At 72.9% G+C, this 57,671-nt stretch carries 48 protein-coding genes (2 of these 48 running past the window's edge); 18 read left to right on the top strand and 30 right to left on the bottom strand.

What is annotated here, in order from left to right; genetic code table 11:
• Positions 1-338, bottom strand: partial view of a histidinol dehydrogenase gene (hisD, locus tag ACLJT4_RS03665; RefSeq protein ID WP_411120948.1) — the start only. 988 nt of this gene lie to the left of the window's left edge; only the first 338 of its 1,326 coding nucleotides appear in the window; it begins with the start codon at positions 336-338; its stop codon lies beyond the left edge, outside the window.
• Positions 339-734: 396 nt separating this feature from the next.
• Here hisD and ACLJT4_RS03660 point away from each other — a divergent pair, with 396 nt between their 5' ends.
• The 3 genes from ACLJT4_RS03660 (at position 735) to ybaK (ending at position 3,710) form a co-directional block, all read left to right on the top strand.
• Positions 735-2,336 (top strand): oxidoreductase, encoded by a 1,602-nt coding sequence (locus ACLJT4_RS03660; RefSeq protein WP_411120947.1) that lies wholly within the window; start codon positions 735-737, stop codon positions 2,334-2,336.
• A gap of 50 nt (positions 2,337-2,386) precedes the next feature.
• The gene (locus ACLJT4_RS03655) at positions 2,387-3,124 is read left to right on the top strand and encodes an LON peptidase substrate-binding domain-containing protein (RefSeq protein WP_411120946.1); all 738 of its coding nucleotides are present in this window, start codon (positions 2,387-2,389) and stop codon (positions 3,122-3,124) included.
• Between the two features lie 70 nt (positions 3,125-3,194).
• On the top strand, positions 3,195-3,710 hold the full coding sequence (gene ybaK, locus ACLJT4_RS03650; RefSeq protein ID WP_411120945.1) for a Cys-tRNA(Pro) deacylase: 516 nt from the start codon (positions 3,195-3,197) through the stop codon (positions 3,708-3,710).
• A 199-nt stretch (positions 3,711-3,909) separates the two neighbouring features.
• Here ybaK and ACLJT4_RS03645 read toward each other — a convergent pair whose 3' ends face one another.
• From ACLJT4_RS03645 to ACLJT4_RS03630, 4 genes are all read right to left on the bottom strand, one after another.
• On the bottom strand, positions 3,910-4,566 hold the full coding sequence (locus tag ACLJT4_RS03645) for a DUF2567 domain-containing protein (RefSeq protein WP_016578162.1): 657 nt from the start codon (positions 4,564-4,566) through the stop codon (positions 3,910-3,912).
• Positions 4,567-4,634: 68 nt separating this feature from the next.
• Entirely contained in the window at positions 4,635-5,468 is an 834-nt protein-coding gene (locus tag ACLJT4_RS03640) for an ABC transporter permease (RefSeq protein WP_411120944.1), read from the bottom strand.
• Between the two features lie 115 nt (positions 5,469-5,583).
• Complete coding sequence (locus ACLJT4_RS03635; RefSeq protein ID WP_233658342.1) at positions 5,584-6,573, bottom strand: ABC transporter ATP-binding protein; 990 nt, start codon at positions 6,571-6,573, stop codon at positions 5,584-5,586.
• Between the two features lie 116 nt (positions 6,574-6,689).
• Entirely contained in the window at positions 6,690-7,958 is a 1,269-nt protein-coding gene (locus tag ACLJT4_RS03630) for an NYN domain-containing protein (protein ID WP_411120943.1), read from the bottom strand.
• Positions 7,959-8,226: 268 nt separating this feature from the next.
• On the opposite strand from ACLJT4_RS03630, the gene ACLJT4_RS03625 reads away from it, so the two are divergent.
• Positions 8,227-8,391, top strand: a complete 165-nt coding sequence (locus ACLJT4_RS03625; RefSeq protein WP_016577074.1) for a hypothetical protein — start codon at positions 8,227-8,229, stop codon at positions 8,389-8,391.
• A gap of 137 nt (positions 8,392-8,528) precedes the next feature.
• Here ACLJT4_RS03625 and dnaE read toward each other — a convergent pair whose 3' ends face one another.
• Positions 8,529-12,086: a DNA polymerase III subunit alpha gene (gene dnaE / locus ACLJT4_RS03620; RefSeq protein WP_411120942.1), complete on the bottom strand. Its 3,558-nt coding sequence runs from the start codon at positions 12,084-12,086 to the stop codon at positions 8,529-8,531.
• Positions 12,087-12,406: 320 nt separating this feature from the next.
• On the opposite strand from dnaE, the gene ACLJT4_RS03615 reads away from it, so the two are divergent.
• The 5 genes from ACLJT4_RS03615 (at position 12,407) to ACLJT4_RS03595 (ending at position 17,209) form a co-directional block, all read left to right on the top strand.
• Complete coding sequence (locus ACLJT4_RS03615) at positions 12,407-13,726, top strand: DUF2252 family protein (protein ID WP_411120941.1); 1,320 nt, start codon at positions 12,407-12,409, stop codon at positions 13,724-13,726.
• 84 nt (positions 13,727-13,810) lie between these two features.
• Positions 13,811-14,467, top strand: a complete 657-nt coding sequence (locus tag ACLJT4_RS03610) for a hypothetical protein (RefSeq protein WP_411121073.1) — start codon at positions 13,811-13,813, stop codon at positions 14,465-14,467.
• Positions 14,468-14,573: 106 nt separating this feature from the next.
• Complete coding sequence (locus tag ACLJT4_RS03605; protein WP_411120940.1) at positions 14,574-15,419, top strand: thioredoxin domain-containing protein; 846 nt, start codon at positions 14,574-14,576, stop codon at positions 15,417-15,419.
• A 122-nt stretch (positions 15,420-15,541) separates the two neighbouring features.
• Positions 15,542-16,237 carry a hypothetical protein gene (locus tag ACLJT4_RS03600; protein WP_411120939.1) on the top strand — a complete coding sequence of 232 codons (696 nt, stop codon included), beginning with the start codon at positions 15,542-15,544 and terminating at the stop codon, positions 16,235-16,237.
• A gap of 51 nt (positions 16,238-16,288) precedes the next feature.
• Positions 16,289-17,209 (top strand): thioredoxin domain-containing protein, encoded by a 921-nt coding sequence (locus ACLJT4_RS03595; protein ID WP_411120938.1) that lies wholly within the window; start codon positions 16,289-16,291, stop codon positions 17,207-17,209.
• A 94-nt stretch (positions 17,210-17,303) separates the two neighbouring features.
• Here the strand turns inward: ACLJT4_RS03595 and ACLJT4_RS03590 are convergent, their stop codons facing one another.
• On the bottom strand, positions 17,304-17,927 hold the full coding sequence (locus tag ACLJT4_RS03590; RefSeq protein WP_174505021.1) for a dienelactone hydrolase family protein: 624 nt from the start codon (positions 17,925-17,927) through the stop codon (positions 17,304-17,306).
• Positions 17,928-18,023: 96 nt separating this feature from the next.
• On the opposite strand from ACLJT4_RS03590, the gene ACLJT4_RS03585 reads away from it, so the two are divergent.
• Positions 18,024-19,151 (top strand): mechanosensitive ion channel family protein, encoded by a 1,128-nt coding sequence (locus tag ACLJT4_RS03585; RefSeq protein WP_411121072.1) that lies wholly within the window; start codon positions 18,024-18,026, stop codon positions 19,149-19,151.
• Between the two features lie 33 nt (positions 19,152-19,184).
• Here ACLJT4_RS03585 and ACLJT4_RS03580 read toward each other — a convergent pair whose 3' ends face one another.
• From ACLJT4_RS03580 to ACLJT4_RS03565, 4 genes are all read right to left on the bottom strand, one after another.
• A complete protein-coding gene (locus ACLJT4_RS03580) occupies positions 19,185-20,777 on the bottom strand; it encodes a Na+/H+ antiporter (protein ID WP_411120937.1) in 1,593 nt (530 codons plus the stop codon).
• A 139-nt stretch (positions 20,778-20,916) separates the two neighbouring features.
• The gene (locus ACLJT4_RS03575) at positions 20,917-21,858 is read right to left on the bottom strand and encodes an RluA family pseudouridine synthase (protein ID WP_411120936.1); all 942 of its coding nucleotides are present in this window, start codon (positions 21,856-21,858) and stop codon (positions 20,917-20,919) included.
• 83 nt (positions 21,859-21,941) lie between these two features.
• Complete coding sequence (lspA, locus tag ACLJT4_RS03570; RefSeq protein ID WP_411120935.1) at positions 21,942-22,544, bottom strand: signal peptidase II; 603 nt, start codon at positions 22,542-22,544, stop codon at positions 21,942-21,944.
• A 134-nt stretch (positions 22,545-22,678) separates the two neighbouring features.
• Complete coding sequence (locus ACLJT4_RS03565; RefSeq protein ID WP_411120934.1) at positions 22,679-23,473, bottom strand: TraR/DksA family transcriptional regulator; 795 nt, start codon at positions 23,471-23,473, stop codon at positions 22,679-22,681.
• A gap of 577 nt (positions 23,474-24,050) precedes the next feature.
• Here ACLJT4_RS03565 and ileS point away from each other — a divergent pair.
• Entirely contained in the window at positions 24,051-27,194 is a 3,144-nt protein-coding gene (gene ileS / locus ACLJT4_RS03560; protein WP_411120933.1) for an isoleucine--tRNA ligase, read from the top strand.
• A 219-nt stretch (positions 27,195-27,413) separates the two neighbouring features.
• On the opposite strand, the gene ACLJT4_RS03555 is transcribed toward ileS, so the two are convergent.
• The 16 genes from ACLJT4_RS03555 to rsmH all read right to left on the bottom strand — a co-directional run bounded on the left by ACLJT4_RS03555 (position 27,414) and on the right by rsmH (position 45,594).
• The gene (locus ACLJT4_RS03555; RefSeq protein WP_411120932.1) at positions 27,414-28,529 is read right to left on the bottom strand and encodes a DivIVA domain-containing protein; all 1,116 of its coding nucleotides are present in this window, start codon (positions 28,527-28,529) and stop codon (positions 27,414-27,416) included.
• A 49-nt stretch (positions 28,530-28,578) separates the two neighbouring features.
• The gene (locus ACLJT4_RS03550) at positions 28,579-28,872 is read right to left on the bottom strand and encodes a YggT family protein (protein WP_016575128.1); all 294 of its coding nucleotides are present in this window, start codon (positions 28,870-28,872) and stop codon (positions 28,579-28,581) included.
• Positions 28,873-28,939: 67 nt separating this feature from the next.
• On the bottom strand, positions 28,940-29,560 hold the full coding sequence (locus ACLJT4_RS03545) for a cell division protein SepF (protein WP_016575127.1): 621 nt from the start codon (positions 29,558-29,560) through the stop codon (positions 28,940-28,942).
• A gap of 123 nt (positions 29,561-29,683) precedes the next feature.
• Positions 29,684-30,418, bottom strand: a complete 735-nt coding sequence (locus ACLJT4_RS03540; protein WP_411120931.1) for a YggS family pyridoxal phosphate-dependent enzyme — start codon at positions 30,416-30,418, stop codon at positions 29,684-29,686.
• Complete coding sequence (pgeF, locus tag ACLJT4_RS03535; RefSeq protein WP_411120930.1) at positions 30,415-31,167, bottom strand: peptidoglycan editing factor PgeF; 753 nt, start codon at positions 31,165-31,167, stop codon at positions 30,415-30,417. Before pgeF ends, ACLJT4_RS03540 begins: the two co-directional genes overlap by 4 nt.
• Before the next feature lie 14 nt (positions 31,168-31,181).
• Entirely contained in the window at positions 31,182-32,423 is a 1,242-nt protein-coding gene (gene ftsZ / locus ACLJT4_RS03530; protein ID WP_411120929.1) for a cell division protein FtsZ, read from the bottom strand.
• A 281-nt stretch (positions 32,424-32,704) separates the two neighbouring features.
• A complete protein-coding gene (locus ACLJT4_RS03525) occupies positions 32,705-33,520 on the bottom strand; it encodes a cell division protein FtsQ/DivIB (protein WP_411120928.1) in 816 nt (271 codons plus the stop codon).
• Between the two features lie 22 nt (positions 33,521-33,542).
• Positions 33,543-34,634 carry an undecaprenyldiphospho-muramoylpentapeptide beta-N-acetylglucosaminyltransferase gene (murG, locus tag ACLJT4_RS03520; protein ID WP_411120927.1) on the bottom strand — a complete coding sequence of 364 codons (1,092 nt, stop codon included), beginning with the start codon at positions 34,632-34,634 and terminating at the stop codon, positions 33,543-33,545.
• Between the two features lie 6 nt (positions 34,635-34,640).
• A complete protein-coding gene (gene ftsW, locus ACLJT4_RS03515; RefSeq protein WP_411120926.1) occupies positions 34,641-35,993 on the bottom strand; it encodes a putative lipid II flippase FtsW in 1,353 nt (450 codons plus the stop codon).
• A 59-nt stretch (positions 35,994-36,052) separates the two neighbouring features.
• Complete coding sequence (gene murD / locus ACLJT4_RS03510; protein WP_411120925.1) at positions 36,053-37,546, bottom strand: UDP-N-acetylmuramoyl-L-alanine--D-glutamate ligase; 1,494 nt, start codon at positions 37,544-37,546, stop codon at positions 36,053-36,055.
• Positions 37,543-38,607: a phospho-N-acetylmuramoyl-pentapeptide-transferase gene (mraY, locus tag ACLJT4_RS03505; protein WP_016574588.1), complete on the bottom strand. Its 1,065-nt coding sequence runs from the start codon at positions 38,605-38,607 to the stop codon at positions 37,543-37,545. Before mraY ends, murD begins: the two co-directional genes overlap by 4 nt.
• A 5-nt stretch (positions 38,608-38,612) precedes the next feature.
• Entirely contained in the window at positions 38,613-40,055 is a 1,443-nt protein-coding gene (locus tag ACLJT4_RS03500; protein WP_411120924.1) for a UDP-N-acetylmuramoyl-tripeptide--D-alanyl-D-alanine ligase, read from the bottom strand.
• Positions 40,056-40,117: 62 nt separating this feature from the next.
• Positions 40,118-41,884, bottom strand: coding sequence for a UDP-N-acetylmuramoyl-L-alanyl-D-glutamate--2,6-diaminopimelate ligase (locus ACLJT4_RS03495; RefSeq protein ID WP_411120923.1), 1,767 nt, complete (start codon positions 41,882-41,884; stop codon positions 40,118-40,120).
• Between the two features lie 18 nt (positions 41,885-41,902).
• A complete protein-coding gene (locus tag ACLJT4_RS03490) occupies positions 41,903-43,846 on the bottom strand; it encodes a peptidoglycan D,D-transpeptidase FtsI family protein (protein ID WP_411120922.1) in 1,944 nt (647 codons plus the stop codon).
• A 114-nt stretch (positions 43,847-43,960) separates the two neighbouring features.
• Positions 43,961-44,638 carry a septum formation initiator family protein gene (locus tag ACLJT4_RS03485; protein ID WP_411120921.1) on the bottom strand — a complete coding sequence of 226 codons (678 nt, stop codon included), beginning with the start codon at positions 44,636-44,638 and terminating at the stop codon, positions 43,961-43,963.
• Positions 44,635-45,594 (bottom strand): 16S rRNA (cytosine(1402)-N(4))-methyltransferase RsmH, encoded by a 960-nt coding sequence (gene rsmH, locus ACLJT4_RS03480; protein WP_016577305.1) that lies wholly within the window; start codon positions 45,592-45,594, stop codon positions 44,635-44,637. Before rsmH ends, ACLJT4_RS03485 begins: the two co-directional genes overlap by 4 nt.
• A 489-nt stretch (positions 45,595-46,083) precedes the next feature.
• Here rsmH and ACLJT4_RS03475 point away from each other — a divergent pair, with 489 nt between their 5' ends.
• The 4 genes from ACLJT4_RS03475 to ACLJT4_RS03460 all read left to right on the top strand — a co-directional run bounded on the left by ACLJT4_RS03475 (position 46,084) and on the right by ACLJT4_RS03460 (position 51,752).
• Positions 46,084-46,644 (top strand): beta-class carbonic anhydrase, encoded by a 561-nt coding sequence (locus tag ACLJT4_RS03475; RefSeq protein ID WP_020929493.1) that lies wholly within the window; start codon positions 46,084-46,086, stop codon positions 46,642-46,644.
• A 256-nt stretch (positions 46,645-46,900) separates the two neighbouring features.
• Complete coding sequence (locus ACLJT4_RS03470) at positions 46,901-47,926, top strand: AAA family ATPase (RefSeq protein WP_411120920.1); 1,026 nt, start codon at positions 46,901-46,903, stop codon at positions 47,924-47,926.
• The gene (locus tag ACLJT4_RS03465; RefSeq protein WP_411120919.1) at positions 47,926-49,332 is read left to right on the top strand and encodes a DUF58 domain-containing protein; all 1,407 of its coding nucleotides are present in this window, start codon (positions 47,926-47,928) and stop codon (positions 49,330-49,332) included. The genes ACLJT4_RS03470 and ACLJT4_RS03465 overlap by 1 nt, the downstream gene beginning before the upstream one ends.
• Positions 49,329-51,752 carry a transglutaminaseTgpA domain-containing protein gene (locus ACLJT4_RS03460; protein WP_411120918.1) on the top strand — a complete coding sequence of 808 codons (2,424 nt, stop codon included), beginning with the start codon at positions 49,329-49,331 and terminating at the stop codon, positions 51,750-51,752. The genes ACLJT4_RS03465 and ACLJT4_RS03460 overlap by 4 nt, the downstream gene beginning before the upstream one ends.
• A 434-nt stretch (positions 51,753-52,186) precedes the next feature.
• Here the strand turns inward: ACLJT4_RS03460 and ACLJT4_RS03455 are convergent, their stop codons facing one another.
• From ACLJT4_RS03455 to ACLJT4_RS03445, 3 genes are all read right to left on the bottom strand, one after another.
• A complete protein-coding gene (locus ACLJT4_RS03455; protein WP_016577010.1) occupies positions 52,187-52,588 on the bottom strand; it encodes a DUF3040 domain-containing protein in 402 nt (133 codons plus the stop codon).
• A gap of 346 nt (positions 52,589-52,934) precedes the next feature.
• A complete protein-coding gene (locus tag ACLJT4_RS03450; protein WP_351467393.1) occupies positions 52,935-53,690 on the bottom strand; it encodes a class I SAM-dependent methyltransferase in 756 nt (251 codons plus the stop codon).
• Positions 53,691-53,796: 106 nt separating this feature from the next.
• Positions 53,797-54,315: an SAV_6107 family HEPN domain-containing protein gene (locus tag ACLJT4_RS03445; RefSeq protein ID WP_411120917.1), complete on the bottom strand. Its 519-nt coding sequence runs from the start codon at positions 54,313-54,315 to the stop codon at positions 53,797-53,799.
• A gap of 233 nt (positions 54,316-54,548) precedes the next feature.
• Here ACLJT4_RS03445 and ACLJT4_RS03440 point away from each other — a divergent pair, with 233 nt between their 5' ends.
• The 3 genes in view from ACLJT4_RS03440 to ACLJT4_RS03430 are tightly spaced (at most 35 nt apart) and all read left to right on the top strand, a layout consistent with a single transcriptional unit that may run on beyond the window.
• Positions 54,549-55,343: an ATP-binding cassette domain-containing protein gene (locus ACLJT4_RS03440; RefSeq protein ID WP_411120916.1), complete on the top strand. Its 795-nt coding sequence runs from the start codon at positions 54,549-54,551 to the stop codon at positions 55,341-55,343.
• The gene (locus ACLJT4_RS03435; RefSeq protein WP_411120915.1) at positions 55,315-57,522 is read left to right on the top strand and encodes a YhgE/Pip family protein; all 2,208 of its coding nucleotides are present in this window, start codon (positions 55,315-55,317) and stop codon (positions 57,520-57,522) included. The genes ACLJT4_RS03440 and ACLJT4_RS03435 overlap by 29 nt, the downstream gene beginning before the upstream one ends.
• A 35-nt stretch (positions 57,523-57,557) precedes the next feature.
• Positions 57,558-57,671 carry the start of a TetR/AcrR family transcriptional regulator gene (locus ACLJT4_RS03430; protein ID WP_411120914.1) on the top strand. The gene runs 501 nt beyond the window's last position, so 114 of the gene's 615 nt are visible here — the first part of the coding sequence; the start codon lies at positions 57,558-57,560; its stop codon lies off the right edge, out of view.

The raw sequence follows: 57,671 nt of genomic DNA, 5'->3' as shown, positions 1-57,671 counted from the left end.
GGCACGACCTTGGTGGTGACGTCGGTGCGGCGCTGCTCGCGGTGGACGATCCGGGCGCGCCGGATGGACTCCTCCAGAGCCGCGCGGACCTTCGGGTCCAGCGCGTCGAGGGCCTCGGTGAGGGCCTCGGCCGGGACCCGGACCCGCTCTATCTCGACACCGTCGAACCGCCGCGCGTACTCGATCAGCGCCGCGGTGCCGCGATGGCGTACGTCCTCGCAGATGGGCCGCACCTTCTCCAGGGCGGCTTCCACGTCGAACTCGGCACGGGGCAGCAGGTCGCGGAGCGCGGCGCCCTCGGGGAGGGCGGCACCACGCAGATCGATTCGGGAGATCACTCCCCCAGTGTCTCAGACCGGTCGTCGGGCCCGAGCGGCCGTATCACTGGGTGATACGCAGTGACGCACGGGCCGGACGGCCGTCGGACCGGCCCGCGAAGTTGACCGGAGTTGGCCCTGACCACGCGTGTTCAACCGGTCACCGGGCGGGCAAGGGGTCGGTGCGGGCACACGGGGACGACCGCGGCGCGGGCGCAAGAGCGCCCGCCGGGATGCATCCGAACAGGTATCGCGACCGCATACCGGCCCGACCGCCGGGCGCAGCCCCGGACGGGCGGCCGCCGCACCACCGCGCCCACACGGCGACAGCCGGACGACGGAAGACGACCGAAGACCACCGAAGACCACCAGACAAGGCCTGCCGGCAGGCACCGCTGAGAGCAAGGGGGAGCCACAGTGACCGGAGCCAGGGACGGCGATGCACCCGCCGACCTGCGACTGACGTCCGCGGAATGGAGCATGTGGCAGGCGTTCCGCAACGGCAGCACCTGCAACCTGCACACCGGCGAGCCGTCCCGGGACGACCCGCACGGGCAGCACCTGTGGGGCCCGGAGCGCCGGATCCGGGCGCGGGTGGTGGCCCTGCTGCTGCTCGACGGGCCGCCGGCGCAGCCCGGCCGGGTGTCCGGGCTGCACCTGACCGGCGCGTACATCACGGACACTCTCGACCTTGCGGGCGGCACGATCAAGCCATTCGTGGAGCTGCGGGACTGCCGCTTCGAGGCCGAGGTGCTGCTGCCGGAGAGCCGGTTCACCACCCTGCGCATGGTGAACTGCGCGATACCCCGGCTGGAGGCGGCCCGGCTGCACACCGAGGGCGACCTGCACCTGCCGCGCTGCGTGGTGCACTCCGGTGTTCGCCTCACCGACGCGCACATCGGCACCGACCTGATGCTCAATCAGGTGGTGGTGCACAAGGACCGGCAGGGCCGGTCGATCATGGCGGACGGGCTCACCGTCGCCCAGGACCTCCAGGCCGAGATGCTGGAGTCCTACGGCGAGCTGTCGCTGCGCGGCGCCACCATCGGGGTGTCGCTGAGCCTGCGCGGCAGTCACCTGAGCAATCCGTTCGGCCGCCGGGCGCTGAACGCCCCCCAGCTGACCGTCGAGCGGACCCTCTACCTCACCGCCGCGGGCCTGGCCAACTCCCCGTTCTCCAGCGGCGCCACGCCCCCGTACGGCATCACCCACACCCCGGCCCGCGGCACCCGGATGCAGCGCTTCGAGTGCGAGGGTGGGGTGCGGCTGGACGACGGGCGGTTCGGGGACGCGGTGGACCTGGAGCACGCCCGGTTCATCATGGAGTCCGACCAGGAGCTGTCGCTGCGCCGGATCCAGACGCCGGAGCTGCGGTTCCTGGGCGAGCGCCCGCAGCGCGGCCGGGTGATCCTCTCCGGCGCCCGGGTCGTCAACCTCGTCGACAAGTCGGCGAGCTGGCCGGGCCTGGGCGGGCTGATGATGGCCGGCTTCTCCTACGAGACGCTGATCCCGCGCGGTCACTTCCCGCTGGCGTCGCGGCTGCAGTGGGTGGCCGCGGCGACCCCGGAGTACGCGCCCGAGCCGTACGAGATGCTGGCCGCCTCGCTGCGCGCCATGGGCGAGGACGCGGACGCCCGGGAGGTGCTGCTGGCCAAGCAGCGGCGCCGGCGCGAGACGCTGCCGCTGGCCGCGAAGGCGTGGGGCTTCCTTCAGGACTGGACGGTGGCCTACGGCTACCGCCCCGGTCGGGCCGCGGTGTGGATGGTGATCCTCTGGGCGATCGGCACGGCCTACTTCTCCTCGTACCCGCCGCCGCCCCTCAAGCACGACGAGTCGCCGATATGGAACCCGTACCTGTACTCCCTCGACCTGCTGCTGCCGGTGATAGACCTCTACCAGGGCAGCGCCTGGAAGCCGGCGGGCACCGCGCAGTGGGTGTCGGCCGTGATGATCATGACGGGTTGGGTGCTGGCGACGACGGTCGCGGCCGGCGCGTCCCGGCTGCTGCGACGGGCTTAGGGCCCGTCCGGTGGCGGCCGTCCCGGGTACAGGCTCTAGGCTTACCCACTGTGTCCTCCGTGCGTCTGCCGCTGTTCCCGCTCAACTCGGTGCTCTTCCCGGGCCTGGTGCTGCCGCTGAACGTCTTCGAGGCGCGCTACCGGGCGATGATGGGCGACCTGCTCGACCGCCCTGAGGACGACCGGCGGTTCGCGGTGGTCGCCATCCGGGACGGCCGGGAGGTCGCCCCCACCGCGCCGGGGCTGCCGGACGCCACCGCGCCGACCGCCACCGGCCCGGCCGCGGGCTTCGGCGACGATCCGCTCGTGGCCTTCCACACCGTCGGCTGCATCGCGGACGCGGCGACCATCCGCGAGAAGTCGGGCGGCGGCTACGAGGTCCTGGCCACCGGCACCACGCGCTTCCAACTGCTGTCGGTGGACGCCTCCGGGCCGTACCTGACCGCCGAGCTGGCCCCCCTGGAGGAGGAGCAGGGCGAGGGCGCCGGCGCGCTGGCCTCCGGCGTGGTGCGGGCCTTTCGCACCTACCAGAAGCGGCTGGCCTGGGCGAACGAGCGGACCCTCGCCAGCGACCAGGACCTGCCCGCCGACCCCTCGGTGCTGTCGTACCTGGTCGCGGCGGCGGCGGTGCTGGACGTGCCCGCCAAGCAGGAGCTGCTGGCGGCGCCGGACACCGCCGCCCGGCTGCACCAGGAGCTGGATCTGCTGCGCCGGGAGTCCGCGGTGATCGGTAAGCTCCCGTCGCTGCCGGCAGTGGAGCTGACCCGGCAGCCGACCAGCCCCAACTGACGCACCGGCACCCCGGGCGTCTCCGTTCCCGGGGCCGGGGGACTTTCGCGTTCGAACGAGGCGAGGCACGGTGGCGAAGAAGCCGAAGCAGGGGAAGAAGGGCGCGGCGCAGTCCGGCGGCACGCCCGCGACGGTCGCGCTGACCGCGGCCGGCGTCCCGTTCACGGTCCACGCGTACGAGCACGACCCGGCGGCCGCCTCCTACGGCGAGGAGGCTGCCGAGGCGCTCGGGGTCTCCCCCGACCAGGTGTTCAAGACGCTGCTGGCGGACGTGGACGGCGCGCTCACGGTCGCCGTGGTGCCGGTGTCCGGTTCGTTGGACCTCAAGGCGCTGGCCGCCGCGGTGGGCGGCAAGCGGGCCGCGATGGCCGATCCGGCGGCGGCCGAGCGCAGCACCGGTTACGTCGTCGGCGGGATCTCGCCGCTGGGGCAGCGCAAGCGGCTGCGGACGGTGGTGGACGCCTCGGCGCAGACCCGACCGACGGTCTGCGTCTCGGCGGGCCGGCGCGGCCTGGAGGTCGAGCTCGCCCCCGCCGACCTGGCCGCACTGACCGGCGCACGGTTCGCGCCGATCGCGCGGGGCTGACCCCGACCGGCGCCGCCACGCGCCCCCGGTTGCCCCCGCCCGCACCGCACCGCGGCTACCGCACGCACCTCCTGCCCGGTTACCTCCGGAGGGGAGGTGCGTCCATGTCGAAGAGGACCCGCAAGCGGAAGTGGCGCGTGCGCAAGGGCCGGGCCAACCACGGTCGCCGGCCGTCCTGAGCGGACGGCCGGCGCGGCGGTCAGCCGACCGGCGGCTGGTGGTGTCCGGACCAGTCCGGCACCACCGGCCCGTCCAGTTCCGGATCGCGCGGCCCGAACAGCCCGGTCAGCACGATCTGGGTGAGCATCGCGGCGATCGGCCAGGCGAGCAGGGCGCCCTTGGCCTGGAGCCGCAGCGGGCCGTCGAAGACGACCCCGGCACCGACCTGCTTGGCGTGCGCGACCACGTCCGGCGTGGGGCCCAGCCACATGCCCGTCACCCAGGCCAGCACGGCGCCCAGCAGCCCGCCCACGGCCAGCGAGACCACCAGCGGGATGCCGCCGCGCCGCCGGACGAGGAAGACCACCGCCGCGGTGACCACGCCGAAGCCGAACGCCAGGAGGGCGAAGGTGCCGTCGGCGCCGATCGCCTCCTCGCCCTCGGTGTTCTTCAGGTAGACGTTGTGGGTGTCCGCGATCAGCGGGACGCGCGGGGCCAGCCAGGCCCACAGCACGCCCAGCACCACCCCGCTCACGGCGACCGCCAGGGCGATCAGCACGCCTTCCCGCAGCTCGCGGGCGAACTCGGGGGCGCCGCCGGGTTCGGCGGTGGCGCCGGTTGCCTCGACGGGGGCGGCCTGCGGCTGGTGCGGCTCTTCGGGCGGTTGGTTCTCGGAGGGCGTCTGTGGTGCGGTCACCCCGTCATCGTGCCAGGCCGGCGCCGCGGTGCCGGCAGCAGGACGCCCGCGCGGGTCGGCGGCCCCGCTCACCGGACCGCCGCCCGGCGGTACGCCCAGGTCGCGACGGCCAGGGAGAGCACCCCGACGGCCGCGCAGATGCCCAGGTCGGCGGCGACCGCCAGCCAGTCGGGGTGCGGGGCGAAGGTCCGCGCCAACGCCTCCACCCCGTAGGTGGAGGGCAGCAGGTCGCGGGCCCAGGTGACCGGCGCGGGCATCCCCGCGGCCGGCAGCACGCCCAGCAGCAGCGCCGCGGACATGCCCAACTGGCCGCCGAGGGTGGCCAGTTCCTGGCGCGGGGCGAGCAGCCCGAGGGCCGCGCCGAGACCGGACAGCGCCGCTCCCGACAGCGGGACCACGGCCACCAACACCCACAGGTGGGCCATCGGCAGGTGGAAGAGCAGACAGCCGGTGACCGCGGTGACCACCGCGCCCGGCACCGTGAACGAGGCGTACGCGGCGGCCGCGCCGAGCACCACCGCGGCCGGCGGCACCGGCAGCGTCGCGTAGTGGTCGAGACCGCCGCCGGCCCGCAGCTGGCCGAAGTACTGCGCGAGCAGGTTCAGCGCGACGAAGGCGACGACCAGCACCGCGGAGCCGGAGACCACCGACCACGCCGGGGCGCCACCGCTGACCACCCCGCGCAGCAGGACCATGATCCCGACGGACTGGAAGGTGGCGACGAACAGCAGCGGTATCCGGGCCACCCGGGCCCGGGAGAGCTGGGCGCGGTAGACGGCGCCGAGCGCGGGCAGCAGTCGGGCCCGGGGCGCCAGCGGTGCGGCCCCGTCGCCGCCGTCCGCCGCGCCCTCCTCGGCGGGCGTTCCGGAACCGGTCGCCGCCCGCGCGGACACCACACTCACGCCGTCACCCAGCTTTCTTCGACAGGCCGTCGGTCCGTTGTACGGGCGAGCGGCCGCAGGCCCTCGCCGATGCCCCCGGCGGTTCCGGCCGGCGGCACCCGCACGCCGTGCCCGGTCACGCCTTCACCAGCCCCTCCGCGCGTCCGCCGAGGGAGACGTAGACGTCTTCCAGGCTCGGCGTGGCCAGCGTGAAGTCGTCCAGGGCCGCGAAGGCGGGGCCGGCGGTGACCGCCGTGACCGCCGAGCGGGCCCGGTCAGCGGGCAGGCGCAGGGTCCAGCGGCGGCCGGCGGTGCGGGCGTCGGCGGCGAGCGCGGCGACCTCGGGGACGTCGAGCGGCGGCCGGTCCCGCCAGACCAGTTCCAGCCGGACCTCCTCCCCCACCAGTTCCTTCAGTCGGCCGGGCGTGTCGCAGGCGATCACCCGTCCGCGGTCGATCACCGCGACCCGGTCGAGCACGCTCTCGGCCTCCAGGACGTTGTGGGTGACCAGGACGACGGTGGCGCCCCGCTCGGCGCGGCGGCGGTCCACGGCGGCCCACACGGCGCGCCGGGCGACCGGGTCCATGCCGGTGGTCGGCTCGTCCAGCACCAGCAGCGGGCGTTCGCCGATCAGCGCGGTGGCGAAGCAGGCCAGTCGTCGCTGACCGCCGGAGAGCTTCTTCAGCGCCCGCCCGGCGAGCGGGCCGAGGTCGAGTTCGTCGAGGACCGCGTCGCGCTCGGCGCGGGCGGACCGGGTGTCCAGGCCGCGCAGCCGGCCGGTGGTCTCCACGGCGAGGGAGACGGTCAGCTCGTCCAGCGCGGTCGACTCCTGGCCGAGGTAGGCCAGCAGCCGGGCGGCCCGCTCGGGGTGCCGCACCAGGTCGTGGCCGAGGACCTCGATGCGGCCGGAGTCCGGTCGCAGCAGTCCGGTCAGCTGGCGGACCAGGGTGGACTTGCCGGCGCCGTTGGGCCCGAGCAGCCCGAAGATCTCGCCGCGCCGGACGTCGAGGCTGATGCCGTCGCTGGCGCGTACCGCCGGCGCCCGGTCCGCTCCGCGCCGCCCGCGCAGCGCGGGATAGGTCTTGACCAGGTCCTGCACCACACACACCGGCGTGCCCTGCGCCACCTGTTTTGCGCCCGTCTTCACGAGCTACGAGGGTACGCGGCCCCGGGCGGCCGCCGGTCCCGGGGGCTGTGCGCGGCCGGGCGCGCACGGCCCGCGCGCAGCTGCCCGCACGCCGGTCAGTCCCCGGTCGGGGAGTGTTCGGCGGCGGTGCGCAGATCGACCTCGCGCCAGAAGCCGGCCCGGATGGCGTACCGGTCGTGCTCGTCGATCTGGTCGTCCTTGTGGGCGAGCAGCCCGAAACGGGCGGCGTAGCGGAGCAGTTCGCCGTCGATGCGGTGCGGGATGCGGGGGTACTCCGTCGAGAGCTGCTGGAGGTGGGTGGTGTCGGAGAGCCGCTCGGTCCAGCGGCGGGCGAAGACCTGGCCGACCTCGAAGGGGTCGCCGCTGACCGCGGTGATGTCCTCCTCGCGGTCGGCCCAGCGCTGTTCGGCGCTGGTCAGCTGAGCGAGGGTGGGCAGCGAGGCGGTCTCGGCGGGCTCGCCGAGCGGGCCGCCGCGCTCGATCCAGCCCTTGTCGGAGGACCAGCGCAGGGTGGCGGCGGGCTGGCTGCCGTTGACGGCGGGGCTCTGGGTGACCTGTGGGCGGCCGAGGCCGGCGAGGTCCTTGGGGGTGGGGACGCCGCGGGCGGCGGCGGAGCCGGGTTCGCCGGGCGGTTCGTCGCGTTCACCGGTGGGGGCCGGGCGGTCGGCGCCGTTGGTGCCGGGGCGGCCGTCGGTGTCCGGTCCGGCGCCGGCCGCGGCGGCCGCGGCGGCGACCGCGGTCTCCGGGAGCGGGGCGGAGAGGATCGCGGCGATCTCCGGGCGGGGGGCCGGCGGCGGGGCGCACGGGCCGCCGAGTTCCTTGGCGCGGACCGCGCCGGTGATCCAGGCGCGGTCCAGCACCCGCCGCTCGTCGGCCTCGGCGACCAGGTCCTCGGACTGGTTGTAGTCGCCGTCGGCGGCCTGCACGGCCCACAGGTGGACGGCGACGCCGTGCTCCTTGGCGGACATCAGGCCGGGCAGCAGGTCGCCGTCGCCGGTGACCAGCACGATGTCGGAGCAGGCGCGGTTGCGGGCGAGTTCGGTGAGTTCGGCGTGCATGGCGGCGTCCACGCCCTTCTGCGCCCACCGGCCGTCGCTGCGGGTCAGGGCGCCCAGCCGGACGGTGACCCGGGGCATGACCCGCAGTCGGCGGTGCTCGGGCTGCGGGACGCGGTCGGGCGCGCCGTCGAACCAGTAGATGCGCAACAGCGGTCGTTCGGTGTCGGCCTCGGCGCGCTGGCGCAGCCCTTGGATGAGGGCGGCGTGGTCGACGGTGATCCGGGAACGGGCGGGTTCTCCGGCGAGCAGGCTCGCGGCGGCACCGAGCAGATACCCGGCGTCCACCAGGACGACGCAGCGGTCCACGTTCCACCCTCTTCCCTGAGGTGCTGAAGTCCGGTCGCCCCCCGGCTCGGCCCGTGGCACGAGTGCTCTTCGGCTTCCTTCGAGTCTGCCCGACCGAACGGGGGTTATCTGCACGAACTCGATCTTCGGCGTGGCGGATGCGGTTTCGGGCGGCCACACGGCGCGTAACTGGCGTTATCACCTACGGTAATTGCCCGAAATGCAGCGATGTGCCCGGCGTGTAAGGCTGATGTCGGCCGAGCCGAAGACCCCCTCAGGAGGCACGATCATGGCCAAGAACAAGAAGGACCGAAAGCAGCCCAAGGCCAGCGAGTCCGAGCGCGGCCAGCAGCAGTCCGAGAAGGCGACCCTCGACGCGATCTCCCACTCGCAGGCCCCGGGCAGCCCGGCGGACGTCGCGCGCAAGCACCAGCGCCGCTTCGGCCACAACTGACGTCCCGGCGGGGCCACCCGACGGCGCCCCCCAATTGACGTGCGCCACCGATGACTTGAGGGGCGCGCCCGCATCGTGCGGGCGCGCCCCTCGTGGCATGACGGGCCGGGGCGGACGCCGCCGCCCCGGTCGGTGGCTCAGCCGGCCAGGCAGGACGGGCCGAGCAGCACCTTCAGATCGCCGAACAACGACGGGTCGGCGGTGACCCGGTGGCGGTCCAGGCGCAGCACCGTGGTCTTGCGCACGCCCTGGAGCCGGATGCGGACCTCGGTCGAGCCGCGGTGGCTGCTGAGCACCTCGCCGAGCTTCTCGACCATCGGCGGGGTGACCTTGAGGGCCGGGATGGTGATCGTCACCGGGGCGTTGGCGCCCGCCTCCGAGAGGTCGGGGACCATCATCTCCATGGCGACCAGCCGCGGCACGTCCTCGCGCTTGTCGAGCCGACCCTTGACGAACACCACGGCGTCCTCGACGAGTTGGGTGGACACCAACTGGTAGGTCGCCGGGAAGAACATGCAGTCGATGGAGCCCGCGAGGTCCTCGACGGTCGCGATCGCCCAGGCGTTGCCCTGCTTGGTCATCTTGCGCTGGAGGCCGGAGATGATGCCGCCGATGGTGACGATCGAGCCGTCCGCGTAGTCGCCGCCGGTCAGCTGGGCGATGGCGGCGTCCGCCTTGTCGCTCAGCACGTGCTCCAGCCCGAAGAGCGGGTGGTCGGAGACGTAGAGGCCGAGCATCTCGCGCTCCTGGGCGAGCAGATAGGTCTTGTCCCACTCGTCCTCGGAGAACACCACGTCCAGCCCGAAGCCGGGACCGTCGGCAGCGCCGTCGGCGGAGTCGCCCATCCCGCCGAAGAGGTCGAACTGGCCCTCGGCCTCCTTGCGCTTGACCTGCACGACGTTGTCGATCATCGGCTCGTAGTGCGCGGTCAGGCCCTTGCGGGTGTGCCCCATCTCGTCGAAGGCGCCCGCCTTGATCAGCGATTCGGTGGTCCGCTTGTTGCAGACCACCGCGTCGACCTTGTCGAGGTAGTCGGGGAACGAGGAGTACTTCCCCTTGGCCTTGCGGCAGCGGATGATCGAGTCGACGACGTTCTGGCCGACGTTCCGGACGGCGGTGAGGCCGAAGAGGATGACGTCGTCGCCCTGGGCGGCGAAGTTCGCCTCGGACTCGTTGACGTTCGGCGGGAGCACCTTGATGCCCATCCGTCGGCACTCGTTCAGATAGACCGCGGACTTGTCCTTGTCGTCGCGCACGGACGTCAGCAGCGCGGACATGTACTCGGCCGGGTAGTTGGCCTTGAGGTACGCGGTCCAGTAGGTGACCAGGCCGTACGCGGAGGAGTGCGCCTTGTTGAAGGCGTAGCCGGCGAACGGGACCAGGACGTCCCACAGCGCCTGGATGGCCTCGTCGGAGTAGTCGTTCTTCTTGGCGCCGGCCTGGAAGATCGTGAAGTTCTTGGCCAGTTCCTCGGGCTTCTTCTTGCCCATCACGCGGCGCAGGATGTCGGCCTCGCCGAGCGAGTAGCCGGCGATGATCTGGGCGGCCTTCTGCACCTGCTCCTGGTAGACGATCAGGCCGTAGGTCAGACCCAGGGTCTCCTTGAGCGGCTCCTCCAGCTCCGGGTGGATCGGGGTGATCTCCTGGCGGCCGTTCTTGCGCTCGGCGTAGTTGATGTGCGAGTTCATGCCCATCGGGCCCGGCCGGTACAGGGCCGAGACGGCGGAAATGTCCTCGAAGTTGTCGGGCTGCATCTGGCGCAGCAGCGAACGCATCGGGCCGCCGTCGAACTGGAAGACGCCCAGGGTGTCACCGCGGCAGAGGAGTTCGAAGGTCTTGGGGTCGTCGAGCGGGACGGAGAGCAGCTCCAGGTCGATGCCCTTGTTGGCCTTCACCATCTTGAGGGCGTCGTCCATGATGGTGAGGTTGCGCAGGCCCAGGAAGTCCATCTTCAACAGGCCGAGCGACTCGCACTGCGGGTAGTCCCACTGCGTGATGGTGACGCCGTCGGTGTGCCGCACCCAGACCGGGGCGTGGTCGATGATGGGCTCGCTGGACATGATCACGCCGGCCGCGTGCACGCCCATCTGCCGGACCAGGCCCTCGACGCCCTTGGCGGTGTCGATGACCTTCTTGACGTCCGGCTCGTTCTCGTACATCCCCCGGATCTCGCCGGCTTCGTTGTAGCGCGGGTGCGTGGGGTTGGTGATGCCGTCGAGGTCGATGCCCTTGCCGAGGACGTCGGCGGGCATCGCCTTGGTGAGGCGGTCGCCCATGGCGTACGGGTAGCCGAGGACCCGGGCGGAGTCCTTGATGGCGTTCTTGGCCTTGATCTTGCCGTAGGTGCCGATCATGGCGACCTTGTCGGCGCCGTACTTCTCGGTGACGTACCTGATCACTTCGACGCGCCTGCGCTCGTCGAAGTCGATGTCGACGTCGGGCATGGAGACGCGCTCGGGGTTGAGGAACCGCTCGAAGATCAGGCCGTGCTCGATCGGGTCGAGGTCGGTGATGCCCATGGCGTAGGCGACGATCGAACCGGCCGCGGAGCCACGGCCGGGGCCGACCGCGATGCCGTTGTTCTTCGCCCACATGATGAAGTCGGCGACCACGAGGAAGTAGCCCGGGAACCCCATCTGGAGGATGACGTCCATCTCGTACTCGGCCTGCTTCTGGCGGTCCTCGGGGACGCCGCCCGGGTACCGGCGCTCCATGCCGCGCCGGACCTCGTTCTGGAACCAGGTGACCTCGGTGTAGCCGTCCGGGATGTCGAACTTCGGCATCAGGTCGCGCTTCTCGAACATGCCGGTGGTGTCGACCTGTTCGGCGACCAGGAGGGTGTTGCGGCAGCCCTCCTGCCAGGCGTCCGAGGAGTCGATGGCGTACATCTCGTCGGTGGACTTGAGGTAGTAGCCGGTGCCGTCGAACTTGAAGCGGTCGGGGTCGGAGAGGTTCTTGCCGGTCTGGATGCACAGCAGTGCGTCGTGCGCGGTCGCCTCGTGCGCGTAGGTGTAGTGCGAGTCGTTGGTGACCAGCGGGGGGATGCCGAGCTTCTTGCCGATCTCCAGCAGGCCGTCGCGGACCCGGCGCTCGATCTCGATGCCGTGGTCCATCAGCTCCAGGAAGTACCGGTCCCGGCCGAAGATGTCCTGGTACTCGGAGGCCGCCTTCAGCGCCTCGTCGAACTGGCCCAGGCGCAGCCGGGTCTGGAGCTCGCCCGAGGGGCAGCCGGTGGACGCGATCAGCCCCTCCGACCACTGGGAGAGGGTCTCCTTGTCCATCCGCGGCCACTTCTGCAGCCAGCCCTCCTTGTACGCGTCCGAGGAGAGCCGGAAGAGGTTGTGCAGACCGGTCCTGTCGGCCGCCCAGATCGTCTTGTGGGTGTAACCACCCGAGCCGGAGACGTCGTCGCGCTTCTGGTGCGGCTGACCCCACTGGATCTTGCGCTTGTTGCGCCGCGACTCCGGTGCGACGTACGCCTCGATGCCGATGATCGGCGTGACCCCGGCCTTCTGCGCGGAGTGGAAGAAGTCGTAGGCGCCGTGGAGGTTGCCGTGGTCGGACATGGCGATGTGCGTCATCCCCATCTCCTTGCACGCCTTGAACATGTCGGACAGCCGCGCGGCTCCGTCCAGCAGCGAGTACTGGGTGTGGACGTGCAGGTGCGTGAAGGGGGGCCTGGACGAGGGGGCCACGGCGCTGAACCTCCGGTAGCGGCAGTTGTCAGGACTGATCGGGCGGGCCCGTCGGGACGGGCGGGAAGTGCCGGTCGGGACGGACGGGAGGTGCCCGTCGGAACGGGCGGGAGATGCCTGTCGGAACGGGCGGGAACGGTCGGGAGGGATGGGTGGGGACGGTGTCGAAGTCTACGTCCCAGGACCGACAGCCGCGGTCCCGTCGGGGGTGCCCGCTCCCGAGGCGGAGGGTGCGGCGATCGGGCACTCACGGGCCGTCCCGCCCGTTGTCCGGCTGATCTCCGAAAACCGCTTTCCCGGCCCCCAGGAGGCAGCCAGCGATGCCGATCCCCCATGCCCCCGCGCGCGACGCCGCGCGGCCCGGCCAGGACCCCGCGCGGCGCGACGAGCAGATCCTCGCCGCCCTCGACAGCGCGTCCGGGCCGGCCCTGCGCCGGATGGCCGCCTGCCCCGCCGCGTTCTTCCGGGGCGCCGCGGGGCTGTTCCACCACGACCTGGCGGCGGCCGGCGCGGGCGCGCCCGGCGCACCGTACCTGGACGAGCGGACCGGCCGGATCTGGATCCACGGCGACCTGCACGCCGGCAGCTTCGGCACGTACCTGGACGCCACCGGCCGGCTGGTGTTCGGCGTCACCGGTTCCGGTGAGGCGTACGTCGGCCCGTTCACGTGGGACCTGCTGCGGTGCGCGACCTCGGTGGCGCTGCTCGGCCGCGCCCGGGGGCTGGGCGACGCCGGGATCACCGAGTTGGTGCGGTCCTTCGCCGGTGCCTACCGGGAGCACGTGCGCGCCTTGGCCGCCGGCGCGGACGCGGTGCCGCCGGCCACCCTGGACACCGCCGACGGCCCGTTGCTCGCCGCGCTGCGGACGGCCCGCGCCCGGACCCGGGCCGGGCTGCTGGCGCCGCTGACCGAGCTGTGCGCCGGCGAGCGGCGGTTCACCGTCGGCAGCGACACCGTCGAGCTGGACGCCGCGGCCCGCTACACGGTCCTGGCGGCGTTCGACGGCTATCTGGAGACGCTGGCGGAGACCGGTCCGAGCCGCCCCGAGGCGTACCGGGTCAAGGACGTGGTGGGCCGGCGCGGCCCCGGCCCGGCCGACGCGATCGCGTACGACCTGCTGCTGGAGGGCGCCAGCGACGTCCTGGAGAGCGACGTGGTGCTCACCGTGCGGCCGGTGCCGCCCCCGGCCCTCGCCCGGCACCGGCCGGTCCCGGAGGTCGCCGCGCACGTGCGGCACGAGGGGCACCGGGCGGTGCTGGCCCGGCGCGCCCTCCAGGCGCACGCCGATCCCTGGCTCGGCTGGACCGCGCTGGCCGACACCGGCCTCCTGGTCGGCGAGGAGTCGCCGTACGCGGTCGGGCTGGACTGGTCGGCGCTGGACGACCCGGCGGAGTTCGCCGCCGCGGTCGCCGGGCTGGGCCGGGTGACCGCCGCGGCGCACGCCGCCGGGGACGGCAAGGAGCGGCACCCGCTGGTGCCGTTCCGCCCCGAGCGGGCCGTCGACGCGGCGATCGCCGCCGACGAGGACGGCTTCGGCCCACTGCTCGCGGACGCCGCGCACGCCGCCGCGTCCCGCGCCCGCGCGGACCACCGGATCTTCGTGGAGCTCCTGAGGGAGGACCGGTTCCCGGGCCGGTAGTGCGGGTCCCGGGCCCCTTCTCCCCCGTACCCCGCGCTGCCCCTTAGTGCCGCTTTAGCGCGTCCCGTGGCACACTCGCTGGCGATGGACATCTCGGCGGCACACCTGCGGGCACTACGCGCAGCGCTCTTCGCGGCGCTGTGCGTGACGCTGTCCTCGGCGTCCCACGTGCTGCTCTCCCGCATGCCGCTGCCGCCGGTCACCGTCGTGGCGACCGGCGCCGCGGTGTTCGTGCTCGCCTACGCGCTGGCCGGCCGCGAGCGCGGCTACTGGCGGATCGCCGGCCTGCTGCTCCCCCTGGAGCTCGCCGCCGACGCGGTCTTCAGCCTCGGCCAGCACACCTGTTACGGCCCGGACGGGGCACTGGCCGCGCCCGTGCACTCACTGGGCACGATGCTGCTCTGCGGCGGCGGCCCGGTCGGCGGCCCGCTGGCCGAGCTGGTCCGCGAGGACGGCGCCCCGGCCTCCGTCTGGCTGCTGCTGCTCGCCGCGCACCTCGGGGTCGGTCTGCTGGCCGCCGGCTGGCTGCGCCGCGGCGAGGCCGCGGTGGTGCGGCTGCTGGGCGCGGTGGCCGGCTTCGCGTTCCGTCCGTTGCTGATCGCGGCGGCGGTCCTGGGCCGCGCCGCCGCACCGCGCCGCCCGGTGCCCACCCCCGTGCGGACCGGGCCGCCCGCCCGCTCCGCCCCCCTGCTCGTGCACTCCGTGGTGCGCCGCGGTCCGCCGTGCGCGCTCGCCGCCTGACGGCCCCTTCGGCCCGGCGGCCGGCGTACGCCCGTTCTCGCGGGTACGCCGCTTCACGGCACGCACCCCGTCCCACGGACCACGAAACCCACGGAGCAGAACAGTCATGAGCAACCGCAACAGCCAGGCCAACAAGCAGGCAGCCCGCGAGCGGCTGCGCGCCGAGCGCGAGCGGCAGGCCAAGAAGGAGCGCACCCGCCGGCAGTTGATCGTCGCCGGCTCGGTGGTCGCGGTGCTGGCGGTGGCCGGTGGCATCGGCCTGGCGGTCGCCAACTCCGGCGACGGCGGCAGCGGCGGCTCGGGCGCCGACGTCTGGGCCAAGGCCGCCAAGGCGAAGCCGGTTCCGCCCGCCAACACCAGCGGCCCCAACGGCACCACCGTCGTCGTCGGCAAGTCCGACGCCAAGAACTCCCTCGAACTCTTCGAGGACCCCCGCTGCCCCGGCTGCGCCGCCTTCGAGCAGAACGCCGGCGCGACGGTGGAGAAGGACATCAGCGACGGCACGTACAAGGCGACCTACCACCTCGGCACGTTCCTGGACAACAACCTCCAGGGCACCGGTTCCAAGAACGCGCTGAGCGCCCTGGGCGCCGCGCTGAACGTCTCCCCGGACGCCTTCTTGAAGTACAAGTACGCGCTGTTCTCCAAGGAGTTCCACCCGGACGAGACCGGCCCGGACAAGTTCGCCGACGACAGCTACCTGATCAAGGTCGCCGACACCGTCCCGGCGCTCAAGGGCAACGCCGCCTTCCAGAAGGCGGTCAAGGACGGCACGTACAACGCCTGGGCGATGGCGATGTCCAAGGAGTTCGACTCGCACAAGGACGTCCACAGCACCCCGACCATCAAGCTGAACGGCAAGGTCCTGGGCACCCAGACCGCGCAGGGCCCGGTCGCGCCGTCCTCGGCCGCGGACTTCAGCGCCCAGGTGGAGAAGAACCTCAAGAAGTGACCCCAGGGTCCTGACGGCCGGGCCCGCCCCCGGCACCGGCGTCGGCCGGCGTGCTCCGCGCACGCCGGCCGATGCCAAATCTTGACCCGGATTCTGGTCGTGCCCATGGCAGACTCCCGGCCATGCAGGGGAGGGGAGTCCGCCCGGCGGCCCGGACCGGGGCCCCGCCCGGGGAGCGGTTGAGGGCGGTCCGGGCGGCACTGTTCACCGCACTGTGCGTCACCCTGTCCGCCGCCTCGCACGTCCTGCTCTCACACGCCCCGCTGCCGCCGGCGACGCTCGCCGCGGTCTGCGCCGCGGTCTTCACCGCGGCCTACGCGCACGCCGGCCGGGAGCGCGGCTACGGGCGGACCGCCGCCCTGCTGGTCCCCCTGGAGCTCGCCGCCGACACCGTCTTCACCACCGGGCAGCAGGCGTGCTACGGCCCGGCCGGCGGCCCGCTCGCCGGCCCGCTGCACACCGTCGGGGTGGACCTGCTGTGTCGGGGCGGCGCCGGCCCGGCGGCACCCACCGCCCTCCCGCACGGCCTGCCCGCGGTCCAGCCGGCCGCCGGCTGGCTGCTGCTCGCCGCGCACCTGACCGTCGGCCTGCTCGCGGCCGGCTGGCTGCACCGCGGGGAGGCGGCGCTCGGGGCCCTGCTGCGGGCGGCCGGGGCCGGTGCCGTCCGGCCGCTGCGGACCGCGGCCGCGGTGGTCCGCGCCGCCGTGGCGCCCCGCGCCCACCGCCCGCCGCCGCGCCCGCCGGCGCCGGCCCGCCCGCTCCCCTTCCTCGCGCACTGCGTACGCCGCCGCGGTCCCCCGTTCCCGACCGCCGTCTGACACCCGTTCCGCACGTCAACCAGCGCAGCACCGAAGGATCGGACACCCCCCATGAGCAACCGGAACACCCAGGAGAACAAGCAGGCCGCCCGCGAGCGGATCCGCGCCCAGCGGGACAAGGAGAAGAAGAGGGAGCGGCTGCGCCGGCAACTCGTCGTGGCGGCCTCGGTCGTCGGCGTCCTGGTGGTCGCCGGCGGCATCGGCTTCGCCGTGCTGAAGGCCAACGAGCCGACCGGCTGGGAGGCCGCCAAGGAGGCCAAGCTGGTCACCCCGGCGCACACCCAGGGCAAGAACGGCACCGAGATCCTGATCGGCGACAAGGGCGCCAAGGACACCCTGGAGGTCTTCGAGGACGTCCGCTGCCCGGCCTGCGCGGCCTTCGAGCAGAGCACCGGCGAGGAGCTGGCCAAGGACGTCCAGGACGGCCGCTTCAAGGTCCGCTTCACCCTGTACGCGTTCATCGACGACATGCAGGGCGGCGAGGGCTCCAAGAACGCCCTGAGCGCACTGGGCGCGGCGCTGAACGTCAGCCCCGAGGCGTTCTTGAAGTACAAGTCGGCGCTGTACTCGACGAAGTTCCACCCCGACGAGCGCGAGGACCTCTACGCCAAGGACGCGGAGTTGCTGAAGGTCGCCGCGGACGTGCCGGGGCTGAAGGGCAACAAGGCGTTCGAGAAGCAGGTCAAGGACGGCACGTACGACCGCTGGGCGATGGAGATGTCGGCGCTGTTCGGCCGCAAGGGCGTACGCGGCACCCCGACCTTCATGCACGGCGACAAGAAGCTGACGATGGCGGAGATCCCGCAGCAGCAGATGACGCAGGAGCAGTACAACGAGCTCGCGCGGGCCAACTTCCGCAAGATGATCGACAAGGAGTTCGGCCCGGCCAAGGGCAGGGACGCCGGCAAGGGCGACGGCAAGGGCGGCGAGGGCATCGCCAAGGGCGAGAAGGACCCGACCAAGGGGAACTGACCGCCGCCGCAACGCCGGTGACGGGGCCCGGGCGGGCGCTCCGGAGGTCTCGAACCCTCCGGAACCCGCCCGCCCGAGCCCACCCGGCCGCCGCTCAGCCCCGCTCGGGCAGGTCCGCCAGGAAGCCCAGCGCCACCTTCCAGGCGCGCTCGGCGGCCTCCGCGTCGTGGTCCGGCAGGTCGGGGTCGGTGAAGAGGTGGCCGGCGCCGGCGTAGCGGTACACCTCGACGTCGGCACCGGCCCGGCGCATCCGCAGGTACCAGGCGTTCAGCCAGTCGTGCGGCTCGAACGGGTCGGGGTCGGCCACGTGCAACTGCACCGGCAGGTCGTCGGCGCTGGCGCCGTCGGCGATGTCGGAGGTGCCGTGCATCAGCAGCAGCCCGCGCGCCTTCTCGTCGCCGAGGGCGAGGTTCTGCGCGACGGCACCGCCGAAGGAGTACCCGGCGTAGACCAGTCCGCGGTCGGAGTGCGGTGCGGCCGCCGCGACGGCGCGCCGGAGCAACTCCTCCTTGCCGATCTCGTCCTTGATCACGATGCCGTCGGCGACCGAGTCCGCGGTCCGCCCGCCGAACAGGTCCGGCACGATCACCTCGTGGCCGGCGGCCCGCAACCGGTCCGCGTCGGCGTGCACGGCGGGGCGCAGCCCGCACACCGAATGGAACAGCACGATGGTGGAGGAACCGCTGGTCGCGGGCTCGGCGGAGGCGGGCACAGACATCACTTCCCTGGGGTTGGATCGCTCTGCCCCCATCGTGCCAGCTACCGTCGTCGGGACTGGCAGGAGCACACCGCACCAAGGAGGAGTCACGTGTCCCTGGAGGCCGTGCTGCGCCCGATCGTCGTCATCGGCGGCTCGCTCGTGGTCACCCTCGTCGTGGTCTGGTTGATCGACCGGACCCTGCAACGGATCGACACCCGCCACCCGGAGACCCCCCTGTGGGGACTGCTGCGGCGCTGCCGGATACCGCTCCAACTGATGCTCGCCGCGGCCCTGTTGCTCGGGTCCTACCTCCAGACCGAGATCCCCGTCGTGGTGCACCACGCGGCGGGCATAGGCCAGGCCCTGACCCTGGTGCTGATAGCGGCCACCGCCTGGCTGCTGGTGCGGGCCGCGGCGGCGATCGTGGAGTCGTCGTACGCGCGCTACGCGGCCGGCGCCCGGGACGCGGCGCGGGTGCGCCGGGTGCGGACGCAGGTGACGCTGATCCAGCGGGTGGTCACGGCGGTGGTGATCGTGGTCGCGGCGGCCTCGATGCTGCTGACGTTCCCGCAGATGCGGGCGGTCGGCACGTCCGTCCTGGCGTCGGCCGGACTGCTGGGCATCGTCGCCGGCATCGCCGCCCAGTCCACCCTGGGCAACCTCTTCGCCGGGCTGCAGATCGCGTTCGGCGACATGGTGCGCATCGGCGACACCGTGGTCGTGGACGGCCAGTGGGGCACGGTCGAGGAGATCACGCTGACGTTCCTGAGCGTGCGGACCTGGGACGAGCGCCGGATCACGATGCCGGTGTCGTACTTCACCAGCAAGCCGTTCGAGAACTGGTCGCGCGGCGGCGCCCAGATGACCGGCGCGGTCTTCTTCCACCTGGACCACTCCGCGCCGGTGGAGAAGATGCGCCAGCACCTGCACGAACTGCTCCAGGAGTCCCCGGACTGGGACGGCCGGTCCTGGAGCCTGGTGGTCACCGACACCACCCCGTCCACCATCGTGGTGCGCGCGCTGGCCACCGCCCGGGACGCGGACGCCGTGTGGGCGGTGCGCTGCCAGGTGCGCGAGCGCATGATCGAGTGGTTGCGGACCGAGCACGCCTACGCGCTGCCGCGGATCGCCACCGCGGCGGCCCCGGTGCCCCACGAGACGCCGCGCGTGCCCCCGCCCGGCCCGGTGGACCCCACCGGCGGCACGGACCCCAGGGGCGGCACGGGCCCCGGGGAGCGCTGACCGGCCGCCGTCTCGTAGGCCCGTCCCCCGGGCCTACGGGGTGGCCCGCAGGCTCCGCACGTCCAGGTGGCGCAGCACCCGGTCGACGATCTCCGGATCGGCGCCCGGCTCGCTGCGCGCCGCCAGCACCTCGTGCCGGGCGGCCGAGAGCATCTCGTTCTGGATCCGCTGCACCTTCTTCAACCGGGAGATGCGCTGGTCGAACAGCTCACGCCGCTCGTCGTCGACGATGTCCGGCGCGATCCGGGCCCCGATGTCGTACGCCCGACGGGCCAGTTGGTCGGCGACCTCGTCGGCGACCTCCTCGACCTCCAGGACCTCCTTCAGCCGCCGCTTGGACGCCTTGATCACCCGGAGCGCCAGCTCGCGCTCCAGCGCGTCCGCGGCGTCGGTGTCGGCCCGCACCCGAAGCCTGCGCACCAGCCAGGGCAGCGTCAGCCCCTGGATGATCAGGGTGGCGAGCACCACCGCGAAGGCGATGAAGAGGATCTCGTCGCGGGCCGGGAAGGGCCCGCCGTCCACGCCGAAGGGGATGGCCAGCGCCAGCGCCACCGAGGCCACCCCGCGCATCCCCGACCACCACATGATGACGGTCTCGCGCCAGCTCATCGGGATGTCCTCGTCGATGTCCCGGCGCTTGTGCATCCGCTTGGCGAGCCAGGCGGCGGGCAGCAGCCACACCAGGCGCACCGCGACGACCACGGCGACCACCGCGGCGCCGGCGCCGAGCATCTCGGCCCAGCGGCCGGACGCGGCGCCGATGATGTTGTGCAGTTCCAGGCCGATCAGTCCGAACGCGACCCCGGTGACGAGGGTGTCGACCACCTCCCAGAAGGTGTAGCCGGCCAGCCGCCCCAGCACGTCGTCCGCGTCGACCGCGTACTCCGCGAGGAACAGCCCGCAGGTCAGCACCGCGAGCACGCCGGAGCCCTTGAACTCCTCTGCCAGCACGTAGGACACGAACGGCACCAGCAGCGTCAGGCCGATCTGCAACGTCGGGTCGCCCAACCGCCCCATCAACTGGTTCGCGACCCAGCCGAGCACCAGACCGACCGCTATGGCGACGACGGCGGAGAGCACGAGCGACCCCACCGCGCCGGGCACCGAGAAGCTGCCGCTGATCACCGCGGCCAGCGCGACGTGGTACAGCACGATCGCGGTGACGTCGTTGAAGAGCCCCTCGCCCTCCAGGATGGAGACCATGCGGCGGGGCAGGCCGAGCTTGCCGGCCACCGCGGTGGCCGCCACCGGGTCGGGCGGGGCGACCAGCGCGCCCAGCACCACCGCGGCGGCCACCGGCATCCCGGGCACCACCGCCTGCGCGACCGCCGCGACCGCCGCCGTGGTGGCGAACACCAGCAGCACGGCGAGCAGGAAGATCGGCCGGAGGTTGGCGGTGAACTGCCGCCAGGAGGTGCGCTGGACCGCCGCGTACAGCAGCGGTGGCAGCACGATCGGCAGGATGTACTCGGGCGGCACCTGGACGTTGGGCACGAACGGCAGCAACGCCAGCACCGCCCCGGCGAGCGTCATCAGCACGGGCGAGGGCAGGCCCAGCCGATCGCCGAGCGGAACCATCACCACCGCTCCGAGGAGCAGGACGAACAGCAGGGCCAACTGATCCACGGTGACTACGCTCCGGGACGGTCGATTTCGATCACTTTCCGCCCCAAGCCTGCCATGAAGTGATCAGATGCCCACTTTCGCGGAACGAGTTGTTCCGCGCTTGTTCGCCGACCGCCCCGAGCCGTTCGCCCCGACGACGTCAGTGGCTCTCTTCGCGAACGGTGTCCAGCGCGTGCTGGAGGTCCGCCGGATAGGCGCTCTCGAACTCGACCCAGCGCCCGTCCGAGGGGTGCTCGAAGCCCAGCCGGACCGCGTGCAGCCACTGCCGGGAGACGCCCAGCCGCTTGGCGAGCGTCGGATCCGCGCCGTAGGTCAGGTCGCCGACGCAGGGGTGCCGGTGCGCGGACATGTGCACCCGGATCTGGTGCGTGCGCCCCGTCTCCAGCTTGATGTCCAGCAGACTGGCCGCCCGGAACGCCTCGATCAGGTCGTAATGGGTGACCGACGCCTTGCCGTCGGCGGTGACCGCCCACTTGTAGTCGTGGTTCGGATGCCGCCCGATGGGGGCGTCGATGGTGCCGCTCATCGGGTCCGGGTGCCCCTGCACCAGCGCGTGGTACCGCTTGTCCGGCACCCGCTCCTTGAACTGGCGCTTCAGCGAGGTGTAGGCCCGCTCCGACTTGGCGACCACCATCAGCCCGGAGGTGCCGACGTCGAGGCGGTGCACGATGCCCTGCCGCTCGGCCGCCCCGGACGTGGAGATCCGGTAGCCGGCCGCGGCCAGGCCGCCGATGACCGTGGTGCCGGTCCAACCGGGGCTGGGGTGCGCGGCGACGCCCACGGGCTTGCCGATCACCACGACGTCCTCGTCGTCGTGCACGATCTCCATGCCCTCGACCGGCTCCGCGACGATCTCCACCGGCGCGGCGGCCGCCGGCATCTCGACCTCCAGCCAGGCACCCCCGTGCACCCGCTCGGACTTCATCACCTCGGAGCCGTCGACCCGGACCTTGCCGGCCGAGGCGAGCTCGGCCGCCTTCGTGCGGGAGAAGCCGAACATGCGGGCCAGCGCGGCGTCCACGCGCTCGCCCTCCAGGCCATCCGGTACGGGCAGGGTGCGGATCTCGGGAAGCGTGCTCACCCCACGAGTATGGCAGTCCCGCGGCACTGCCCCGCCCGGCGGAGGGCTCCGGCCCCGGGACCTACGGCCCCGGGGCCGGGACGTCAGTCCTTGTGGACCGTGCCGTCGGGGTCCAGACCCCGGAAGGACAGCAGCACGATCAGCACGCCGCCGCAGACGATCGCGGAGTCCGCGAGGTTGAAGACCGCGAAGTGCGCGGGGGCGATGAAGTCCACCACCGCGCCCCGGAAGACACCCGGCGAACGGAAGATCCGGTCGGTGAGGTTGCCGAACGCGCCGCCCAGCAGCAGCCCCAGCGCGATCGCCCACGGGAGGCTGTGGAGCTTGCGGGCGATCCGGGCGATCACCACGATCACCACCGCGGCGATCACGGTCAGCAGGACGGTCAGCGCCTCGCCGAACCCGAACGCGGCGCCGCGGTTGCGGATCACGCTGAACTGCAACAGCGTCCCGATCACCTCGACCGGCGCATGGTGCTCCAGCTTGGCGACCACCGCGAGCTTGCTGCCCAGATCGAGCAGGTAGACGACCGCGGCCACCAGCAACAGGGCGGTGATCCGCCGCTTGCCGCGCCCGGTGGGCCGCGCGCCCTCCGCCGTCCCTCCCCCTTCGGATCCCGCCGCGTGATCCGCCCCGGAACCCGGCTCGGATTCCGGCGTACCGGTGATGCGTTCCGCCTCTGCCACGTGTGCGTCCCTCAGCCCGTCGACTCATCCGCCGGGCCCCGGCCCGGCTGACCACGAGAGTACGGCACGTGCCCGCGGCGGCGGGCCGGACGGGTACCGCCCCGCAACGCGCCGCCGCGGCACCGGCGATCGGCTCAGCGCCGCTCCTGCTTCTGCTTGCACTCCACGCAGAGGGTCGCCCGCGGGAACGCCTGCATCCGCGCCTTGCCGATCGGCCGGCCGCAGTTCTCGCACAGGCCGTACGTACCGGCGTCCAGCCGGCCGAGGGCGCGCTCGGTCTGGTGCAGCATCTCCCGGGCGTTGGAGGCCAGCGCCAGCTCGTGCTCGCGGGTGATGTTCTTGGTCCCGGTGTCCGCCTCGTCGTCGCCCGCGCCGTCCCCCGAGTCCCGCATCAGACCGGCGATGGCGTCCTCGGCGGACACGATCTCGGCCCGCAGCCGGCCCACCTCCGCCATCAGGTCGGACCGCGCCTCGGCGACCTCCTCCGGCGTCCAGGGGTCCTCACCGGGACGCACCGCGAGCTCCTGGGGGGTCGTGGCCGGGCTGGCCGGCCGCACCGCGGAGCCCGCGCCGTGCGGGGCGGACGCGGCCGCCGTCTTCTTCGCCACCACCGTCTTGGCTCCCGTCTTCTCCGCTTCCGACGCGGCCGCCGCCCCGGCCGCCTTCGGGGCGGTCGCCTTCTTCGCCGCCTTCTTGGCGGCCGTCTTCTTCGGAGCCGCCTTCTTGGCCGCGTCCCCGGCGGCAGCCGCCTTCTTGGCCGGCACCTTCTTGGCCGGCGCCTTCCGCGCGGCCGCGTTCTTCGGCGCGGCCTTCTTCGGGGCCGCCGGGTGCCCGGCCGCCTCCTCGTGGGTGGACTGCTGCGCGACGTCCTCGTCAGCGGGCCCGGCGGACGTCGTGCCCTTCTCCGCGGCGGTCTTCTTCGCCACCATGGCCGCGACCCCTTCACATATGTGATCTTGTGCACGAATCGTGACGGGAACGATAAATCGCCGCGCGACGCGCGGCAACGGGACGCACCGCCCGGCCACCCCCGCCACCGGGACCGTACGTCCGGTCTGCCTCGGTTGTGCCCCGCCGCGGCCGCGGTAATCCGCCCGGAATGAGACGGTCTGCCGACTTTGCCATTCGGGTCACCCGCCGGCCGGACGGACGGTGCCGCGCCGCCCCGCCCGAGCGGCCCGATCCGGCAGCCCGTAAACCGGTCGGCCCCCGTCGGCACGGCCCTTTACACTGGGCGCAGCGAAAGGCATTGATGGGACGAGTAGCGTCGTACGCAGCCAGCAGCGACCCGGGGACGGTGCGAGCCCGGGGGCGTGCATGACGTGAAGATCACCCCGGAGCCGCCGGAAGAAAGCCCACGGATCGCCCCGGGGCCACTAGAACCGGCAGCGCGACCCCAATGAGGGGACGGTGCGCGAAGCGCCGTCAAGGAGGGTGGTACCGCGGGAGCCCGTGCTCTCGTCCCTCCGGTCGGAGAACGCACCCAGGTGTCCGCCGGAGGAACCGATGAGTCCCACACCCCAGTACCGCCCGGTACCAGCCCAGGTAGACCTGCCCGCCCTGGAGCACGCGGTGCTCGACTTCTGGCAGGAGCGGAAGGTCTTCGCCCGCACCCTCCAGCAGTCCGAGGGCCGCCCCGAGTGGGTCTTCTACGAGGGCCCCCCGACGGCCAACGGCATGCCCGGCGCCCACCACATCGAGGCCCGCGTCTTCAAGGACGTCTTCCCCCGGTTCCGCACGATGCAGGGCTACCACGTCGACCGCAAGGCCGGCTGGGACTGCCACGGCCTCCCGGTCGAGCTGGCCGTGGAGAAGGAGCTGGGCTTCAACGGCAAGAAGGACATCGAGGCGTACGGCATCGCCGAGTTCAACGCCAAGTGCCGCGAGTCGGTGACCCGGCACACCGACGCCTTCGGCGAGCTGACCACGCGGATGGGTTACTGGACGGACCTGGACGCCCCGTACCGCACCATGGACCCCGACTACATCGAGTCGGTGTGGTGGTCCCTGAAGGAGATCTTCTCCAAGGGCCTGCTGGTCCAGGACCACCGCGTCGCCCCCTGGTGCCCGCGCTGCGGCACCGGCCTGTCGGACCACGAGCTGGCGCAGGGCTACGAGACGGTCGTCGACCCCTCGGTCTTCGTCCGCCTCCCGCTGACCTCCGGCCCGCTGGCCGGCCGCGCCGCGCTGCTGATCTGGACGACCACCCCCTGGACCCTGGTCTCCAACACCGCCGTCGCCGCGCACCCCGACGTCACCTACGTCGTCGCCACCGACGGCACCGAGCAGCTGGTCGTCGCCGAGCCGCTGCTGGAGAAGGCGCTGGGCGAAGGCTGGACGGCCACCGGCGAGTCCTTCACCGGCCGCGAGATGGAGCGCTGGGCCTACGAGCGCCCCTTCCAGCTCGTCGACCTCGACGGCGCCAACTTCGTCGTCAACGCCGAGTACGTCACCACCGAGGACGGCACCGGCCTGGTCCACCAGGCCCCCGCGTTCGGTGAGGACGACCTGAGGACCTGCCGCGCGTACGGCCTCCCGGTGATCAACCCGGTCCGTCCGGACGGCACCTTCGAGGAGCAGCTGGCGCTCGTCGGCGGCCAGTTCTTCAAGAAGGCCGACGAGGCGCTGGTCGCCGACCTCGACGCCCGCGGCCTGCTCTTCCGCCACCTCGCCTACGAGCACAGCTACCCGCACTGCTGGCGCTGCCACACGGCGCTGCTCTACTACGCCCAGCCGTCCTGGTACATCCGCACCACCGCGGTCAAGGACGCCCTCCTGCGGGAGAACGAGAACACCAACTGGTTCCCGGAGTCGGTCAAGCACGGCCGGTTCGGCGACTGGCTGAACAACAACATCGACTGGGCGCTGTCCCGCAACCGCTACTGGGGCACCCCGCTGCCCATCTGGCGCTGCGAGGAGGGCCACCTCACCTGCGTCGGCTCGCTCACCGAGCTGTCCGAACTGACCGGCACCGACCAGTCCGGCCTGGACCCGCACCGCCCGTTCATCGACGCGGTCACCTTCGGCTGCACCCACGAGGGCTGCACGCTGACCGCGGTCCGCGTCCCGGAGGTCATCGACGCCTGGTACGACTCCGGCTCGATGCCGTTCGCACAGTGGGGCTACCCGTACCGCAACAAGGAGCTCTTCGAGAAGCGGTACCCGGCGCAGTTCATCTCCGAGGCCATCGACCAGACCCGCGGTTGGTTCTACACGCTGATGGCCGTCGGCACGCTCGTCTTCGACAAGTCCTCGTACGAGAACGTCGTCTGCCTGGGCCACATCCTCGCCGAGGACGGCCGGAAGATGTCCAAGCACCTGGGCAACACCCTCCAGCCGATCCCGCTGATGGACCGGCACGGCGCCGACGCGGTCCGCTGGTTCATGGCCGCCGGCGGCTCCCCCTGGTCGGCCCGCCGGGTCGGCCACGGCACCATCCAGGAAGTCGTCCGCAAGACACTGCTGACGTACTGGAACACCGTCGCCTTCCAGGCGCTCTACGCCCGCACCGCCCAGTGGGCGCCGTCCGCGGCCGACCCGGCCCCGGCGGAGCGCCCGCTGCTGGACCGTTGGCTGCTCGGCGAGCTCAACAGCCTGGTGGAGGGGGTGACCGACGCCCTGGAGGGCTTCGACACCCAGCGCGCCGGCAAGCTGCTCTCCGCCTTCGTCGACGACCTCTCCAACTGGTACGTGCGCCGCTCCCGCCGCCGCTTCTGGCAGGGCGACGCCGCCGCGCTGCGCACCCTCCACGACGTCATCGAGACCGTCACCCGGCTGATGGCCCCGCTCGTCCCGTTCATCACCGAACGGGTCTGGCAGGACCTGGTCGTTCCGGTCAGCCCGGACGCCCCGGACTCGGTGCACCTCACCACCTGGCCGGTCGCCGACCGCACGCTGATCGACCCGGCGCTCTCCGCGCAGATGCAGCTGGTGCGCCGCCTGGTCGAACTGGGCCGCGCCACCCGCGCCGAGTCCGGGGTGAAGACCCGCCAGCCGCTGTCCCGCGCGCTGGTCGGCGCGCACGGCTTCGCGGACCTCTCCGCCGACCTGCGCGACCAGATCGCCGAGGAGCTGAACGTCAGCTCGCTGGCCTCCCTCTCCGAGGTGGGCGGCTCCCTGGTGGACACCACCGCCAAGGCCAACTTCCGGGCCCTGGGCAAGCGGTTCGGCAAGGGCGTCCAGGCGGTCGCCAAGGCCGTCGCCACCGCGGACGCCGCCGCCCTCTCGCTCGCGCTGCGCGACGGCACGGCGAGCGTCGAGGTGGACGGCGAGACCGTCGCCCTCACCCCGGAGGAGGTCATCATCACCGAAACCCCGCGCGAGGGTTGGTCGGTGGCCTCCGACGCGGGCGCGACGGTCGCCCTGGACCTGGAGATCACCCCGGAGCTGCGCCGCGCCGGCCTGGCCCGCGACGCGATCCGGCTGATCCAGGAGGCCCGCAAGAACAGCGGCCTGGACGTCGCCGACCGGATCGCGCTGCGCTGGACGGCCGACGACGACGAGGTGCGGACGGCCCTGGCCGACCACACCGCCCTGATCTCCGACGAGGTGCTGGCCACCGACTTCGCCGCCGGCGAACCGGACGGGTCCTACGGCCCGGCCTTCACCGACGAGGCCCTGTCCCTGACCTTCCACCTCCGCAAGGCGTAACGGAGCACGGAAGCACGGCAAGCACGACCGGGCCGCACGGCCCGCCCGCAGGCCCCGGCGCACTCCGCGCCGGGGCCTGCACTCTTGTCCGCCCCCTCGCGCCACCGACCGCGCCCCCCACAAGGAGGAGGGCAGCAAAAGGGCCGGGCCCCGAGGGAACTCCCTCGGGGCCCGGCCCTGATTGCCGACTCTGTGCGCCGTACCGGCGTCAGCCGTGCGTCAGTTGTCGTCCTCGTCGATGAGGAAGCCGCGCATCGGCGACGGCGTCTGCTGCATCGGCGACGGGCCCTGCGGCCGCACCGGCGCCATCGGCTGGGTCATCGCCGGCGACATCTGCTGCTGGCCGCCGTAGGACGGACCGCCGCTGGACGGGCTGCTCATGGAGTGGTTGCCGCCCATCGACGGGCCGCCACCCATGGTGTGGTTGCCGCCCATGGTGCCCGCACCGGCCGACGCCATCGACGGCGACGGCGGCAGCGAGGCGGCAGCCGGGGTCCGCGGCGGGGCCAGCGAGTCGTCGGACTGGTTCTCCAGCTGACGCAGCTGGCTCTCCAGGTACGACTTCAGACGGGTGCGGTACTCGCGCTCGAAGCCCCGCAGGTCCTCGACCTTGCGCTCCAGCGTCGCGCGGGCCGACTCCAGCGAGCCCATCGCCACGCGGTGCTTCTCCTGCGCGTCCCGCTCCAGCGCGTCGGCCTTGGCGCGGGCGTCCCGCTCCAGGCCCTCGGCACGGCTGCGCGCCTCGCCGACGATCTTGTTGGCCTCGGAACGGGCCTCCGCGATCGCCTGGTCGGCGGTCTGCTGTGCCAGCGACAGCACGCGGGCCGCGCTGTCACCACCGGGGCCGCCCTGCTGCTGGGCCGGCTGCGGCAGTTGCTGTCCGGGACCACCGAGCGGACCGCCCATGGGGCCGCCCGGGCCCATCGGGCCGGGGCCGTGCGGGCCCTGCGGACCGTGGCCACCAGGACCGTGGCCACCGGGACCGGGGGGCAGCTGCGGTGCACCACCGGGCAGTTGGGGCGGGCCACCCATCCCCTGCTGCTGCGGCGGAACCGGCTGCGGACCGGATATGGCGGCGGGCACCGGAGCCCCCGGCCGCTGCTGCTGCTCCTGCTGCTGGTCGGGACCCTTGCGCAGACCCTGCTGCTGGTTCTGCGCGGCGGCACGAGTGGCGGCGGCCAGCTTGGCGCGCAGGTCCTCGTTCTCCCGGAGCAGGCGGGTCAGTTCGCCCTCGACCTCGTCGAGGAAGGCATCGACCTCGTCCTCGTCATAGCCTTCTCGGAGGCGGACGGTCGTGAACTGCTTGTTCCGCACGTCCTCGGGGGTCAACGGCATCTCTACTTCACCTCAACGTAGTCGTCGGCAATCGGCAAGACCGTATCGTTCACACCAACAACACCGTTCTCACGACGGTGATCAGGATGTAGACGATGATCATCAATACGAAGAAGGACAGGTCGAGCGCCACGCCCCCGAGACGCAGCGGCGGGATGACCCGCCGCAGAAGCTTGAGTGGCGGATCGGTGACAGTGTAGGTGGCCTCAAGAATCACCACCATCGCCTTGCCGGGTTGCCATGAACGGGCGAACTGGAACACGTAGTCCATCACCAGTCGGAAGATCAGGAGGATCAGGAAGCAATACAGCGCGATGTAGATCACCTGACCAGCGACACTCATCTCGCGCTTCCCTCTCCCCTTGGTTCTCCGTCAGACCTTACGGCCCTGGTGTGCCCGGTGTTGCGTCTCAGCTTTGGTTGAAGAACCCGCCCTCTGCGATACGGGCCTTGTCCTCCGCCGTGACATCGACGTTAGCAGGCGACAACAGGAACACCTTCTGCGTCACCCGCTCAATGCTGCCGTGCAGTCCGAAGACCAGACCGGCCGCAAAGTCGACAAGTCGCTTCGCGTCCGTGTCGTCCATCTCCGTGAGATTCATGATCACCGGAGTGCCCTCACGGAAGTGTTCCCCGATGGTACGGGCTTCGTTGTAGGTCCGGGGGTGAAGTGTGGTGATGCGGTAAGGCTCCCGCTCGGACACAACTTTGGGCATGATCACCGGTGCGTTCTTCTCCAGGTTCGGACGTTCGGGTGTGATGGATGCCACGGGGGCGATACGCGCGGGTCGTCCGCTTTCCGCGGCGAGCGGGGCGGGTTCACGCGGAGCGGGGGGCGTTACGGCGCGGACCGGTTCCTCCCGTTCCGGGCGTGTTTCGGGCTGCACTTGATGCTGCTGCCGCCGCCCGCGGTCGGGCTCCGGGTCAAGCTCGGGCTCGAACTCGTCGTCGGGGTCGAACCCCCGGCCGTCGTACCCATCGTCCTCCACGAGGCCGAGGTAGACCGCCATCTTGCGCATCGCGCCGGCCATTCTCTGCGTCCTCCGCTCTGTGGTGGATCGGCTCCGTCACCGGGGGCCTTGGATCCACTCGGCCTGCCCGCTTCCTGCGGGAATGACCATATTTTGTGCTGTGGTCCGACTTGCTTGGCGACGTTACCCGAGCCGTGGTCGGACTCCGAGTACCGCGGTACCGATGCGCACATGTGTCGCCCCGGCAGCCACCGCGTCCTCAAGGTCCGCACTCATCCCTGCCGACACCATGGTGGCAGCAGGATGGTTCGCGCGCAGGTCGGATGAGATTTCCATGAGCCGCTCGAAAGCGGCGCGTTGACGTCCCGCGTACGGCCCGGCCAGCGGCGCGACGGTCATCAGGCCGTCCAGCCGCAGCCCTTGGGAACCGGCGATCGCGTCGGCGAGTTCGGCGACGCCCTCCGGCGCCGCCCCGCCGCGGTCCCCGGTGGTCCGCCCCGTTTCGCCTGAGTCGGCGTCAAGCGCCACCTGGATCAGGCAACCCAGCTCGCGCCCGGAACGCACCGCCTCCTTGGACAGTGCGGTGGCGAGCCGCGGTCGGTCGATCGACTGCACGATCCCGGCATAACGGGCCACGGATCGCACCTTGTTGGTCTGCAATTGACCGACGAAGTGCCAAGTGAGCGACAAATCAGCACATTCGGCCGCCTTGGGCGCCGCCTCCTGGTCACGGTTCTCGGCGACCTGACGGACCCCCAGCTCCGCGAGCAGACGGACGTCGCTCGCGGGGTAGGTCTTGGTGACGACGATCAGCGTGACCTCGTCACGCGCCCGGCCGGCCTTGGCACAGGCCGTGGAGATACGATCCTCCACCCGCGCCAGGTTGTCGGCCAGTTGCGTTTTGCGAACGTCGCTCACGGCGCAGCCTCTCCGGGGACGTCCCCGAGCCAGACGTAGCTCGCGAGCCGCCCGGTCGTGCGGTCGCGACGGTACGAGAAGTGGTCCGCCGACTCACGGGTACAGAGGGGTGATTGCGTGCGCAACCGCACACCGGCCGCGGCGAGTTGGGCCCGAACCCCGGCGGTGACATCCACCGACGGGGTGCCCCAGGAGGTGGTCGCCCACGCCTCGGGCACCACCGCGGCGACGTCGGCGCGCATCGCCTCGGGCACCTCGTAGCAGCGCCCGCAGACCGCGGGACCGACGTGTGCGAGGATCCGGGACGGCTCCGCGCCCCGGGCGGTCATCGCCGCGACGACCGCCGGCACGACCCCGGCGACCAGGCCGGGGCGCCCGGCGTGCGCGGCTCCCGCGACCCCGGCGACCGGGTCGGCGAGCAGGACCGGGGTGCAGTCGGCGGTCAGTACGGCCAGCGCCAGTCCCCGACGGGTGGTCACCACCGCGTCCACGGACGGGACGTCGCCCTCCCCCCAGGGTCCGTCGACCACGGCCACGTCCCGGCCGTGGACCTGGTTCATCCAGACCACCGCGGCCGGGTCGAGGCCCAGTTCCCGGGCCGCCAGGTCGCGGTTGGTACGGACGGCCGCGGGGTCGTCGCCCACCGCGCCGCCCAGGTTGAGCTGCTCATACGGAGCGGCGCTCACCCCGCCCCACCTGTCGGTGAAGGCGAAGTGCGCGCCGCTCTCGTGGTGCTGTTGCCCTATCACGTCGGTGCTTTACATCACTTCAGGAAGTCGGGGACGTCCAGCTCCTCGGCCGCGGAGTCCGAGTACGGACGGGCCGGGGGAACCGAAGGACCGCCGGTCGGCGGGGCGGAGACCTCGCCCAGCGACGAGGAGTCGGACGACACCGAGGACTCGTCCCGGACCGGCGGGACGGCACCGAGGCCGCCGAACGCCGGCGCCGTGCGCGGCGGGTCGGCCGGGGGCACCGTCGGGCGGACCGGCGCCGGGGCGGGCTCCTCGCGCTTCGGGGCGGGCATGCCGGCCTGCTGCGCTTCCCGGCGGGCCGGCGGCTGACCGCCGTCGAACCCGGCGGCGATGACGGTGACCCGGACCTCGTCGCCCAGCGCGTCGTCGATGACCGCACCGAAGATGATGTTGGCCTCGGGGTGCGCGGCCTCGCTGACCAGCTGGGCGGCCTCGTTGATCTCGAAGAGGCCGAGGTCGGACCCGCCGGAGATGGAGAGCAGTACGCCGCGGGCACCGTCGATGGACGCCTCCAGCAGCGGCGAGGAGATCGCCATCTCCGCGGCGGCCACCGCACGGTCGTCGCCGCGCGCCGAGCCGATGCCCATGAGCGCGGAGCCGGCCTCCGACATCACGGACTTGACGTCGGCGAAGTCGAGGTTGATCAGGCCCGGGGTCGTGATGAGGTCGGTGATGCCCTGGACACCCGAGAGCAGCACCTGGTCCGCGGACTTGAACGCGTCCAGCACGCTCACCTGACGGTCCGAGATGGACAGCAGACGGTCGTTGGGGATCACGATGAGGGTGTCGACCTCTTCGCGAAGGCTCGCGATGCCGTCCTCGGCCTGGTTGGCGCGGCGGCGGCCCTCGAAGGTGAACGGCCGGGTGACCACACCGATCGTCAGGGCCCCCAGCGAGCGGGCGATGTTGGCGACGACCGGGGCACCACCGGTGCCGGTGCCGCCGCCCTCACCCGCGGTCACGAAGACCATGTCGGCCCCCTTGAGGACCTCCTCGATCTCCTCGCGGTGGTCCTCGGCCGCCTTGCGGCCCACGTCCGGGTTGGCGCCGGCGCCGAGTCCGCGCGTCATCTCGCGGCCGACGTCGAGCTTGACGTCGGCGTCGCTCATGAGCAACGCCTGCGCATCGGTGTTGATCGCGATGAACTCGACGCCCTTGAGCCCGACCTCGATCATCCGGTTGATGGCGTTCACGCCACCGCCGCCGATGCCGACGACCTTGATGACTGCGAGGTAGTTCTGCGGTGCTGCCACGTCGAAGGCCTCTCGCCTCGATTTACGTGTCGTCGCCGCACATTGCGTGTGGACGCCGACTGATGCCGAAGGGATGGTCCGCTCTGCCGACCCAAACCCTAACCCTGAAGTTTAGGGTTACTGTGCCTGTGTTCCTGGTCCCACGGTCCCTTTGGAACGAGACACTAAGTCGACAAGGCGCGCGCGTTCAACGAACACGCCGAACCTCCCGTTTTTCTTTTCACCCTATGTGATCACCCATAGTCGTAGCCATCCAGGGTGCTGGCCTGCGGCGCGGTACGTCAACTCCCGGACACCGCGGGCGCACTGGGGACCGAGATGTCGAAGTGGTGCGCGTCACGCGCGGCCTTCAACAGCCCGGCCAGCACCTTCGCCTTTTCCGCACCCTGTTCGCGGCTGCCCCACATCACCGTGCGACCACCTGCGAGTTCGAGGGTGATGGAGTCGTAGGAGCGGACCCGGAGGGTGCGGACGTCCTTGCGGACCGCGGCGGGGAGGTCCCCGGCGACGGTGACCGCGGCGCGCAGCAATCGACCGGTTCCGAAACGGTGCGAACTCGGGGAGTCGGAAACCGACAGGTTCAGAAGCGGAACACCCTTGGGCGCGCGGCTCACCGTGGCGAACCGGATACCTTCCGCGTCCACCTCTTCGAACTTCCCGTTCGTTTGCAGCAGCAGTTCCGGCGTCCTTTCGGTCACTTCCAGACCGAGGGTGTGCGGCCATGAACGGGTGACCTCAACACTCTTGAGGCGCGGGAGCCGGGCGAGCAGTCGGCGCCGCACCGCGTCGGTGTCCACCGAGGCGAGCGGCGCGTTGACGGGGGCGGCCGCGGCGGCGACCACCTCCGCCGGCGTGAGCACGTCGGTGCCGGTCGCCCGGACCCGCTCCAACCGGAGCCAGTCCGAGCCGTAGAGCGCCCAGGTGCCGAACCCTCCGAGCAGCGCCGCGAGCACCGCGATGATGATCACACCGCGGCGGCTCGGACGGCGCAGTCGAGGCGTCGGAAGCCGGAGGCGCAGGCCGCCGGAGGGCGGCGAAGAGCGCGGGCCGGCCGGTGACTTCTTCGCTCCGCGCCTGGCGGTGGTCGGTCCGGCCACGCTCTCCGCCTTCTCTCGTCCGCTACTTGCGGTGCTGCTCGATCGCGTCGTAGACCATGCCGACCAGCAACTCGTCGGCGTCCCGGCGGCCGAACTCCGAGGCCGAGCGGGACATCTCGTACAGCCGGTGCGGATCGCCGAGGACCGGGAGCACGTTGTTCTGCACCCAGTCCGGGGTCAGCTGGGCGTCGTCGACCAGCAGGCCACCGCCCGCGTTGACCAGCGGCTGGGCGTTGAGCCGCTGTTCGCCGTTGCCGATCGGCAGCGGGACGAAGGCGGCCGGCAGCCCGACGGCGGACAGCTCGGCGACGGTCATCGCGCCCGCGCGGCACAGCATCATGTCGGCCGCGGCGTACGCGAGATCCATCCGGTCCACGTACGGTACCGGGACGTAGGGGGGCATCCCCGGCATGTTGTCGACGTGCGGCAGTTCGTTCTTCGGTCCCACCGCGTGCAGCACCTGGATGCCGGAGCGCTGGAGCGCGGGCACGGCCGCCTGGACGACCTCGTTCAGGCGGCGGGCGCCCTGGGAGCCGCCGGACACCAACAGGGTCGGCAGGTTGGGGTCGAGGCCGAACGCGGCACGCGCCTCGGGCCGCATCGCGGCCCGGTCCAGGGTGGCGATGGAACGGCGCAGCGGAATACCCACGTAACGGGCGCCGCGCAGCTTGCTGTCCGGCGTGCTGACGGCGACGTACTTGGCGTACCGCGAGCCGATCTTGTTGGCCAGGCCGGGGCGGGCGTTGGCCTCGTGGACGACGATCGGCACCCCGAGCCGCTTGGCCGCCAGGTAGCCGGGCAGCGCCACGTAGCCACCGAAGCCGACGACGCAGTCCGCCTTGGTGCGCTCCAGGATCTGCTCGGCGGCCTTGATCGTGCCGCGCAGCCGCCCGGGGACGGTGATCAGTTCGGGGGTGGGCTTGCGGGGCAGCGGCACGGCCGGGATCAGGCCCAGCTCATAGCCGCGCTCGGGGACCAGTCGGGTCTCCAGGCCGCGCTCCGTGCCGAGTGCCGTGATCCCCACGGTCGGGTCCTGCCTCCGCAGGGCGTCCGCGAGGGCGAGCGCGGGCTCGATGTGGCCGGCGGTCCCCCCACCGGCGAGTACGACATGCACCGAAATTCACCGCTCTCCGGACGGCCGCCTCTTAACGCGCCGTCTCATCGTCTTCCATCTCACCCCAGCCGGTCTCCTTCCGGACACCGGCTTCCGCGCCGACCGGGCCGTCAACGCCGCCCGTGCGGCGGGCTCGTCACGCGCGAAGGCGATCAGCAGCCCGACGGCGAACATCGTCGGCAGCAGGGCGGAGCCCCCGTAGGAGAACAGCGGCAGCGGGACACCGGCGATCGGCAACAGACCGAGCACCGCACCGATGTTGATCACGGCCTGAGCCATGATCCAGGTGGTCACGCCTCCCGCTGCGTACCGTACGAAGGGGTCCTCCGTGCGTCCGGCCACGCGGATACCCGCATAGCCTAGAGCCGCGAAGAGGGCGAGCACCGACAGCGTCCCCGCCAGTCCCAGTTCCTCCCCGGTGATGGCGAAGATGAAGTCGGTGTGCGGTTCAGGGAGTTCTCCCCATTTTTCCATACTCGCCCCGAGCCCGGAACCGAAGAGTCCGCCCGAGGCCAGTGCGTAGATGCCGTGCACGGCCTGCCAGCACTGGTCGCCGGGGCCCGGATCGGTCGCGCCGAGGCAGGCGAGCCGGGACATCCGGTGGGCGCTGGTCTTGATCAGCAGTACGCCGAGCACCGTGGCCGAGCCCAGCACCGCCGCGAAGAGGCGGGTCGGGGCGCCGGCCAACCACAGGAGCCCGAAGAGGATCGCGGTGAGGATGATCGTGGTGCCCATGTCGCCGCCGAGCATGATCAGCCCGAGCAGGAGAAACGTCACCGGCGTCAGTGGAACCAACAGCTGCTTCCACTGCGTCAGCAGCTTCTTCTCCTCCTTGCGGGCGAGCAGGTCGGCGGCCCACAGGACGAGCGCGAGCTTGCCGAACTCGCTCGGTTGCACTTGGAAAGGGCCGCCCAGGCTGAGCCAGTTCTGGTTGCCGTTGACCGAGACCCCGATGCCCGGGATCTGCACCAGGCAGAGCAGGAACACCGAGCCGGCCAGCAGCGGGTACGCCAGCATCCGGTGCCGTCGCACGGGCATCCGGGAGGCGAGCAGCAGCAACCCGGCGCCGATGGCGGCCGCCAGGAGCTGCTTGCGGAAGAAGTACGACGGCGCCAGCCCGGACTGGAGGGCCTTGATCTGTGACGCCGAGTAGACCATCACCAGCCCCAGGACGATGACCAGCAGGGGGGCGCCGAGGATGAGGTAGTAGGCCGTCAACGGGCGGTCCCAGGCGCGCTTGGCCCGGGTGTAGAGCCCGCGCGGGCCGGCCGGGGGCCGGCCGGCCCGCAGCGGGCGCACCTTCGCGGGGGTCCGACGCACCGGGCTCGGCCGGGCCGGCTTCGCCGATCGGGCGGTCATCCTCGTCCCCTCCACGGGTGCGCTCGCCGCCGGCGACGACGGCAGCGGGGAGAACCGGGCTAGTGACCCGCGGCGGCCAGTTCGCCCACCGCGTCGGCGAACGCCTCGCCCCGCTTGTTGTAATTGACGAACATGTCCATCGAGGCGCAGGCCGGGGCCAACAGGACGGTGTCGCCGGCCTCGGCCAGCCGGGCCGCCTCCCGGACCGCCTCGGACATCGCCCCAGTGTCGGTCCGGTCGAGGTCGACGACCGGGACATCGGGGGCGTGTCGCCCGAGCGCTTCGCGGATCAGCGCCCGGTCGGCGCCGATCAGGACCACTGCGCGCAGCCGCCCGGCGGCGGTGCGCACCAGCTCGTCGAAGGTGGCGCCCTTCGCCAGCCCGCCGGCGACCCACACGATGTTCTCGTACGCCGCCAACGACGCCTCGGCGGCGTGGGTGTTGGTGGCCTTGGAGTCGTCGACGTAGGAGACCCCGGCGACGTCCGCGATGTGCTGGATGCGGTGCGGGTCCGGGTGGAAGGAGCGCAGTCCGTCGCGGACCGCGGCGGCCGGGACGCCGAAGGCGCGGGCCAGCGCCGCGGCGGCCAGCGCGTTGGCGACGTTGTGCGGGGCCGGCTTGCCGGAGGCAGGCGCGATGTCCGCGATCTCGGCCAGCTCCTGGGCCTGCTGCTGACGGTTCTCCACGAAGGCGCGGTCGACGAGGATGCCGTCGACAACGCCCACTTGGGAGGGGCCGGGGGTGCCGAGGGTGAAGCCGATCGCCCGGCAGCCCTCCTCGACGTCGGCGGCCCGGACCAGGTCCTCGGTCGCCGGGTCGGCGACGTTGTAGACGCAGGCGACGGTGTTGCCCTCGTAGATCCGCCCCTTGTCGGCGGCGTACGCCGTCATGGAGCCGTGCCAGTCGAGGTGGTCCGGGGCGAGGTTGAGGACGGCCGCGGAGTGCGCCCGCACCGACGGGGCCCAGTGCAGCTGGTAGCTGGAGAGCTCGACGGCCAGGACGTCGTAGGTCGTCCCCTCCGCCCGGCCCTCGCCGAGCACCACGTCGACCAGCGGAACGCCGATGTTGCCGACCGCGGCGGTGCGCAGACCGGCCGCGGCCAGGATCGAGGCCAGCATCCGGACGGTGGTGGTCTTGCCGTTGGTGCCGGTGACCGCCAGCCAGGGCGCCGCGTCGGGACCGCGCAGCCGCCAGGCGAGTTCGACGTCGCCCCAGACGGGGACGCCGGCCTCCGCGGCCGCCAGGAAGAGCGGGCTGGTGGGCTTCCACCCGGGGGAGGTCACGACCACGTCGGTGCCCTCGGGCAGGGTCTCCCCGTCGCCGAGCCGGACCGTGACGCCCCCCTCCCCGGAGGCGCTTCGCGCCGCTGCCCATTGTTCCAGTTCGGCCGCCTGGGCCCGCTCCCGTTCGCCGTCGCTGCCGTTGACGACGGTGACGCGGGCGCCGAGGCCGGCCAGGGCGCGGGCGGCGGGGACGCCGCTCACGCCGAGGCCGGCGACGGTGACGTGCCTGCCGGCGAAGTCCTGGGGGGCGCGCGGGTCGTACCCGGTCACTTCGCCGCCTGCCAACCGCCGTAGAAGATGCCCAGACCGACGATCACGCACATGCCCTGGATGATCCAGAAGCGGACCACCACAAGGACTTCGGACCACCCCTTTAGTTCGAAGTGGTGCTGTAGTGGCGCCATCCGGAAGACCCGCTTGCCGGTCATCCGGAACGAGCCGACCTGGATGACCACGGACATGGTGATCAGGACGAACAGACCGCCGAGGACGGCCAGCAGCAGCTCGGTGCGGGAGCAGATCGCGAGGCCGGCGAGGGCTCCGCCCAGCGCCAGCGAACCGGTGTCACCCATGAAGATCTTGGCGGGCGAGGTGTTCCACCACAGGAAGCCGAAGCAGGCGCCCATCAGGGCGGAGGCGACGACGGCCAGGTCGAGTGGATCGCGCACCTCGTAGCAGCCGGGTCCGGCGGTGATCTGGTTGGCGCAGGACTCCTGGTACTGCCAGATGCCGATGAAGGTGTACGCGCCGAAGACCATCACCGAGGCGCCGGTGGCCAGACCGTCGAGGCCGTCGGTGAGGTTCACGCCGTTGGACATCGCCAGGATCATGAACAGCGCCCAGATGACGAACAGCACCGGGCCGATCTGCCAGCCGAAGTCCTGGGTGAACGAGAGCCGGTCGGACCCCGGAGTCGCCCCCCGCAGGTCGGCGAACTGGAGCGAGAGCACCGCGAAGGCGATGCCGACGATCAGCTGGCCGGCCATCTTCGCCTTGGCCCGCAGGCCCAGCGACCGCTGCTTGACGATCTTGATGTAGTCGTCGAGGAAGCCGACCAGGCCCATGCCCGCGAAGAGGAAGAGCACCAGGATGCCCGAGAAGGTCGGGTCGCTGGAGGTGATCACCTTCGTCAGGGCGTAGGCGATGATCGTGGCCAGGATGAAGGAGATGCCGCCCATGGTGGGCGTGCCCTTCTTGCTGCCGTGGGTGCGGGGGCCGTCATCGCGGATGAACTGCCCGTAGCCCTTCTTGGCCAGCAGTTTGATCAGCAGCGGGGTGCCGATCAGGGTCAGGAAGAGCCCGATCGTCCCGGAGAAGAGGATCTGCTTCATGGAGTTCATCGGGACGCGGCCCCGCCCTCAACACCGGAACCGATCTCGCCGTCCAGCAATGCCGCGGCGACCCGCTCCAGGCCGACCGACCTGGACGCCTTCACCAGCACGACGTCTCCCCCTCGCAGCTCCCTGCGCAACAGGTCGATCGCCGCCCGCGCGTCGGACACGTGCACCGACTCCTCACCCCACGAACCCTCGTTCTTGGCGCCCATGTCGAGCCAGGCCGCTTCCCTGCCGCCGACCGCCACGAGCTTGCTGACGTTGAGCCGGACGACCAGCCGTCCGACCGCGTCGTGTTCGGCGAGTGACTCCTCGCCCAGCTCGGCCATCTCACCGAGCACCGCCCACGTCCGGCCCCCCTGCGCCCTGGCGGCGGTGCCCATGGCGACCAGCGCACGCAGCGCCGCTCGCATGGACTCGGGGTTCGCGTTGTAGGCGTCGTTGACGACCGTCACGCCGTCCGCGCGCTCGGTGACCTCCATCCGCCAGCGGGAGAGCGTGCCGGCTTCGGAGAGCGCGGTGGCGATCTCGTCCACGGGCATGCCCAACTCATGGGCGACGGCGGCCGCGGCGAGCGCGTTCGACACGTGGTGCTCACCGTACAGCCGCATCGTCACATCGCTGCACCCGGAGGGTGTGTGAAGCGTGAAGGCGGGCTGTCCGAGGCCGCTGAGCCGGACATTCTCGGCACGGACGGCGGCCTCCTGGGACTCGCCGAAGAGGACGGTGCGGGCCTTCGTGCGGGACGCCATGGCCCGGACGTACGGGTCGTCCGCGTTGAGCACCGCCACGCCGCCGTCCTCGGCCGCGGGCAGCGACTCGACGAGCTCGCCCTTGGCCTGGGCGATCTGCTCGCGGCCGCCGAACTCGCCGAGGTGCGCGGTGCCGACGTTGAGGACCACCCCGATCCGGGGCGGGGTCAGCCCGGCGAGGTAGCGGATGTGGCCGACGCCGCGGGCGCCCATCTCCAGGACGAGGTGCCGGGTGGTGGCGTCGGCGCGCAGCGCGGTGAGCGGCAGCCCGATCTCGTTGTTGAGGTTGCCTTCCGGCCACACCGTCGGCCCGTGCCGCTGGAGCAGCTGGGCGATCAGGTCCTTGGTGCTGGTCTTGCCGGCCGAGCCGGTCAGCCCCACGACGGTGGTGCCCAACCGGTCCACGACGGCCCGGGCAAGTGCGCCGAGGGCTGCGACGACGTCGTCGACGACGATCGCCGGGACGCCGACCGGACGGGACGCGAGAACGGCCGTCGCACCGGCTTCGACGGCGCCGACGGCGAACTCGTGACCGTCGACGCGCTCACCGGCGAACGCAACGAACAGGCCACCCGGGCGGACGGCCCGGGAGTCCGACACGACCGGCCCGGTGACCTCGCGGTCCGGGTCCGGTATGTCGTGCTGCTGCCCGCCGACGATGCTCGCGATCTCGGCGAGGGACAGGGAGATCACAGGTCACCCCCGGGGCCGTGCAGAAGGTGCCAACAAGAGGATTGTGCGCGCATGGCGGTGTGTCATCCCTGGTGGTTCGGCTGCTGTGACTGCTGCGGCTGCCGTGACTTCAGCGAATCCTCGATGGAAGCGCGCAGCACCTGACGGTCGTCGAAGGGGCGTACCACTCCGGCGATGTCCTGACCCTGTTCGTGGCCCTTGCCCGCGATGATCACGGTGTCCCCGGGCTCGGCGCGGGCGACGACGGCGGCGATGGCGGCGGCCCGTTCCTCTTCGACGAGGACCGTGCCGCGCTCGTGGACGGGCACCTCGGCGGCGCCCGCAAGCATGGTGGCGAGGATCGCCAGCGGATCCTCGGAGCGCGGGTTGTCGGACGTCAGCACGGCGGTGTCGGCGAGCCGGGCGACCGCGGCACCCATCGGCATCCGCTTGTGCGGGTCGCGGTCGCCGCCGCAGCCGAGGACGGCGTGCAGCTTGCCGGTGGTGACCTTGCGCAGGGCCCGCAGAACCGATTCGACGGCGTCGGTCTTGTGGGCGTAGTCGACGACCGCCAGGTAGGGCTGGCCGACGTCCACCCGCTCCAGGCGGCCGGGGACGCCGGGGATCGCGGCGACGCCGTCGGCCGCGGTCTGCGGGTCGATGCCAGCGACGGCCAGCGCGGTGATGGCGGCCAGCGCGTTGGAGACGTTGAACGGGCCGGCGATCGGGGAGGCGGCGCGCAGCGTCACGCCCCCGGGGCCGTGCACGGTGAAGGTCGAGCCGAGCGCGCTCACCTCGACGTCGGCGGCGCGCCAGTCGGCGTCCGGGTGGCCCTCGGCGGAGAACGTGGTGACCGGGACCTCGGACTCGCCGGCGGCGAGCCGGCGGCCGTACTCGTCGTCGAGGTTGACCACGCCGGCCTTGCTGCGGGCCCTGGTGAACAGCTGGGCCTTGGCCTGGAAGTAGTCCTCCATGCCGGAGTGGAACTCCATGTGCTCCGGGCTGAGGTTGTTGAAGATCGCGACGTCGAAGACGCAGCCGTCGACCCGCCCGAGCACCAGGGCGTGGCTGGAGACCTCCATGGCGACCGAGCGGACGCCGCGCTCGCGCATCACCGCGAACAGCGCCTGCAGGTCGGTGGCCTCGGGGGTGGTCCGCTCGGACTTCAGGCGCTCGTCGCCGATCCGGGACTCGACGGTGCCGATCAGGCCGGTCAGTCCGCCCGCCTGCCGCCCGCCGCCCTCGTCCTCCTTGGCCGCGGCGGCCCGCAGCCCGCCCTCGATGAGGTACGCGGTGGTGGTCTTGCCGGAGGTGCCGGTGATACCGATCTGGAGGAGGTCCTCGCCGGGCGCGCCGTAGATCGAGACGGCCAGGGCGCCCATCCGACCGCGCGGATGCTCGACGACCAGGACCGGCAGGCCGGTCGCGGCGGCCCGCTCGGCGCCCGACGGGTCGGTCAGGATCGCGGCGGCGCCGAGGTCGGCGGCCTGGGCGACGAAGTCGGCGCCGTGCAGACGGGCACCGGGCAGCGCGGCGTAGACATCGCCGGGGCGGACCGCACGGGAGTCGTGGGTGATGCCGGTGACCCGGACGGCGTCCGATCCGTCGGGAACCGGGATCGCCAGCTGCCGGGCGAGGTCGGCCAGGGGGGTGGGGCGGACCTCCTCAGGGCGCGGCGCGCCCGGATATCCGCCGGCGCCGCCCTTCTCCGCTTGCTGGGGTTTCGGGGACTGATCAGCTTGTGACACGGCGGTGAGCGTACCGGGCAGAACGGGCTCGGGGCGAAGCGAGGGCTTCGCCGGGGTTCTGTCGCCGGGCAGCTGCGGGCCGTCGGGAGTGATCGTCGTCACGGCGGTGTTGCCTCGATTTCATTCGCCTGGCTTGAAGGTGACCGGCAGCCGCGGCGGCTGCGCACCGGTCGGGGGGACCTGCAGGGTCTTCAGTGCGAACGCCATGACCTGCTGGAAGATCGGGCCGCAGACCTGGCCTCCGAAATAACTGCCCCGCTTGGGGTTCTGCACGGCGCAGTAGACGGTGATGCGCGGCTTGTCGGCGGGCGCGAAGCCGGCGAAGGACGCGGTGTAGCCGTGGTAGCGGCCGGTCTTCGGGTCCACCCGGTTGGAGGTACCGGTCTTTCCGCCGACCCGGTAGCCGTCGATCTTCGCCTTGGCGCCGGTGCCCTCGTCGTCGGACACCACCGACTCCAACATGGTGGCGAGGGTGCTGGCGGTCTTCTCGCTCACCACGCGGTTGCGGGCGGGCTCGGGGGCCGGGGCGTACCGGCCGTCCGGCCCGGTGGTGCCGCGGACGAGGGTGGGGGCGATCCGCTCGCCGCCGTTGGCGATGGTGGAGTAGACGGAGGCGGCCTGGACGGCGTTGAGGGACAGGCCCTGGCCGAACGGGATCGTGTACTGCTGCGAGGTGTTCCAGTCCTGCGGCTTGGCGAGGATGCCGTCGGTCTCCCCGGGGAAGCCGAGGCCGGTCGGCTGGCCGATGCCGAATTTCCGCAGGTAGGAGTAGAGGACCTGGTTGGCCTGGGGCTGGGTGGTGCCCAGCTGGCCGGCCGCCAGGATGGTGCCGATGTTGCTGGACTTGGCGAGCACGCCGTTGAGCGTGAGGTGCCAGGTGTCGTGGTCGATGTCGTCCGCGAAGAGCCGGTCACCCCGGTGCAGCCGGTTGGGCACGGTCACCCGGGTCGACGGGGTCGCGGCGCCCTCCTGGAGGACGGCCGCCATCGTCATCAGCTTGCTGGTGGAGCCCGGCTCGAAGGCGTCGGTCAGCGCGGGGTTGCCGAGCGAGTCCGGGCCGGCCTTGGAGAGGTCGTTGGGGTCGAACCCGGGCGCGTTGGCGAGCGCCAGGACCTGGCCGGTGCGGGTGTCCTGGACGACGACGTAGCCGCGGTCGGCGTCGGACTTCTGCACCTGCTGGCTGATGGCCTGCTGGGCCGCCCACTGGATGTCGCGGTCGATTGTCAGCTGCACGTCGGTGCCGGGGACGGCGGGGTGCTCCTGGGTGTCGGCGGTGGGCACCCTGCGGCCTCCGGACTGGGCGTAGACCAGCTTCCCGTCCTTGCCGGCCAGCTCCTTGTTGAGCTGGGCCTCCAGGCCCCCGGCCCCCTTGCCGGTGGCGTTGACGAAGCCGAGGACGCCGGCCGCGAGGTCGCCGGCGGGGTAGACGCGCTTGCTGTGCTTGTCCGCGAAGATCCCGAGCAGGACGTCGGGGCGGGGGGCGCTCTTGGGCGCGGCGGCCGCCTTGGCGTCCAGTGCCGTGCGCAGGTCCTTGATCTGCTTCCAGACCTGGGGGGTGCGCTGCCTGGCGAGCAGGACGTAGCGCGATGTCGGGCGGTTGAGCTTGGCCGCGAGGGTCGCCTCGGGCTCGTCGAGGATCGGCGCGAGCAGCGCGGCGGCCTGTTGCGGGGCGTCCTTGATCTTGATCTTGTCGGGCGCCAGCAGGCTCGGGTCGGCGGTGATGTCGTACGCGTCCACGGTGGTGGCGAGGTCCACCCCGTTGCGGTCGGTGATGGCGCCGCGTTCGGCGGCGAGCGTCACCGGGACGTAGCGGTTCTCGTTGGCCTTGGCCGCGTACGCCGCCGCGTCCACGCCCTGCACCTGCACGAGCCGGATCACGAAGGCCAGCATCACCAGCGTCAGCGCGAGGGCGATCAGCCGCAGCCGCGGGCGTGGGCTGACCGACCGCAGCGGGCCGCCGGCCGGTCGTGGACGGCCCTGGGCGGCGGGGCGGCGGGCAGCGGCCGGGCGGGCGCCGGGCCGGGCGGGGCGCGGAACGCGACGGGGGTCCCTGGGCTGGGTCATACCGCGGCCTCCGGAACGGGCACGGGGCGAACGGGGAACGGCGTGGCGCCGTCCGCCCGGTGGACGGGGGCGGCGGGACCGCAGCGGCGGGGTGCGGGGGCGCGCGTCACGGGGTCACCTGCCGGCGGCCGACGGGGTCGGTCCGGCGACGGGGCCGGGCGCGCGGACGGCGGGGGCGGGCGAGTCGGGCGTGAGGACGGAGGCCGGGGCCATGGGCGTCGCCAGCGGGCCGGGCGAGGACGGAACGCCCGGGGTGTGGGGGGCGAGCGGGACGGCCGGGTTCGGTGTGCCCGCCGAGGTCGGTGGTGCCGGCGGCTCCTGCGCCGGGACCCGCGGCGCCGACGCCGCCTGCTGGCCCGCCGGCCGCAGGTCCCCGGGGCCGAGCGCCGGCCCGGCGGAGGCGGCCAGCGCGGCGCCCGTGGACGACACCGGGCCGGGCGCGCCGCGGACCGTGCCGTCCGGCATCAGGAACGCCGGGTTGCCACCGGGGACCATGCCCAGCTTGCGGGCCCGCCGCGCCAGCGCGTCCGGTGCGGAGGAGCCGTCGACCTCCTGTTGGAGCGCCTGCTGCTCGTCCGTCAGCTCGCCGGTCTTCCGCTCCAGCTTGCTCAGCTCGAACGAGCCTTGGTTGAGCGCGGAGTTGAGCAGCAACAGGGTGATCAGTCCGGAGCCCAGGAGCACCACGACCAGGAGCACGAAGGGCGTCCGCGCGGCGGTACCGCCGCGCGGGACGGAGGGCAACAGCGCGGTCAGGCGCTGCCTGGCGCGCGGTCGGCCCCCCTGCCGTGTCACGCGATGTCCTCGCGGATGCGCTCGGCGCCGCGCAGCCGGGCCGGGGCCGCGCGCCGGTTCTGCGCGACCTCCTCCTCCGTGGGCAGCTCGGCCCCGCGGGTCAGCAGCTTGAGCCGGGGTTGGTAGCGCTCGGGGACCACCGGGAGGCCGGGCGGCGCGGTGCTGCTGGCGCCGGCCGCGAAGACCTGCTTGACCAGCCGGTCCTCCAGCGAGTGGTAGGCGAGCACGGCGATCCGGCCGCCCACCGCGAGCGACTTCACCGCGGCCGGGATGGCGCGCTCGACGCAGGCCAGCTCGCCGTTGACCTCGATGCGCAGCGCCTGGAAGGTCCGCTTGGCGGGATTGCCGCCGGTGCGCTTGGCGGCCTGCGGCAGCGCGTCGCGGATCAGCTCGACCAGCCGGGCGCTGGTGCTGAACGGCTCCTTCTCCCGCTCCCGCACCACCGCGGCGACGATCCGCTTGGCCTGCTTCTCCTCGCCGTAGGCGCGCAGGATCCTGACCAGTTCCCCGGGCGGGTAGGTGTTGAGGACCTCGGCGGCGCTGATGCCGGTCGTCTGGTCCATCCGCATGTCGAGCGGGGCGTCCTGGGCGTAGGCGAAGCCGCGGTCGGCCTCGTCGAGCTGCATGGAGGAGACACCGAGGTCGAACAGGACGCCCTGGACGTGCGGAAGCCCGAGCCGGTCCAGGACCTCGGGGAGCTCGTCGTAGACCGCGTGCACCAGGGTGGCGCGGTCGCCGTAGGGGGCCAGCCGCTCCCCCGCGAGACGGAGCGCGGCCGGGTCGCGGTCCAGGGCGACCAGCCGGGCCTCGGGGAACGTGGCGAGCAGCGCCTCGCTGTGCCCGCCGAGGCCGAGGGTGCAGTCGACGACGACCGCGCCGGGCTCGGCGAGCGCGGGGGCGAGCACGTCCAGGCAGCGCTGGAGCATGACGGGTACGTGGCGGGTGTTGCTGTTCATGCGCCAGCCTCGCTTCGCTCGGCGGGCCTGCATGCGCGGAGCGCGCACCTCTTTATGATTCGCTCGCTGCGCTCGCTCATGTGCCTTCCGATGGTGGACGGCAGGTGGGTCCCCGGCCGTTGGCTGGGGGATGCCGCACGTACCGCTTGGTCCCCGCCCGCTCTGAAGGGGAAGTGGCCCTCCGGCGACGTGGAAGTGACGTCGGATGACCGGTGGAGCGGGAGGAGGCCGAACCGTACGTACGGTCACGCACGCGAGGGATCCGGGATCCAAGGAGAGCGTCACGCCTCCCACTTCGCGCCACTTTAGTCCACCTGCCGCCCCGGTCAATCAACCGGTTCCGCGCGTCCCCCGCACGGTGCGCCCGGAGGTTTCACGGGGGTTTGTCCGCAGCACCCGCCCTGTGGAGTGCCTCACAAGACGTGAGGTTGCCCCCTACGCCTGATTTCCGGAGGAGCCGATCACTCCGCGAACGATTACCGTGAAGCCATGCCCATACCTGCGTCGCAGCCGCTGCCCTCGTCCGCCGACAGCACCTCCCCCGCCCCCGACGGCACCGTCACCGACCGTCTCGTCGAGGCGAACGAGCGGTACGCCGACGCCTTCACGGACCCCGGGATGGACGCCCGCCCCGTCCTCCAGGTCGCGGTCGTGGCCTGCATGGACGCCCGGCTCGACCTGCACGCCGCACTGGGCCTGGAGCTCGGCGACTGCCACACCATCCGCAACGCCGGCGGCGTGGTGACCGACGACATCATCCGCTCGCTGACGATCAGCCAGCGCGCTCTCGGCACCCGGTCCGTCGTGCTCATCCACCACACCGGCTGCGGCCTGCTCAGCCTGACCGAGGACTTCCGGCACGAGCTGGCGGCCGAGGTCGGCCAGCGGCCCACCTGGGCGGTCGAGGCGTTCAAGGACCTCGACGAGGACGTCCGCCAGTCCATGCAGCGGGTACGCACCTCACCCTTCCTGCTGCACACCGACGACGTCCGCGGCTTCGTGTTCGACGTGACGACCGGCCTGCTGCGCGAGATCGATCCGCAGGGCTGACCTGCGGCGGGATCCGTCGCGCCCGGCGAACGATCCCGCCCGCCACACCCCCTCGGCGCCCGTTTCGACCGACATGCCCGGTTGGCTGGGACCGGACGGTGTGAGTTATCCACAGGCCATGACGCGAGGCCGCGCGGGCGGCAAGAATGCGTAGGTGACGTTCCGTCCGGCCGCGACCGGACGGAATGCGCACACGGGGAGGGCCGGGTCCGTCAAGGGGGCGTCGGCCACCCGGGGAGGGGCCGAGGAGGGCCGAGTGACGACGTATGACGAACGAGCGAGCCTTGCCGATCTGACCACCACCGCCGGGCGGGTGCACCGGTCAGTGGAGGGCGTGATCGAGGGCAAGCCGGAGGTCGTACGGCTCGCGCTGACGGTCCTGCTGGCAGAGGGACACCTGCTCATCGAGGACGTGCCCGGCGTCGGCAAGACGATGCTGGCCAAGGCGCTGGCCCGGTCCATCGACTGCTCGGTGCGCCGCATCCAGTTCACCCCCGACCTGCTGCCGTCCGACATCACCGGCGTGAGCATCTACGACCAGCAGCGGCAGGACTTCGAGTTCAAGCCCGGCGCGATCTTCGCCCAGATCGTGATCGGCGACGAGATCAACCGCGCCTCCCCCAAGACCCAGTCGGCACTCCTGGAGTCCATGGAGGAGCGCCAGGTCACCATGGACGGGCAGACGTACCACCTGCCCAGCCCCTTCATGGTCGTCGCGACGCAGAACCCGGTCGAGATGGAGGGCACCTACCCGCTCCCGGAGGCGCAGCGGGACCGCTTCATGGCCCGGGTCTCGATCGGCTACCCCAGCCCGGCGGCCGAGTTGCGGATGCTCGACGTGCATGGCGGGGCCTCCCCGTTGGACGAGTTGCGCCCGGTGGCGCACGCCCACGAGATCGTGAGGCTGGCCGAGGCGGTGCGCACCGTGCACGTCGCCGAGCCCGTGCGGCGGTACGCCGTCGACCTCGTGGCGGCCACCCGGAGCCACCCCGATCTGCGGCTCGGCGCCTCGCCCCGGGCCACCCTGCACCTGCTGCGCGCCGCCAAGGCCGCCGCGGCCATGGCCGGGCGGGAGTTCGCGCTCCCGGACGACGTGCAGTCGCTGGCGGTGGCGGTACTCGCGCACCGTCTGCTGCCCACCGCCCAGGCGCAGTTGAACCGCCGCACCGCCGAGCAGGTGGTGCTGGAGATCGTGCGCCGCACCCCGGTCCCCGACCCCTCCGCCCCGCAATGGCGACAAGGCGAGCGCGGCCAGCAGCCGCCCCACGCACGGGGGTTGTGATGTCCGGCGGGGGGAACACCGGGGCCCCGGTGCCGGGCGGGCTGCGCGCCGCCTTCGGGGGGCTGACCACCCGCGGCCGGTCCTTCCTGGCGGCCGGAGTGGCCGCCGCGGCCTGCGCGTACCTCCTGGGGCAGGCGGACCTGCTGCGCGTCGGACTGCTGCTGGCGGCACTGCCGCTGGTGTGCGTCCTGGTGCTGCACCGCACCCGCTACCGCGTCGCGGGCAGCCGCACGCTGACCCCGGCGCGGGTGCCGGCGGCGGCCGAGGCCCGGGTCGGCCTCCGCGTGGAGAACGTCGCCCGGTTGTCGACCGGCGTGCTGATGCTCCAGGACCGCGTGCCGTACGTGCTCGGACCCCGGCCCCGCTTCGTCCTGGACCGGGTCGAACCGGGCGGGCACCGCGAGGTGTCCTACCGCGTCCGCTCCGACCTGCGCGGCCGCTATCCGCTGGGGCCGCTCCAGCTGCGCCTGTCCGACCCGTTCGGGATGTGCGAGCTGACGCGTTCCTTCAGCACGTCCGACACCCTGACGGTGGTGCCCCGGGTCGAGCCGCTGCCCCCGGTCCGGCTGGCCGGCGAGGTCGCGGGGTACGGCGACGGGCGCCACCGCTCGCTCGTCCTCGCCGGTGAGGACGACGTCATCCCCCGCGGCTACCGGCACGGCGACGACCTGCGCCGGGTCCACTGGCGCTCCACCGCGCGCCACGGCGAGCTGATGGTCCGCCGCGAGGAGCAGCCGGAGAAGGCCCGCTGCACGATCCTGCTCGACACCCGCGCCGCCGCCCACCACGGTTCCGGGCCGGACTCGGCCTTCGAATGGGCGGTGGCCGGCGCCGCCTCGGTCGCGCTGCACCTGCTGGAGCGGGGCTTCTCGGTGCGGCTGCTGACCGACGCCGGCAGTGCGGTGCCCGGCCCGGAGGGCGGCGGCTTCACCGGCGGCGGCGAGTCCGCCGACTCCGGGGGCCTGCTGCTGGAGACCCTCGCCATCGTGGAGCACTCCGCCGAGGAGGACCTCTCCGCCGCGTACGACGCGCTGCGCGGCGGCACGGAGGGGCTGCTGATCGCCTTCTTCGGCGAGCTGGACGATGAACAGGCCGCACTCGCCGGCCGGATCTGCCGGGGCAGCGCCGCCGCGGTCGCCTTCGTCATGGACGGCGACGCCTGGACCAGGGCCCCCGGCGGGTTCCGCTTCTCGTCCGACGCCGCCCCGGTCGACGACCGGCTGCGGATGCTGCGGGAGGCGGGCTGGACGGCACTGCCGGTGAGACCCGGTGACGCGCTGGCCGACCTGTGGCGGGCGGCGGACCGGGCGGGCGCGGCACCGGCCGGGTCGGCCGCGGGAGCGGAGCGGGGCGACCAGCGGGGCGACCAGCGCGGCGCTCCCGAGCGAAGCGGGGCGGGCGCATGAGCGGGCGGGCGCGGCTGGCGCTGTGCGCGATGGCGGCGACGCTGTGCGCCGGATGCGCGCTGCTGCCCCTCGTGGACCCGGTCACGTGGCTCTTCCAGGCCGCCCTGCTGCTGGCGCTGGTGACGGGGGTGGGCGCACTGGGCCGACGGCTGCCCCTGGCCCGGCCGCTGACCGTCGGCGCGCAGGCACTGGCAGCCGTCCTGCTGCTGACCGCGGTGTTCGCCCGCGACCACGCGGTGGCCGGACTGCTGCCCGGCCCGGACGCCGTCGCCGCCCTGGCCGACCTGGTGCGCAACGGCGTCGGCGATGTCGGCCGGTACGCCATCCCGGCGCCGGTGACGCCCGGCATCCGGCTGCTTCTGGTGTCCGGGGTGCTGCTGATCGGCCTGGTCGTGGACGCGCTGGCGGTCACCTACCGCAGCGCCGCGCCCGCCGGGCTGCCGCTGCTCGCGCTGTACTCGGTGGCCGCGGGGCTGTCCCAGAGCGGCGCGGGCTGGCTGTGGTTCGTCGTGGGGGCCGCCGGTTACCTGCTGCTCCTGCTCGCCGAGGGGCGCGACCGGCTGTCCCAGTGGGGCCGGGTGTTCGGCGGGGGGCCGGTCACCGGCCGCCCGGGAGCGGCCCGTCGCGACGGGCTGCCGCTCCCCCGGGGCCGCCGGATCGGCGCGCTGGCCCTGGGCCTCGCGCTGCTGGTGCCCGCCGTGCTGCCGTCCCTCGGCAGCGGCCTGCTCGGGCCGACCGCCGCCGGTGCCGGGCCCGGCGCCGGCGGCGGCACCATCTCCGCGGTGAACCCGCTGGTCTCACTCCAGGACAGCCTGAACCAACCGGAGGACCGCGAGGTCCTCAACTACCGCACGACCGCGACCGACACCCGCGAGATGTACCTGCGGATCGTCGCGCTGGACCAGTTCGACGGCACGGCCTGGAAGCCCTCCGAGCGCACGGTCACCGACGTCCCGACCGAGTTGCCGCGACCGCCCGGCCTCAGCTCCGACGTCTCCGTCACCCGGGTCAACACCTCCCTGTCGACCGCCCAGTGGTACGCCCAGAACTGGCTGCCGCTGCCCTATCCGGCGGCCAGGGTGGACCTCCCCGGCCGCTGGCGGTTCGAGCCCGAGGGCCGCACCCTGGTCGGCGACCGCGGGCAGAACACCCACGGCCTCCAGTACCAGGTCGAGAGCCTCCAGGTGCGCCCCACCGCCCGCCAACTGGCCTCGGCCCCGCCGCCGCCCGCCGCGCTCCGGCGCGAGTACACCCGCGTTCCGGAGTCCCTTCCCCCGATCGTGGGCACCACCGCACGTCAGGTCACCCGGGGCGCCGGCACCGCGTACGACAAGGCGGTCAAGCTCCAGGACTGGTTCGCGCTCTACGGCGGCTTCAGCTACAACACCGAGGTCCGGGCGGGCAGCGGCACCGAGGCGATAGCCCGCTTCCTCAAGGACAAGGAGGGCTTCTGCGTCCACTTCTCCTTCACCATGGCGGCGATGGCCCGCACCCTGGGGATTCCGGCCCGGGTCGCGGTCGGCTTCACCCCGGGCACCCGGCAGCCCGACGGCACGACGTCGGTGTCCCTGAAGGACGCGCACGCCTGGCCGGAGCTGTACTTCCAGGGCGTCGGCTGGACCCGCTTCGAGCCGACCCCGAGCCGCGGCAGCGTTCCGGACTACGCCTACCCGGACGCCTCGCGGACCCCCGCCCCCGGCGGTCCGGAGCACGCACCGGCGCCGTCCGCGGTGCCCCCGACCGGGCCGTCCGCGCCTCCCACCTGCGGCCCCGGGGAGCGGCGCACCGGTGCCGGCCCGGACTGCGCGGCCACTCCCTCGGCGCCGACCGCCGGCCCCCCGGGCGGCGGTCCCGCGATCGGGACGCTCGCACTCCTTGCGCTGGCCGCGCTGCTGATCGTGGCGCTGCCCGCGGTGCCGCTGGTGTGGCGGGCCCGGGCCCGTACCCGGCGGTTGGCGGCCCCACCGGGCGGTGACGCCGCGGCAAGCGCCCTCGCCGCCTGGCAGGAGCTGCTGGACACCGGTTGGGACTTCGGCATCCTCCCGGACGAGTCGCTGACGCCGCGCACGGCGGCGGCTCGGATCGTGCGCATCGGGGAACTGCCCCCCGACGCCGCGGCGGCCGCCCAGCGGGTCGCCACGGCGGTCGAGCAGGTCCTGTACGCCCCTCAGCCGGTCCCCACCGACGGCCTCGCCGCGGACGTGCGGCTGGTGCACGCCGGCCTGCGGGACGGCGCACCGCGGGCGCTGCGGATCCGGGCCCGGCTCGCCCCGCGCTCGGCGGCCCGCCTGCGCTGGTGCTGGGCGGCCCGTTGGTCGGCCCTGCGGCGGCGCTGCCGGAGCAGTCGACCGGCGACCGCGGCCCGACGCGCGGCGAGGGCCCTGCGAACGGCGGGGTGGCGGCGCGACGAGCGGGCGTAGTCCCGGGCGTAGTCCAGCGCGCCGCCCTCTGCCGCGGGCCAGGCCCCGTGTACGTGGGGCGGCACCGGTCACGTGGGGCGGGGCTGGTCCGGACACCCCTGTGGGGACGCGTGCCCGGCACGCCCGGAAGATCAGCGCCGGCCGCCCCGTCGCGGCACACCTCGCGGGCGCGCTCACGGGCCCCGTGTGCAGTGCGGAGACGGACAGCGCCCGTGCGGCGCCTTGGGGACGCCGCCGGCAGCGCGGGAAAGCGGAGCCGGCGGCAGCGGGAAAGGGCGAGGGCGAACAGGAAGAAGCTCTGGCCCCCGAAACCTCGGGGGCCAGAGCACGGAAGGGGTCACACGGGCGAACCGCGCGAGATTGGCCGGATCCGAGCCGGAACGCCGGGCCGGAGCGGATCCGCCTCCGGTCGGCTCAGGGAGCGGGAGCGCCGGTCAGTGGCCCTGCTGCTCGTCTCGGCGACGCTGCCAGCGGTCCTCGATGCGGTCCATCATCGAACGGCGCGACCTCGCCTGGCGGCGCGCCTGCGGCCCGCTGGGGGCCGTCCCGCGCTCACCCGGCTTGGGGGCCTTGCGCCAGCCGGTGACGGCCAGCACGGCACAGCCGAGCATGACGAGGAAGCCGACGACGCTGACCCACCAGATCTGCTGTGCGACCATTCCGGCCATGAGCAGGCCGATACCCACCAGGAAGCCCGCGACCGCTTGGTAAACCCGTCGCCGGGTGTACGTACGCAGCCCGCTTCCCTCAAGCGCTGTCGCGAACTTGGGATCTTCGGCGTACAGCGCTCGCTCCATTTGCTCGAGCATGCGCTGCTCGTGCTCCGAGAGCGGCACGGAGTCCTCCTACTCGTCGGTCGCGGGGGGCGACCGGGTGCGACCCTTTCAGGATAGGCAGGGATTCGCCCCCGTGAAACCCGCCCCTCTACGCCAATTCACCGTCCGCACCGCCGCGGCGGTGCGGTGGTGATGCTGGCTGCATTCCCCACCCACCAGCCCGTCATGCCGGAGCGTCGTACCCCGATCATACGGGGCGAAGCGGCTGTTCGGGTGGCCTGTGGTCGACCGCGCCCACTCCTCGCGGGCGTCGCCGGGCCCCGCCGGCGGCCGCCGGCACCCCGGCGGGCGCGACGCGCGGGCGCCGTACACGGTCCCGGCGGGGGCGCGGCCGCGCCCGGCGCGGTCAGTCGCGCTCGGCCAGGACGTGCAATTGGGTGGCGACGGAGTGGAACGCCGGCTGCTCGGCCGCGGCGGCCTCCAGCTTCAGCAGGGCGTCCATCGCGCCGGGCTCGGTGTCGACCAGGACGCCGGGGACCAGGTCGGCGAAGACCCGTACGCCGTGCACCGCGCCGACCTGGAGGCCGGTGGCGGTGACCAGGTCGGTGAGCTGGTCGGCGGTGAACCGGCGGGGCACCGGGTCGCCCTCGCCCCAGCGGCCGGCGGGATCGGTGAGGGCGCGGCGGGCCTCGGTGAAGTGGCCCGCCAGGGCGCGGGCGAGGACCGCCCCGCCCAGCCCGGCGGCGAGCAGGCTGAGGGTGCCGGCCGGGCGCAGCGCGCCGACGGCGTTGCGCAGGCCCTCGGCGGGGTCGTCCACGTACTCCAGCACGCCGTGGCAGAGCACCGCGTCGTAGCCACCGCGCTCGACGACCTGGAACAGGCCGTGGGCGTCGCCCTGGACCCCGCGGATGCGGTCGGCGACCCCGGCCTCGGCGGCCCGGCGCTCCAGGGCGAAGAGGGCGTTGGGGCTGGGGTCGACGACGGTGACGCGGTGGCCGAGGCGGGCCACCGGGACGGCGAAGTTGCCGCTGCCGCCGCCGGTGTCGAGGACGTCCAGGGCGTCCCGCCCGGCGGCCTTGACCCGGCGCTCCAGGGCGTCCTTGAGGACGTCCCAGACCACGGCGGTACGAAGGGAGGCGCGCGGGCGCAGCGGGTCAGACACGGTGGGTGGCTCCTCGGCGGGGCATGGACGTCCAGTCGTTCACCACCCTATTGCGTAAACGGGCGGGTGCCGCGTCCGGCCCGCGCGCCGCCGCAGGTCGGACCCGTCAGCCGGCCCGCCCCCAGCCGGCGTCGGGCGTCCTGCCGGGCCGCTGCGGGGGCAGCACCGGTGGGAGCCGGAGCATCCGCTCCACGAGGCGGAGGAACATCCCGGCGTCCCTCAGGAGGTCGTCGGCGTCGCGCTGGCCGGCCGCGCCCGCTATGCCGGCCTCGGCCCTGGCCCGGCGGTCGGCGCCGGCCGCGAACAGGGCGCTCCACTCGGTGAGTTCGGGAGCGACCTCGGGCAGCACCTCCCAGGCGCTGCGGATGGTCTTCCGACGGCGTGCGGTGGGCTCCGGTCGGCCGCGCACGGCGAGGACCGCGGCCGCGGCGCGCAGGGCGGCCAGGTGGGCGGTGGCGAACCGGTCGTTGGGGGATTCCAGGGTCTCGGCCTCGTCGAGGCCGAGCTGGGCCTTGGTGAGCAGGTCGAGGGCGGCGGGCGGCGCGGCCGCCCGGCGCAGGACGGGGTGGACGTCGCTCGGGGGACCGTACGCAGCCGAGCTGCCCGCGACGGGACGAGCTGCCATGACGAACCTCCTGTCGTCGCCCGCTGGTTGAGGGCCGGCGGGCCGATGCGGACCGTATGCACCCATCGTGCGGCACACCACTGACAATCGCCCCTGACCTGCGGTTCCAGTGGAAAACGGACAGCGGATCGGCAGATCCGGAACGGGTTTTCGCGGATTTCCGGCGAACCCCTTGCGGAGGGCGGGGCGGGCTCCCTACTTTGAACTGACCAGTCAGTGCAAGGGAGGGGATCGTGGACAGCACCCCGCACGGGGCGGCGGTCACGGCCGCGGGATTCGGGGTCAAGGGCCCCCGCGGTTGGGCGTTCCGGGACGTCGACATCACCGCCGGACCCGGCGCGCTGATCGCCGTGCAGGGCCCGTCGGGGTCCGGCCGCACCTGCCTGCTGCTGGCGCTCACCGGGCGGATGAAGCCCGCGGCGGGCACCGCCGAGGTCGGCGGGTTGCCGCTGCCCCGGCACATGGCCGCGGTCCGGTCCCGCACCGCCCTCGCCCACGTACCGGGCGTCGCCGAACTCGACCCGGCCCTGACCGTCGGCGAGCACCTGCGGGAACGCGCCCTGCTCCAGGGCCGGTTCGGCGCCTCGCTCGGTGCGCTGCTGCGACCCCGGCGGGAACGCCGGGCACAGGCCCGCGCCCTGATGGACGACGCGCTGACCGCCGCCGCACTGGACGTGGCGACGCTGCCCAAGGGCGACCGCACCGCGGTGCGCGACCTGGAGCGGCTGGAGGCGCTACGGCTGTCCGTGGCGCTGGCACTGATCGGCGGTCCCGGGCTGCTGGCCGTGGACGACACCGACCTGAAGCTGTCCGACCGGGAGCGCACCGCGGCCTGGGCGCTGTTGGGCGCCCTCGCCGCCGCCGGCACCACCGTGCTCGCGGTGTGCAGCGAGCCGCCGGCGGACCCCTCGGGCGTGGTGCTGGTGCGCACCGGCCGCCCCGCACCGCATGCTGCCGACGCCCCCGAGGACGGCGGGCACGACGAGGAGGGAACGGCCGATGCGCTCGCCGAGACTGGCCGCGCTTGAGCTGAAGCGGTTCGGGCGGGGGAAGCTGCCGCGCGCCGCGCTGGCCGCGCTCCTGCTGCTGCCGCTCCTGTACGGCGCGCTGTACCTGTGGTCCTTCTGGGACCCCTACGGCCGGTTGGACCGGATCCCGGTCGCGCTGGTCAACGACGACCAGGGGGCCGACGTCGGCGGACAGCGCATCGCGGCGGGCGACGGGATCGTCGCCGGGCTGCGCGACAGCCACACCTTCGACTGGCACCAGGTCGACTCCCAGGAGGCCGGCCGGGGCGTCGAGGACGGCACGTACTACCTCTCGCTGTCCATTCCGCGGGACTTCAGCCGACGGATCGCGTCCAGCTCCGGGGCGCACCCGGAGACCGGCGCCCTGACGGTGCGCACCAACGACGCCAACAACTACATCGTCGGGCAGATCTCCCGGACCGTCTTCTCCGAGGTGCGCGCGGCGGCCACGGCCAAGGCGTCGCGGACCTTCCTGGACAAGATCTTCGTGTCGTTCTCGACCCTGCACGGCAAGACCCAGGAGGCGGCCGACGGCGCGGAGCGGCTCCAGGACGGCATCGGGCAGGCCAAGAACGGCGCCGGCAAACTGGCCGACGGCCTGGGCACCGCCAAGAACGGGAGCGCCAAGCTGGTCGGCGGCCTGGGCGACCTCGACGCCGGCGCGAGCCGCCTGAACCAGGGCAGCGCCGACCTCGCCGAGGGGGCCGGCACCGCCGCCACCGGGGCCCGCCAACTGGCCGACGGCTCCGGCCAGGTGGCGCAGGGCACCCAGCAGCTCGCCGACACCGTCAACGGCGTCGTCGACCAGGTGGGGCCGTTCGTGCGGGCGCACGGCAAGGAGATCGGCGAGGCCGCACGGCTCGTCGCCGACGGCGCCCAGGCGGTGCGCGACCACCTGGACAAGCTCCCCGGCGCGGCCGACACCGGCGCCCGGCTCTCCCGCGGGCTCGCCGACCACCTGGACACGTACTACCGGCTGCGCTGCGGCAGCGGCCTCACCGTGGGCACCGACTGCGCCGAACTGAAGCGGATCACCCAGCAGGCGGACGCCGCCGCGGACACCGCCGAGGAGGTCAGCGGCTACGTCCACGACCAGAAGAACCTCGACCAGCTCGGCCGGGACCTGGACACCCTGCACGCGCTGGCCTCCGAACTCGCCGCCCACGGGCCGACCCTCGGGGCCGACATGGACGCCGCGGTCCGAAAGATCAACGACCTCAACGACGGCGCCCACAAGGTGTCCGTGGGCGCCCGCGAACTGGCGGCGGGCAACGCCCAGTTGGCGTCCGGCGCGGACCGGCTCAACGACGGGGCGCGGCAGCTGCACGACGGCACCGGCCGCGCCGCCTCCGGGATGACCGACCTGGACGCCGGCGTCGGCCGCCTCAAGGACGGCGCGCAGACCCTGGACGGCGGGATGTTCAAGCTCTCCGACGGCTCGGCGCAGCTGGCCGGCGGACTGCACGACGGGGTGCGGCAGATCCCCGACTACGGCAAGAAGGACCGCGACGCACGCACCCTGGTGATGTCCGATCCGGTGCAGCTCGCGTCCGGTGCCGCCCACAAGGCGCCCAACTACGGCACCGGGTTCGCCCCGTACTTCATCCCGCTGTCCCTGTGGGTCGGCGCGATGGTGGCCTACATGCTGATCCCGCCGCTCAACCGGAGGGCGCTGGCGATGGGCGCGTCCTCCTGGCGGGTGGCGCTGTCCGGATGGCTGCCGGTGTTCGGCATCGGGGTGTTGCAGACCGCCGCGCTGATGTCCGTGCTGCACTTCGCGCTCGGGCTCCAGATGGCCCGGGCGGCCGGCACGGTCGGCTTCCTGGTCCTGGTCACCGCCTGCTTCTCGGCGATCGTGCAGTGGCTGAACGCGAAGTTCGGGCCGGCCGGCCGGATCCTCGTCCTGGCCCTGCTGATGCTCCAGCTGACGTCGGCCGGCGGCACCTACCCGGTGCAGACCAGTCCGGGCTTCTTCGGGGCCATCCATCCCTACCTGCCGATGAGCTACATCGTGGAGGGGCTGCGCCGGCTCATCACCGGCGGCGACCTGGCTCCCGTGTGGCAGGGCGGGGCGGTGCTGCTGGCGTTCACCCTCGGGGCGCTGGCGCTGACCTCCCTGGCGGCGCGCGGTCGCCAGGTGGTGCGGATGAAGGACCTCCACCCGGAGCTCAGCCTGTGAGCGCGCGCACAGCCGCGACCGGCACAATCACCCCTATGGACAGCTCCCACACACGCCGCGACGCGACCCGGCGCAAGCTCTTCGAGGCCGCGGTCACGCTCATCGCCGAACAGGGCTTCTCCTCCACCACGGTGGAGGAGATCGCCGAA

The organism is Streptomyces sp. x-19, assembly GCF_046549115.1.
Classification (GTDB): domain Bacteria; phylum Actinomycetota; class Actinomycetes; order Streptomycetales; family Streptomycetaceae; genus Streptomyces; species Streptomyces albulus_C.
Note: the sequence above shows the minus strand (reverse complement) of the source record. Positions and strands in the feature narration are given on the sequence as shown.

Bases quoted from the DNA above. Each gene is read 5' to 3' on its own strand.
- ACLJT4_RS03600 (WP_411120939.1), top strand. From the start codon at position 15,542: ATGCAGGGGAGGGGAGTCCGCCCGGCGGCCCGGACCGGGGCCCCGCCC.
- ACLJT4_RS03625 (WP_016577074.1), top strand. From the start codon at position 8,227: ATGGCCAAGAACAAGAAGGACCGAAAGCAGCCCAAGGCCAGCGAGTCC.
- ACLJT4_RS03590 (WP_174505021.1), bottom strand. From the start codon at position 17,927: ATGTCTGTGCCCGCCTCCGCCGAGCCCGCGACCAGCGGTTCCTCCACC.
- ileS (WP_411120933.1), top strand. From the start codon at position 24,051: ATGAGTCCCACACCCCAGTACCGCCCGGTACCAGCCCAGGTAGACCTG.
- ACLJT4_RS03550 (WP_016575128.1), bottom strand. From the start codon at position 28,872: ATGAGTGTCGCTGGTCAGGTGATCTACATCGCGCTGTATTGCTTCCTG.
- rsmH (WP_016577305.1), bottom strand. From the start codon at position 45,594: ATGAACAGCAACACCCGCCACGTACCCGTCATGCTCCAGCGCTGCCTG.
- ftsW (WP_411120926.1), bottom strand. From the start codon at position 35,993: ATGACCGCCCGATCGGCGAAGCCGGCCCGGCCGAGCCCGGTGCGTCGG.
- ACLJT4_RS03615 (WP_411120941.1), top strand. From the start codon at position 12,407: ATGCCGATCCCCCATGCCCCCGCGCGCGACGCCGCGCGGCCCGGCCAG.
- mraY (WP_016574588.1), bottom strand. From the start codon at position 38,607: ATGAAGCAGATCCTCTTCTCCGGGACGATCGGGCTCTTCCTGACCCTG.
- ACLJT4_RS03565 (WP_411120934.1), bottom strand. From the start codon at position 23,473: ATGGTGGCGAAGAAGACCGCCGCGGAGAAGGGCACGACGTCCGCCGGG.
- ACLJT4_RS03475 (WP_020929493.1), top strand. From the start codon at position 46,084: ATGCCCATACCTGCGTCGCAGCCGCTGCCCTCGTCCGCCGACAGCACC.
- ACLJT4_RS03435 (WP_411120915.1), top strand. From the start codon at position 55,315: ATGCGCTCGCCGAGACTGGCCGCGCTTGAGCTGAAGCGGTTCGGGCGG.
- ACLJT4_RS03460 (WP_411120918.1), top strand. From the start codon at position 49,329: ATGAGCGGGCGGGCGCGGCTGGCGCTGTGCGCGATGGCGGCGACGCTG.
- ACLJT4_RS03595 (WP_411120938.1), top strand. From the start codon at position 16,289: ATGAGCAACCGGAACACCCAGGAGAACAAGCAGGCCGCCCGCGAGCGG.
- ACLJT4_RS03610 (WP_411121073.1), top strand. From the start codon at position 13,811: ATGGACATCTCGGCGGCACACCTGCGGGCACTACGCGCAGCGCTCTTC.
- ACLJT4_RS03490 (WP_411120922.1), bottom strand. From the start codon at position 43,846: ATGACCCAGCCCAGGGACCCCCGTCGCGTTCCGCGCCCCGCCCGGCCC.
- ACLJT4_RS03605 (WP_411120940.1), top strand. From the start codon at position 14,574: ATGAGCAACCGCAACAGCCAGGCCAACAAGCAGGCAGCCCGCGAGCGG.
- ACLJT4_RS03545 (WP_016575127.1), bottom strand. From the start codon at position 29,560: ATGGCCGGCGCGATGCGCAAGATGGCGGTCTACCTCGGCCTCGTGGAG.
- ACLJT4_RS03445 (WP_411120917.1), bottom strand. From the start codon at position 54,315: ATGGCAGCTCGTCCCGTCGCGGGCAGCTCGGCTGCGTACGGTCCCCCG.
- ACLJT4_RS03465 (WP_411120919.1), top strand. From the start codon at position 47,926: ATGTCCGGCGGGGGGAACACCGGGGCCCCGGTGCCGGGCGGGCTGCGC.
- ACLJT4_RS03555 (WP_411120932.1), bottom strand. From the start codon at position 28,529: ATGCCGTTGACCCCCGAGGACGTGCGGAACAAGCAGTTCACGACCGTC.